This is a genomic window from Paraburkholderia nemoris, from assembly GCF_905221015.1.
GTDB lineage: Bacteria > Pseudomonadota > Gammaproteobacteria > Burkholderiales > Burkholderiaceae > Paraburkholderia > Paraburkholderia nemoris.
Genome location: NZ_CAJNBO010000036.1, coordinates 1 through 57,671, shown reverse-complemented (window position 1 = coordinate 57,671; position 57,671 = coordinate 1). Strand labels below are relative to the sequence as shown.

The window sequence follows — 57,671 nt, the reverse complement described above, 5'->3', positions numbered from 1 at the left end:
AGTTCGGCCCAACTGTCGATCGGGCGCTTGATAAGGTCGGGACGGATGCCGAGCGTGTCCGCGTTGTATGTGGTCGGGATCAGCGTCATCCATTCGGTCGGCGTTGCGGAGAATTCCGTGGAGCGCGGGCCGGTCAGGAACATCACCTTTTTCGGCGCGGTGCCCTGATCGCCGATCTTCTTGCCGTTCACTTCACCGCGTGTCAGCACCGGCGTGATCTTGTCGGCGAGCTTGATACGTTTCGCGTCCATGCCCGCGAGCGTGCCGGCAGGAATCAGTTTCTTGAGCGCGAAATATTCGGTGTCGACAATGTCGAACGAGTTGGGCTGCGTGATGATGCGCTTGGCCACGTCGTCAGTCGTCACCGGCACGTATTGAATGTCGATGCCGGTGTCTTCCTTGAATTTCTTCGCGATGTCGGCGCTCTGATTCACCGCCGTGCCGAGGTAGCGCAACGTGATCTTCTCTTGCGCATGCACGTACGGAAAACCGGCAATGCCGGCCGCCGCCACAGCGCCCTTGATGAACGTGCGGCGCGACAGGCCCTTTTCCTTCAGATCGGATGCTGCCGCTGCCGGGCTCTCGTTCGCTTCACTCATTGCCTTCTCCTCAGTTGACGTTCGTTTGATCTGCGCCTGATGGTCGATCAGCGCCTGTTTGTCGTTCAGTTGAAGCTCGGTTCACGGTTCTCGTTCAGACCGCCATGTCACGCAATGCAACGCATCCGCTCAGGCCGCTAGCGGATGCGCATCCTGCTCGTTCCACCAGACCACCACGCGCGCGTCGGGGCCAAGCCGCGCCGGGTCGTAATCGCCGTCGCTCACCAGCGAAATCAGTTCTGGTGAACCGTCGAGCGGATCGAGTGTCATGCGTAAATGGGTGCCCTGGTACTCCGCTTCGCGTACCTTGCAGGGCACGCCGCCGATCCGCGTCAGGCCACTCTCACCGTTTGCCGTCTGAACAGGCGTGACGCCGTGCGGCACCACTCGCAGATGATCGGCGCGCACGGTAAACGAGCGGCCGTTCGTGTTGAATACGTTGTGACCACCGAGAAAACGCGCGACAAATTCAGTACGCGGACGGTTGAAGACTTCATGCGGTGTGCCGCTTTGTTCGATCCGCCCGTGGCTCATCACGACCACCAGATCGGCAAGCGCCATCGCTTCTTCCTGCGAGTGCGTGACGTGCACGAACGTGATACCGAGTTCTTTCTGCCAGCGTTTGAGTTCCGCACGCATCTGCACGCGCAGGAAGGGATCCAGCGCGGATAGCGGTTCGTCGAGCAACAGGCAGCCCGGCTGATTCAGCAACGCCCGAGCGAGCGCCACACGCTGCTGCTGGCCGCCCGACAGTTGTGCCGGTTTGCGTTCGGCATACGCGGACATCGCGACCAGCTCCAGCAGCTCGCCGGCACGCTTGCGGCGTACATCCTTCGCTATGCCGCGCATCTTCAGGCTGAACGCGACGTTATCGAGCGCGCTCAGATGCGGGAACAGCGCGTAGTTCTGAAAGACCATCGCCGTGCCGCGGGCAGCGGGTTCTTCCCGCGTGACATTGCGTCCCGCGATCAGAATGTCACCCTCGGTGACCGATTCATGCCCGGCGATCATGCGCAGGGTCGAGGTCTTGCCGCATCCCGAGGGCCCGAGCAGGCAGCAATACTGGCCGCCGGCAATGCGCAGATCGATGGCGTCGACGGCAAGCGAGTCGCCGTACTGCTTCGACACGTGCACCAGTTCGATATCGGCGGCTGTGGTTTCGAGCACCGTTGAAGCAGGCTGAATCATGGAGTGGATGTCCTCGTGAACGGCGAAGTGCTGACGCACGCTAAACCACACGCGATGCCTCGGCGAATCCATCCAAATGCAAGACATGTGCCATCCGTCGATTCTTGAGGTCCGGCGATTGCAAACGCGCCGGCGTGCTTAACGTCGACGAATTGGCTCACATATTGCAAACGATCTGCGGCATCGATCGTCAGCGATCAAAGCGTTTCTTTTTGCGCAATCGCGGTGCGTCTTCGGTCCGTCCCGGGGCATGATCCGGCCAACTCGGTTCATGCGGGGCGCCACGCGTCGCCTTTCGCTACTCACGGCTTCTTTACATGAACGACACACGGAACATGCCCGCAGCAGAGAATCGCGCCCGTCAACCGATCGCCACCCATGGCCGCTTTGCGTATCGCCCGATCACGGACAGCGACGCGTTCCGCTGGCCCGGCGATAGCGGGCTTGCGGTCTATCTCGGCTTCAATATCGAGCACTTTGCATTCGGCGAGGGACTCGGCGCCGCGCTCGGCCCGATTTCGCCGCAACCGGATGTGCTGAACCATAGCTGGCGCGAGTACGGCAACCGCGTGGGCGCATGGCGCTGTATCGAACTGTTCGATCAGTTGGAAATGCCTGCGGGCACGCTCATCAATACCGCGCTCTACGACCATTGCCCGGAGTTGATCGCGGCGTGCGTGGCGCGTGGTGACGAACTTATCGGCCACGGGCACACCAACGCGCATCGGCAAAGCGACCTCGACGAAAATGGCGAACGCGAGCTGCTTCTGCACTGCCGCGAACGTATCGCTGAAGCGTCTGGCACGCCGCCGCAGGGCTGGCTCTCACCGTGGATCTCCGAATCGCACCTGACGCCCGACCTGCTGGCCGAGACGGGTTATCGCTATACGCTGAACTGGTGTCACGACGATCGTCCGGTACGTATGGCGACACGCAGCGGGCCGTTATGGTCGATTCCGTACCCGCAGGAGCTCAACGATCTGCCGATGATGGTGGGCCGCCATATGGACGGCCGCGCGTTCGCCGACATGATCATCGATCAGTTCGACGAGATGCTCGAGCAGGCGAATCGCGGCACGCAGCCGCAGGCGCTCGTGATGGGCATCGCGCTGCATCCTTATCTGGTGGGGCAGCCATATCGACTACGGCATCTGCGCCGCGCGCTCGAACACATCGCCGCGGCACGAGCAAAAGGCGATGTATGGATCACGACGCCGGGTGCAATCGCGCATCACATGGACGAACTGGAGCGGGACGGCGTGCTGCGCCCGGAGGCCGCATGAGCACGAGTACGACCACCAAGCCGAAAGCCACTGCGGCCACCGCCAGGAAAACGCCCAAGGAAGAAGCGGACGTCGACGCGCGCATCTATCAATCCATCTTCGACGGCGTGCTGAACCATCGTTTGACCCCCGGCACGAAGCTGCCGGAGCCCGAATTATGCCAACTGTTCGGTGTGGGCCGCGCGGTCGTGCGGCGAGTGCTGGAAAAGCTCGCCTACGACGGCATCGTCGTGCTGCGGCCGAACAAGGGCGCAGTGATCGCTGAGCCGACGCCGGAGGAAACGCGCGAGATTTTCGAGGCGCGGCGCTCCGTTGAACGCATGCTGGTCGAGCTGGCCGTACAGCGCGCGAGCGCTCAGGACATCAAGGCCTTGCGCCAGCAACTGGCGAGCGAACATGAGGCGATGCATCGCTTCGACCAGCCTTCGTGGGCCACGCTTGCAAGTGGTTTTCATATGCGCATCGCCGCGCTCGCGGGCAACTCGATTCTGCAAAACTATCTGAAGGAACTGGTGTCGCGCTGCTCGCTGATTGTCGGCGTGTATGAGCCGCCGGGGCATGCGCCATGCGAGCACGCGGAGCATGCGACGATTGTCGATTGCATCGAGGCGCGCGATACCGCGGGCGCGATGGCCCATATGGAAGCGCACCTTCGCGATATCCAGGAGCGAATCGAAACCTCGCGGATGCGCGGCGAGAAAAGCCTCGGCCAGTTGCTCGGCATCACCGGCTACGCCAATGCGTCAGCGCGGGAAACTACGTGAGTGGCGACACGCGACCGCGTGACGCCCGGCTGACTCAAACCCCAAGCGCACGCCCATCGCTGCGTGGATCATGCGCGCCTGATGCCGCACCGTCCGCCTCGATGCGGATCACGCCTGGATGGCCCGCCAAAGGACTCTGCGCCGGAATAACACTCACCTCATGCCCACGTGCAGCGAGTTCGGCGAACACGTCGGCGCCGGCGTTCTCTTCGAGCTTTAACGCATCGCGTGTATCGGAGAAGGTCTTGCCAAGCAGAAAACGCGGACGGGTGAGGGCAGTGAGCGGGTCCATCCCGTAGTCGATCAGGCGCGTGAGGATCGCGGTCAGCGTTTGCGGCTGACCGTCGGCGCCCTGCGTGCCGAACAGCAGGTGTGGCTGGCCATTCTTCAGATACATGCCGGGGTTGAGCGTGTGGAACGGCCGCTTGCCCGGTTGCACCGCGTTGTGATGCGCGGGATTCGTGCTGAACGACGCGCCGCGGTTGTGCCATAGAATCCCCGTATCGCCCGCCACCACGCCGCTACCCCAGTCGAAGTAAACCGTTTGCAGAACACTGACGCTGCGGCCTTCGCTATCCGTCGCGCCGATAAACACCGTGTCTCCAGGGCGGAACACATGAGGCCATGCGCGCGCTTCACGCAGATTGATCGAGCGTGCATGTGCATCGAGCGTGGCGGGCGACAGCATGTCGTCGACCGGCACCCAGTTGAACTCAGGATCGGACACGAAGCGGTCGCGGTCCACGAACGCGCATTTCACCGCTTCCACCAGCAGGTGGTAGTAGTCGGCGCTGCCCTCGGCAATCTGCGCAATATCGAAGCGATCGAGCATGCCCATGATCTGCAGGGTCGTCACACCTTGAGTCGGCGGCCGCATGCTGACCAGTTCGCCGCCACGATAGGCCACACGCAATGGCGCCTCGTCGCGTGCTTGCGTTCGCGCCAGATCGCTCAACGTCAGCGGCGAGCCGGCTTCGCGCAAACCGCATGCGATCCGCTCGGCAAGCTCACCCTCATAGAATTCGCGCGCACCGAAGCGGACAATCCGCTCGATGCTCTTCGCCAGCGCGGGTTGCACGAAACGTTCGGCGATGGCAGGAATATGGCCGTGCGGCGCAAAAGTCTCAGCAAAACCGGGCAGGGCGTGCAATTCGTCCGCCCGCATGCTTTGCCAGAAATACTGCGAGGGCGTGACCGGGAAGCCATCGGTTGCATATTCCAGCGCACGGTCGAACAGCGACGACCACGATTGCTCGCCGCCCCATGCGTCTTTACTGATCTCATACGCCTGACGCCATGTATCCACGGTCGCGGCCGTGGTGAGTGCCGAGGCAGCACCGCGCAATGGAATGGCGCCTGTGAACCCGGGCAGTTCCTGCGCGGCCTGGCCGATACCCGACACCGTGCGCAATATCCCTTGCCGATCGCCTATCACCCAGAAAGCGTCGCCGCCGAGTCCGGTGAAATGCGGATACGTCACGCAGAGCGCCGCGCCGATGGCGATCGCGGCTTCGATCGCGTTGCCGCCCGCACGCAATACGTCGCGACCCGCTTCGCTCGCCAATGCATGGGGGCTGGTGACCATGCCGGCGGTCGAACGGGCGAGTCGGGTGTCGTGCATCGATGCTCCGCTACGGGGATGAGCAGTGAGTGAGATCGTCGGAGTAGCGAGTATAAGTTCGCGCACGGCGCCGAAAAAAATCGGCGCGTAGCGATAACGTGCGATCGCGCGGCGCCGCTGCGCGCCAGGCTCGAATGCAGGGCGCAGGAGCCCCGAGTTGGGGAGCGCTGCACCATGACGCATTGATCGAAAGGCGGCAACGCGAACCGTCTTGGCCGCCGGGAAATCGTCGCAAAACCAAACCTGGTAAGGCTGACAGCGTGCTCTGGTGAACTTGAAAGTCACCTGGCATAGCTCCTGCTAATTTGAGTCCAAACTTGTATTCAAGATTGAACTCAAGGAAAAACCAGTGCCAATTTCGTCTCCCCTGAAGGTCCGTAGTCTCCTCTCGGCTTATGCCGCCAAGCGTCTTACGCCGTCTGAAGTCGTGGCGTCGGCGCTTGCTCGTGTCGCTGAAATCGACCGGCCGGAAGTCTGGATCCTGCGTGTGCCCGCTGCAGACCTGGAGGCCCGCGCCCATGCGCTCGAAGCGCTTTACGAAGCGCAGGGCAGTGCCGTGTTCGAACGGATGCCGCTGTTCGGCGTGCCGTTCGCGGTCAAAGACAATATCGACGTTGCCGGCTTGCCGACCACCGCCGCGTGCGAGCCGTTCAGCTATACGCCGGACACCTCGGCATTCGCCGTGCAGCGCCTCATCGACGCCGGCGCGATCCTGATCGGCAAGACCAATCTTGACCAGTTCGCAACCGGCCTCGTCGGCACGCGTTCGCCTTACGGCGCGGTGCGGAACACCGAGTTTCCCGAGCGCGTCTCGGGCGGCTCGAGTTCAGGCTCGGCGGTTGCCGTGGCCGCGGGTTGCGTGGCCTTTTCGCTCGGTACCGACACAGCCGGCTCAGGCCGCGTGCCGGCTGGGTTCAATGGGCTTGTCGGCCTGAAGCCGTCGCTTGGACTCGTCAGCAAGCGCGGTGTCGTGCCGGCGTGCCGCAGCCTCGACACGATCTCGGTGTTCGCACACGACGTCGACGACGCATGGTGCGTGTTCAATGAAATCGCGTGCTTCGATCCGCTTGACGGCTATTCACGCAAGGTGCCGGGACTCGGTCTCCTGCGTGGCGCGCCGCGGATCGGCGTGCCGGATCATCTCGAGTTCTATGGTGACGCAGCGGCGAATCAGGCCTTCTCGGCCGCACTCGATACGCTTTCCACCCATCTGCATCTCGCGCCCACGCCGATCGACTTCCAGCCGCTCAAACAGGTCTCCGCGCTGCTCTACGACGGCCCCTGGGTGGCGGAAAGGCGCGCCGCGCTCGGTTCATTCTTCGAGACGCATCACGAAGCGGTCCATCCGGTCGTCGCCACGGTGATCGGCAAAGCGGATCGCTACAGTGCCGCCGACGCGTTCAATGGCCAGTACGCGCTTGCCGATCTGAAGCGGCACGCCGAACAGCTCTTCGAGACGATCGACATCCTGATCGTCCCGACCACGCCAACGCATCCGTTAATCGCCGACGTGCAGGCCAATCCCGTGGAGTTGAACAGCCAGCTTGGCTACTACACGAACTTCGTCAACCTGCTCGATCTGTGCGCGTTGGCTGTGCCGTGCCAGCGTCGCCACGACGGCTTGCCGGCGGGCGTCACGCTGATCGCGCCGAGCGGTGCGGACCGGCGTCTCGCCGAGTTGGGCGCGCGGATCCAGGCGCTGTTCGCGAGCGAGGCTGCGGACGCGGCCAGGACGGTGAGCGAAAAGAAAACCGCGCCCGCGGCAAACACGGTCGAGCCACTGCCGTTTCAGGAGCCGACCGTCGCGCTTGCCGTGGTCGGTGCGCATCTGCGCGGCCAGCCGCTGAACTGGCAACTTCAGGAGGCCGGCGCGCGTTTTGTCATGGCGACGCAAACCGCCGCCGCTTACACGCTTTACGCGCTTGCGAACACGCAGCCGCCGAAACCAGGCCTCGTGCGCGTTACCGACCAGCAAGGCGCACCCATCGCCGTGGAAGTCTGGGACATGCCGCTGCGCTGCTTCGGCAAATTTGTCGCCGACGTGCCCGCACCGCTCGGTATCGGCTCCGTGCAACTCGCCAACGGCCTCACGGTGAAGGGCTTCATTTGCGAACCGTCGGCGGTCAGTAACGGCAGTGGCGCACTAGATATCACCTCGTTTGGCGGCTGGCTCGCTTATCTCGACAGCCTGAACGTCAACTGAAGGCCAACGCTCTTCACCTCTCCACAAGGAATTGGACACCATGACCAGTCGCCGCAATTTCATCAAGAGCGCCAGCCTGTTGACGCTCGGCAATATTCTGCCGATTCAATCGGTGTTTGCCGCGCCGAAGACGACGGTCGGCGTGATCTACGTCGGCGCGCGCAGCGACTACGGGTATAACCAGGCTCAGGCGACTGCTGCCGCCGTCATCAAGAAGATGCCTGATGTGAAGGTGGTGGAGGAGGAGAACGTGCCCGAAACCATCGCCGTGCAGAAAACCATGGAAGCGATGATCGAACAGGACGGCGCGACGCTGATTTTCGCAACCTCCTTCGGTTACTTCGATCCGCATGTGCTGAAGATGGCGGCCAAATATCCGAAGGTGCGTTTCGCGCATTGCGGCGGTTTGTGGAAGCAGGGCAACCCATCGAACATCACCAGCTACTTCGGTTATATCGACGAATGCCAGTACCTGAACGGCGTGGTCGCAGGCCATATGACGAAGAGCAAGAAGCTCGGTTTCGTCGCCGCCAAACCGATTCCGCAGGTGCTGCGCAACATCAATTCGTTCACGCTCGGCGCGCAGTCCGTCGATCCGTCGATCACCACGCAGGTGATTTTCACGGGCGACTGGTCGATGCCCGTGAAGGAAGCGGAAGCCACCAACAGTCTCATCGATCAGGGTTGCGATGTGCTGACCTGTCACGTCGATGGCCCAAAGGTCGTCGTCGAAACGGCGGAAAAGCGCGGCGCGATGAGCTGCGGCTACCACGCGAGCCAGGCGGCGCTCGCGCCGAAAGGCTATCTGACCGGCGCGGAATGGGACTGGGCAACGCCGTACAAGCAACTCGTCACGGGCGCACAGGCCGGCACGCCGCAACCGAATGTGTTGCGCGGGGGCTTGAAAGAGGGCTTCGTGAAGATGTCGCCGTACGGCGCGAAAGTCACCGCGCCAGCGAAGCAGAACGCCGACTCGATCAAAGGCAGCATGGTGGCCGGCAATTTCGTGATCTTCAAAGGACCCATGAAAGACAACAAGGGCGGCACGGCGATCGCCTCCGGCGCGAGCCATATACAGACCGATTACACGCTAGAAAGCATGAACTATCTGGTGGCAGGCGTCGTCGGCCAGATCTGATCGCGGCCTGCGTGATTGTGTGAGTGTGCACGAGTTTGCATGAGCGAAGGAGCCGTGATGCGCCCCAATGCCCCTACCGCGAGAGTGATGCTGTCGCTCTTGCCCGCGCTGCCGACCGCGTTGGCGGTGCTCGGCACGCTGCTGTTGTTCTCGTTGTTCCTGCTGGTGCAGGGGCAGCCGGCGCTCGATGCGATCGGGCTGATTTTTGAAGGCGCTTTCGGCTCGTCGTTCGCGTGGCAGAGTACTTTGCTGCGTGCGTCGCCGCTGATGTTGACCGCGTTGTGCGTCGCACTGCCCGCTCAGGTTGGACTGATCGTGATTGGCGGCGAGGGCGCGCTCGCGCTCGGTGGCATGTGCGCGGCAATCGTCCCGCAGATGCTGCCGCACGGCACGCCGTGGCTCGTCGCGACGCCGTTGATGGCGGTGGCCGGCATGCTGGCCGGCGGTCTCTGGATCGGCGCGGTGGGCGCATTGCGGCAGTGGCGTGGCGTCAACGAGACGATTAGCAGCCTGTTGATGTCGTATATCGCGATCGCGCTCTTCAAACATCTGGTGGAAGGGCCGCTGCGCGACCCCGCGAGCCTGAACAAGCCGTCCACCTATCCGGTGCCCGACGCGATGATGATCGGCTCGATCCCCGGACTCGACACGCACTGGGGATTGTTCTGGGGCGTCGTCGCGTGCACCGCGGCGTGGGTGTTCGTGAAGTTCAGCACCAAGGGCTTTGCGATGCGCGTGGTGGGCGGCAGTCATCGCGCGGCGCGTCTGGTCGGCTTGCCGGTCAATCTGCTGGCTCTTGCCGCGTGCGTACTAGGCGGCGCCGCGGCGGGACTCGGCGGCATGTTCGAAGTGGCGGCGGTGCAGGGCAGCGCAAATGCATCTTTGCTCGCAGGTTATGGCTACGCGGGCATCCTCGTGGCGTTCGCGGCACGGCAGAATCCGCTCGCGATCATCGCGTGCGCACTGATGATCGGCGGCATCGAGGCGAGCGGTTCGCTGCTGCAACGCCGGCTCGATCTCCCCGACGCCACCACGCTCGTCCTGCAAGGTCTGCTGTTCGCGAACCTGCTCGCGTGGGAAGCGCTTGGCGGGCGCATCGCCGCATGGCGCGTCAAATTGCAGGCCGCCGCGCAGGCCGACCTTCCCGTGCAACTGGAGCAGACCCATGCCTGATATGCACTCGCCCATCGTGATCCTGTTGCTGTCGCTGTTCGCCGGTGCGATCCGCGTCAGCACGCCTTATCTGTTCGTCAGTCTCGGCGAGTGTCTGACCGAGAAGGGCGGGCGCGTGAATCTCGGCCTCGAAGGCATCCTCGTGTCAGGCGCGATGAGCGGCTATGCCGGTGCTTTTCTGACTGGTTCGCCGTGGGCCGGTGTGCTTGCGGCCGGTTTCGTCGGCTTGCTGCTCGGCTGCCTGCATGGCCTCGTGTGCTCGTTGCCACGCGTGTCGGACATTGCGTTCGGCATTGCGTTGATGCTGCTCGGTACCGGGCTCGCGTTCTATCTCGGCAAGCCGTTCATCGAACCGCAGGCGCCGATGCTGCCGTTCATCGACCTCGGCACGTGGACCTCGTCGCCCCAATTGCATAACGCGCTGCATATCAACCTGCTGTTCGTGATCGGCGTGGTGCTGGCCTTCGTTCTGCAATGGGGCTTGCGCAATACCCGTTGGGGCATGGTGCTGCGGCTCGTCGGCGATCACGCCGAGACGGCGCGCGCCATGGGCTATCCGTTGACCCGCGTGCGCATCGCCGCGACGGCGGTGGGCGGTGTGTTCGCGGGCATCGGCGGTGCGTATCTTTCGCTGGTTTATCCCGGCAGCTGGAATGAAGGGCTCTCCAGCGGGCAAGGACTGATGGCGGTCGCGCTGGTGATCTTCGCGCGCTGGCAGCCTTTGCGTTGCCTGTGGGCCGCGTTGCTGTTCGGTGCGGCCGGCGCGCTCGGCCCGGCGCTGCAGGCGATCGGCGTGACGAGCGGCTACTACCTCTACAACGCGGCGCCGTATGTGCTGACGCTCGCGATCATGATCGTCAATTGCCGTCCGGATCGCACGCTGGCTGGCGCGCCGGGTGAGTTGAGCCTGACTCGCTGATTTTCCCCACCGAGCTTGCCCTGCCATGCGTGCCTTCAAAGACCCCGCCAGGACCTAACAAGGATCTCACCGCCATGAACCGATTCATCGAAGCCAAACCCTATCCGTGGCCCTACGACGGCGACCTGCGACCGGACAACACGGCGCTCGTGATCATCGACATGCAGACGGATTTTTGCGGCCACGGCGGCTATGTCGACAAGATGGGCTATGACCTGTCGCTGACGCGCGCGCCGATCGAGCCGATCAAAAGCGTGCTGAAGCCCATGCGCGAACTGGGCTTCACGATCATTCACACGCGTGAAGGGCATCGTCCGGACCTCTCCGACCTGCCCGCGAACAAACGCTGGCGCAGCCGCCGCGCGGGCACCGACGGCGTAGGCATCGGCGACGACGGTCCCTGCGGCAAGATCCTCGTACGAGGTGAGGCGGGCTGGGAAATCATCGATGAACTGAAGCCGCTGCCAGGTGAGGTCATCATCGACAAACCCGGCAAGGGTTCCTTCTGCGCGACGGATCTCGAACTGATCCTGCGAACGCGCGGCATCGTCAATCTGGTGCTGACCGGCATCACTACTGACGTCTGCGTCCACACGACGATGCGCGAAGCCAACGATCGCGGCTTCGAATGCACGGTGCTGGCCGATTGTTGCGGCGCGACCGACAAGGGCAATCACGATGCCGCGTTGCACATGATCACCATGCAAGGCGGAGTGTTCGGCACGGTGTCGGATTCGCACGCGCTGCTGGCTACGCTACTGGCCACGACGGCGGCGCCAGCAGCGGCGCTCGCCACTTCAGGCAGATAAATCATGACCACGGCGCCGAAGGCATTGGGTGTGGAAGTGCTGAACGCAAGCAAATCGTTCGGCGCGTTTCGCGCATTGGATAGCGTCTCGATCAAGGTCAAGGCCGGCACAATTCACGCGCTGCTCGGCGAGAACGGCGCGGGCAAGAGCACGCTCGTGAAAGGACTGGTCGGCTACGGCGTGCTCGACGACGGACAGATCGCCGCCGACGATCGTGAAGTCCACATTGCGTCGCCGCGTGATGCACAGGCACTCGGCATTGGCATGGTGTATCAGCATTTCACGCTGGCGTCAGGCCTATCGGTCGAAGAAAACCTGTTGCTCGCGCGCGGACGGATGCCGTGGAAAATCGACTGGAAGGGCGAGCGCGCCGCGCTTGCTGCGTTCATGCAGCGCATGCCGTTCCGCTTGCCGCTCGACGCGCCGGTGGCTATGCTCGCCGCCGGTGAGAAACAAAAACTCGAGATCCTGAAGCAGCTTTACTTGCAGCAGCGCTTCCTGATTCTCGACGAACCCACCTCGGTCCTGACACCGCAGGAAGCGGACGAGGTGCTTGGCCTGATGCGCGATCTGACCTCGCGTGGCGAACTGACGGTGCTGATGATCACGCATAAGTTCCGCGAAGTGATGGCCTATGCCGACGACGTCACCGTGCTGCGCAAGGGCAAGCAAGTCGGCACGAGCGCGGTTGCCAACACCAGCCGCGACGAACTCGCAGCGTGGATGATGGGCACCGTCGCTAGCCACGCGCCGAACGAAGTCCCCTTGAAAGACGAAGCGCCGGTGATGGCCGCGGTGACCGTGGAGCGCCTGCCACGCAAACCCGTCGACGACACGGCGCAAGTGCGTCTCGCGTTGCACGACGTTTCAGTCGAAGACGATCGCGGCCACACAGCAGTCAAGCACGCGACGCTGTCCGTGCGTGCGGGCGAAATCCTCGGGCTTGCGGGCGTTTCCGGCAACGGACAGAAGGAGCTGGTGGAAGCGCTGGTCGGTCAACGTCGCGTGAAAGCCGGCGACATGGAGGTGGCAGGCAAGGCCTATCACGCAACGCGCGAAGAAATGACCCAACGTCGCGTGTTCGCGATTCCCGAGGAACCACTGAAGAATGCCTGCGTCGCCGCAATGACCGTGGCGCAGAACCTCGCGCTACGCGACTTCGATCGCGAGCCGTTGCGGCGCGGCGGCTGGTGGCTCGACCGGCGTGCCGTGCGTGAGCGCGCCGCGCAGCTGATCGCCGAGTTCAACGTGCGTCCACCGCTACCCGAACGAACCATCGGCACGCTGTCGGGCGGCAATGTGCAGCGCGCGGTGCTGGCGCGCGAACTCGGACAGCCAGTGGATGTGCTGATCGTCGCGAATCCTGTGTTCGGTCTGGATTTCGCATCGGTTGCCGATATCCATGCCCGTCTGATGGCCGCACGCGATGCAGGCGCGGCGGTGCTGCTGGTCAGCGAAGACCTCGACGAACTGCTCGAACTGGCGGACCGCATCGTGGTGATCGCGGAGGGCAAACTGGTGTTCGAGACGCCGGCAGCACGCGCGGATCGGACCGTGCTGGGTCAGCATATGGCAGGGCACGGCGATACCCCGGCGCATCGCGCCGTACCCGCAGAAAGAATGAAGGAAGCCATCGGATGACACAGCAAACCCCGTTGACGATCGACGCCCAACCGGGCCCCTTCACCTTGGACCCCACGAAAACCGCGCTGGTCGTGATCGACATGCAGCGCGATTTCATCGAACCGGGCGGCTTCGGCGAATCGCTTGGTAACGACGTATCGCTGCTGGCTGAGATCGTGCCGACCGTCGCGGCATTGCTGGCCTTCGCGCGCAGGCATCAATGGCTCGTGGTGCATACGCGTGAATCGCACGCGGCGGACCTGTCCGACTGCCCGCCGGCGAAACGGCTCAGAGGCGCGCCCAATGCCCGCATCGGCGATGCCGGACCGATGGGGCGCATCCTGATTCGCGGTGAGCCCGGCAATGCGATCATCGAGCCGCTCGCGCCGCTTGCCGGTGAACTCGTGATCGACAAACCCGGCAAGGGTGCGTTCTACGCCACCCGGCTCGGCGAAGAGCTCGCGATGCGCGGCATCACGCGTCTCGTGTTTGCGGGCGTGACCACCGAAGTGTGCGTGCAGACCTCGATGCGCGAAGCCAACGATCGTGGTTACGACAGTCTGCTGATCGAAGACGCAACCGCCAGCTATTTCCCCGCGTTCAAGCAGGCGACGCTCGAGATGGTGCGCTCGCAAGGCGGTATTGTCGGCTGGACCGCGCCGCTTGCTTCATTGACGAAACTCGACGAGACGATCCCTTCATGGAGATAAATCAGCCCGAAGTGGTAGCTCAAGTGCAGGCAGCCTTTATCGAATACGAGCGGGCGCTGGTCGATAACGACGTCGGGGCGATGAACGCGCTTTTCTGGCACACGCCGGAGACGGTCCGCTACGGCATCGCCGAAATCCAGCATGGCGGCGAAGCGATCCGCGCATGGCGCGAGAGCTGCGAGCCGGTGCCCAAGTCGCGCAAACTGCATCGCACTGTGGTGACGACTTTCGGCACCGACTTCGCCACCGTCAGCACGGAATTCACCAGCGACGCGACGCCTTTGATCGGTCGCCAGATGCAGACGTGGGCGAGGCTTGGTCCCGCGGACGGCTGGAAGATCGTCGCAGCGCACGTCAGCCTTATCGCCATGCCATGAAACGCTGATAATAAGAAAAAAGGGGATGTGGCATCAATGAACGACGATATGACGAATCTGCTCGAGACTCCCGCGGCGCCTGACACGCCTGCCATTCCGGCCGCCGCCAATCCGCTCGCCGAGCAGGTGTACCAGCAACTGAAGAACGATATCTTCAGCTTCCGCCTGTTTCCCGGCGACCGTTTTTCCGAAAACGGCATCGCGCAGCACTACGGCGTGTCGCGCACGCCGATGCGCGACGGCCTGTTTCGTTTGCAACGCGAGGGCTATCTGGAAGTCGGCTTCCGGCGCGGCTGGAAAGTTTCGCCGATCAATTTCGACCAGCTCGATCAGCTCTACGATTTGCGTATCGTGCTGGAAGTGGCGGCCGTCGAACGCGTGGGGGCGGGCGGCGACGTCGCGCATGCGGCCGTGGAAGCGCTGAAAGCGATATGGTGCGTCGAGCCCGAATCGCGCGAGAGCGACCCAGTGAAAATGTTCGGCATGGACGAGAACTTCCACCGTCAACTGGTCGCGGCGACCGGCAACGCGGAGATGCTGCGCGTGCATAACGAAGTGACCGAGCGCATCCGCATCGTGCGTCGACTGGACTTCCTCAAACCGCACCGCACGAGCGCCACCTACGACGAACATTCCACCATGCTGAACCTGATCGAACGCAACCGGGTGACCGAAGCGATCATCCTGCTGCGCGCGCATATCACGCAGAGCAAGCTGGAAGTGCGCAAGATCACGCTGTCTATGTTGGCCGCCGCGCGCGATAGCAAGTTGCCGTTTGTGTCCTGAGTGACCTCAACAAATCGTGATCAGCGCGTCCATCAGGCAGAGCGCCTGTTTTCCTCGTCCTGGTAACACGTGAAGTCGGTGTAGCCGACGTGCGTGCCGCCCCAGAACGCCGCGCGATCATAGGGAGTGAGTGGAAGCCTCTGCTGCAAGCGACGTGGCAGATCGGGATTCGACGTGAAGTGCCGGCCAAATGCGACCAGGTCGGCATCGCCCTTGTGCAGAATTTCTTCCGCGCTATCGCCATTGAAGCCGCCGGCGGCAATGATCGGGCCATCGAAAGCGCGGCGCAGCAGAGCGGACGCCACGGGCTTCTGATGCTCGTCGAGCGTTTCGACGCCTTTGACGCGCGGCTCGATAACGTGCAGATAGGCGAGGCCAAACCGGTTCAATCGCTCGGCCGCGTAGGTAAATGTCGCTTCTGGATTGGAGTCGGATATTGAACCCCACTGTCCGCTTGGCGATAAGCGCACGCCCACACGGTTCGCTCCCCACACCGATACGAGAGCGGTAACGACTTCGATCAGGAAGCGCGCGCGATTTTCGATGGTGCCACCGTACACATCAGTACGCTTGTTCGTGCCGTCCTGCAGGAATGTATCGGCCAGGTAGCCATTCGCCGAGTGCAGTTCAACCCCATCGAGGCCGGCAGCCAATGCGCGCTCGGCGCTCTTCCGGTAATACTCGATCACGGTCTGGATTTCGGCGACATCGATCGCGCGGTGCATCGAGACCGGCACCCAGCCGTTATGCGTCAACGCTTCGCCTTCGAACGGCACCTCTGACGGCGCGATCGGCGCCGGGCCGCCGGTCAGGTCAACGTGCGACTGGCGTCCGTCGTGCCCCAACTGCATGAAGATGCGGCCGCCTTTCGCATGGACGGCGTCCGCGATTTTTCGCCAGCCCGCGATGTGTGAGTCTTCATAGATGCCGGGTGCACCGAGGTAGCCGCGGCTGTCGTAGGACACGTGCGTCGATTCGGTGATGATCAGGCCACCGTCGGAAACGCGTTGGCTGTAGTACTCCAGCATCAATTCGCTGGGGCTGTCGTCGCTGTTGGCGCGAAGGCGCGTGGTCGGCGCATGCACCACGCGGTGATTCAACGTGTAAGGGCCGAGTTGAAGCGGCGAAAAGAGTCGGGTCATCGTCAATCCTTGGTGAATATCGAATGCAATTGGCGCAGCGCTGGACTAGCGCTGCTGCCGTTGTGAGGTCGCGCGATCCAGCTCGCAAAATTCGCGGTCGGATAAGGTGATCGCGCCGGCTGCCACGTTCTCCTCCAGATGCGCGACGCGGGAGGTTCCCGGTATCGGCAGGATCACTGGACTGCGCTGCAATAGCCACGCAAGGGCGATCTGCGCGACGCTCGCATGATGGTTGCGTGCGATGGTGTCGAGTAGCGAGCCGGGGCGGGTCAGTTCGCCGGCGGCCAGCGGAAACCACGGGATAAAACCAATGCCGTGGGCCGTGCAGTAATCCAGCACGTCTTCACTACCGCGGTCACCGAGGTTGAAGCGGTTTTGCACGGTCGCCACCTTGAAATATTTCGATGCGGCTTTGATGTCGGCCACCGAGACTTCACTCAGACCGGCATGGCGAACCACGCCGCTGTCGATCAGGTGGCGCACCGCGCCAAACTGCTCATCGCGCGGCACCACAGGATCGATGCGATGCAACTGCCACAGGCCGATCTGTTCGATGCCGAGCCGCTGCAGGCTGCCGTAAGCCTGCTGAATCAGGTACTCCGGCCGGCCATGTGGAGTCCACTGGTTGGGACCTGTGCGTGCGAATCCCGCCTTGGTCGCCACGAGCATTGCGGCGCCATACGGATGCAACGCTTCGCGGATCAATTCCTCCGAAACGTTCGGCCCATACGAGTCCGCCGTGTCGATGAAATTCACCTCGAGTTCGGGCAGGCGGCGCAGCACGCGAATGGCTTCGGCACGATCGGCGGGCGCGCCCCAGATACCCGGGCCGGTGATTCGCATCGCGCCAAAGCCGAGCCGGCGGATTTCAACGTCGCCGCCAATTTTGAAAGTAGGGCGAGGGGTAGTCATGTTTCACCTCATGCGGCAGTGACCGCACCGTTTTGCGCCCGAACCAGGTGTTTGCCGATGCTGGCGCTCAGGATCAGCGCCGTGACTTCGCAGAGAGCGGCGGTCCAACCGAGGTTGTTCACCGAGGTGAAACTCAAGGTCAGGGAGCCGAGTGCGGCGCCGAGCGAAAAGCCGAGATACATGAACGAAGCGTTCAGTGACAGGGCAATCGGCGTGCCGCGCAACCCGGCGAGATTGATCAGTCCTGCTTGCTGGGCAGGGTAGAAGGACCAGTGAGCAACGCCCCAGGCCACGACACCGATCAGAACGGGAACCAGCGCCAACGTCACTGGCAGCCAGTGCGCGCTCGCCGACATGAGGGAGAACGCGAGGATCGACACGCTCAGGCAGGGGATGATCACGCGGCGGGGACCTACGCGATCCACTGCCTTGCCGCCGATGAACACGCCGATTGCTGCCGCAACGCCCCAGGTGAACAGCACGTAGCCGATTTGCGCGCCGTGCAACGGCGTGGTCTTCGCAACGAACAGCGCCAGGTACGTATAGACGGTGTACGCGCCCATCGCCCACAGCGTGGTGACGAGCAAGGTCATCAGGATCACCGGCTGACGCGCAACTTGAATACGCTCGCGCAGCGTGGCAACCGGCAATCCTGCGCCGATGCTGCGCGGCAGGCCGAGCAGCAAACCTGCCGTAGCCGCGGCGGACAGGGCGGCGACGCCCGCAAAGGTCATGCGCCAGCCGAGCCGGTCACCGACGAACGCGCCCAGTGGCACTCCAAAAGCAACCGCGATCGTGATACCACCGTTGACGATGGCGAGCGCCGTACCGCGCCTCTCCGGGCCGGCAATGGCGCCGGCCAGCGCGTTGGCGCCGGGCACATACAGACCGGCGGCCGCGGCAAGCAGGATGCGCGCCGCCATCAATTCCCAATAGTTCTGGGCAGCCCAGGCGATGACGTTCGCCACGGTGAAGGCAGAAAGCGACAGGATCATCAACGTGCGCCGATGGAACGCGCCGGTCAGTGCCGTCAGAACCGGCGAGCTGAGTGCGTAGGCCAAGGCAAACACCGTGACGAGCTGGCCCGTGGCGACAATGCTGGTATGCAGGTCAGTGGCAATGTCGGGCAACAGGCCGGCAATCATGAAGCTTTCGGTGCCGACCGCGAATGTCCCTAACGCGAGCCAGTAAAGCGGCGTCAGGGAAGTTGGCTGGGTGGTGCTGTTCATCGTGTGCTCCGCTTACGCTGTGACAGCGTCCGTGGTTTCGGTGCTGTAGAACGGGTAGTCGGTATAGCCGACCTCGGTGCCGCCGAAGAAGGTGGGGCGGTCATACGGATTCAGCGGCAACTGAAGGCGCAGGCGTTCGGGCAGATCCGGGTTGGCGATGAAGTCGCGGCCAAAGGCGACCAGGTCGGCGTCGCCTGCCTGCAGGACGGCTTCGGCGCTCGCGGCCTTGAAGCCGCCGGCGGCGATGATGACGCCCTTGTAGTGCTTGCGGATCAGTTGCGCGGCGACCGGGTTCGGATCCTTGCTGTCGTCGTCGACGTTGCCCAGCACGCGCGGCTCGATCAGGTGCAGATAGGCCAGGTTCAGTTTCGCCAGTTCCTGCGCGACGTAGCTGAAGAGTCTTTCCGGATTGCTGTCCGACATATCGCCCCAGGTGCCGCTCGGGCCAAGGCGCACGGCTACGCGGTCGCTGCCCCACACCGAGATGACGGCCCGGGTGGCTTCGATCAGGAAGCGGGCGCGGTTTTCCAACGAGCCGCCGTAGATGTCGGTGCGCTTGTTGCTGCCGTCCTGCAGGAACTGATCGAACAGGTAGCCATTGGCGGCGTGCAGTTCGACACCGTCAAAGCCGGCTTCCTTGCCGCGCATCGCGGCGGTACGGAAGCTTTCCACCAGTCCGGCGATCTCGGGGATAGTCAGCGCGCGGCTCGGCGTGTTCGAGATCCAGCCCGCTTCGGTGTACGCAACGCCGCCATGCGGCACGGCGGAAGGCGCCACCGGCTCCACGCCGCCTGGCTGCAACTGGCTGTTGGACTGGCGCCCGGCGTGATAAAGCTGCAGGAAGATGCGCCCGCCTTTGGCGTGCACGGCGTCCGTCACCTGTTTCCAGCCGACGATCTGGCTGTCATCGTAGAGGCCGGGCGCACCGAGGTAGCCGTTGCCATTGGGTGCGGCGATGGTGGCTTCACCGATCAGGAAACCGCCTTCCGAGGCGCGCTGCGCATAGTACTCGGCCATCAACGGGCCGGGCCGGGCGCCTTGTTCGGCACGCATGCGGGTGAGCGGCGCCAGCACGACACGATGGGACAACTGGTAGGGACCGACTTTGACTGCGGAATGGAGCTTCGACATGATTTCCTCGAGATTGAGTGGCTGGTGACTTTCAATCGCCAGCGGGCTTTCGACCTTGAGGAGCAGTGTATGGACGGACGGAGATAAGAAAAATGGGCTAAGGTTCCGAATATATCGGACGTAGAAGTCCGCAATTGAGTCGTCACCGGGTTTCGACCGCTCGCCTGCGTCGACCGGCCAGCGCAAATCGGCCTCAGGCCTCGGGATGCGGCAATGGACAGCCTCAGTGGTATTTCAGTGTTTGTGCAGGTGGCGGAAACGCGCAGTTTTACCGAGGCGGGCCGGCTGCTTGGCGTATCGTCTTCGGCGGTCGGCAAAAGCGTTGCGCGCACCGAGGAGCGTCTCGGCGTGCGGCTCTTTCATCGCAGCACGCGCAGCATTACGCTGACGGCCGAAGGGGCGCTGTTCCTCGAACGATGCCGACGCATCCTCGGCGAGCTCGAAGCGGCGGAAGCCGAACTGTCCGACGCCGCCGGCAGTCCGCGCGGCAGACTGCGGATCAGCACGCCGCAATTGTCCGAGCTGATCATGCCGGCGCTGGACGGCTTCATGCTGCAATACCCGGACATCGAACTCGACGTCGATCTCTCCGATCGCATGGTGGACATCATCGAAGAAGGCTTCGACGCGGTGATACGCACGGGTGAGCAGCACGATTCGAGGCTGGTGTCGCGGCGCCTCGGCTCCTGCGGGCAGGTGCTGGTCGCTTCGCCCGGCTATCTGGAGAAGCACGGCGTACCCAAGCATCCTTCCGAACTCGTGCAGCATGCCTGTCTGCTACATAAATTCCCCGCCAGCGGCAAACTGGAACGCTGGCCGTTTCAGCTTGCTGCCTCGGAAGCGGAGCCGGAGTTGCCGCAAACCTTCGTCGCCAACACGATTGAAGTGCTGGGCTTTCTGGCGCTTCAGAACAAGGGGCTCGCCTTCCTGCCGACCTTCCTCGTGCGCGACGCGCTGGCGAGCGGCGCGTTACAGATCGTGCTCGATGATTTCATCGACCAGACCGTCACCTTCTGGATCTTGTGGCCGGCGAGCCGTTACGCGTCGCCGAAGCTGCGCGTCTTTATTGACTACGTCAGCCAGAATCTGCGGATCTGATCTGATCGCGACGGCAAAGAATCGCTGAAGAATCGTGATATCGGACTCAAGTGTCCTAAATGATTGGATTCCCAGCCCGTTTATCTCCAATCGCCTGAACTCTACTATTCGCCTGTCGCTGCGCAGATAGTCTGCACAGCCTCCAACTGGAGAGTTCTTGTGAACAGTATCGTCAGGCGAGCTACAGGCTCCGGCAAAATCAGGGTAGGCGTTGTTGGGCTAGGCAACTGGTCGGAATATGGGCACGTGCCTTCGCTGAAACTGCTGCCGGAATATGAACTGACGGCGGTGTATAGCCGCAGCGCGGAAAAGGCGGCAGCGCTGGTCGCGCGTCACGGATTCAAATACGCGGCAGCCTCGTTGCAGGAACTGGTATCGCATCCGGAAGTCGATCTCGTACTCGTATTGACGCCCGCGTTCCAGCATGAAGAGGGTATTCGCGCGGCCATCGAGGCAGGTAAGGACGTCTACTGCGAATGGCCGCTGACGCCGAGTACGGAGTTGTCGAAGGAGTTGCTCGCGTTGGCCGACAAGGCGGGCGTGCGGACCATCGTCGGTTTGCAACGGCGCCTCAATCCAGGTTACCGCTATGTGCGTGATCTGCTGGAGCAGGGCGAAATTGGCGAAGTACGTTCGGTGCGCCTGCACGTGAGCGTCGAGTACTTCCAGCGCGAACGGCCCGCTTCGCTGTATTTCACGATCCCCGAAAAGAACTTCTCCAGCTTGCTGTCGATCTACGGCGGCCACTTTCTGGACGCCTTGTTCACGACGATGGTCGGCTATCCCCAGCGCCTTTCGGCGCTGACTGTCAATCAGTTCAAGGAAGTCACGCTGATCGAAACCGGAGAAACGTTCCCGCACACCAGCGCCGACCAGGTCGTGCTGGCAGGGACTTTCGCCAATGGCGCCGTGCTGACGGTTCATATCGAGGCGGGAAAGCGCAATAACTTCGGCATGCAGCTCGACGTGACCGGCAGCAAGGGCGACCTGAAAATCTGGAACACCACCAGCTTCGGCGACGCCTTCAATCGCGTCGAAATCGCACGCGGTGACCGCCAGCCGCTGACTCAACTGCCGATTCCCGCCGAATACGAATGGCTGCCGCCAAGCGAACTTGGCGCGAGTGTGCTGGAATTGGCGAACCTGTACGCCGCCCATGCGCGCGACGTCAAGACCGGTTCAACGCTTGCGCCCACTTTCGCGGACGCGATCCGGATGCATGAACTGATGGACCAGATCGCCGAATCGAATCGCACGGGGCAACGTATCCCGCTCTCGTTCAGCACGCCCGGCTGAGCCGGACAGCCGACTTAGGCACTGACTGCCGCCGGCGCCAGTCTTTGAGCGGCGCCGTCATCCGCTTTCTCAAACTTCACGAAGGAAACGCAATGTCTACCCATCCCGTCGTTCTGATCACCGGTGCGTTGACTGGCATTGGCCGCGCCACCGCGCTGGCTTTTGCCCGTGAAGGCGCCCATGTCGTCGTCTCCGGGCGTCGCGCGGACCAAGGCCAGAAGCTGGCTGAAGAGCTTCGCACGCTCGGTGCAGAAGCCGAGTTCATCCAGTCCGATGTCCGGTTCGAAAACGAGGTACGCGACCTTGTCGACAAAACGGTTACGCGCTTTGGCCGGCTCGACGTCGCGGTCAACTCCGCGGGCACCGAAGGCCAGAACGGCCCAGTCACGGAGCGCACGCCCGAAGGCTATGCAGCCGTCTTCGATACCAATGTGCTCGGCACCTTGCTCAGCATGAAGCATGAGATGCGCGTGATGCTGGCGCAGGGCAGCGGCAGCATCGTCAATATTTCATCGACGATGGGTTCGCGCGGCGCGGCGAACGCGTCGCTTTACGTGGCAAGCAAGCACGCGGTGGAAGGTCTGACCAAATCGGCGGCGATCGAGGGGGCCGCGTCAGGCGTGCGCGTCAACGCCATTGCGCCGGGTCCGGTCGAAACCGCGATGCTCGAGCGGTTAACCGGCACCGCCGAGCGAAAAGCCGCCTTTCTCACGAACGTTCCGCTCAAGCGCGCGGGAACGCCCGAAGAGATAGCCGACGCCATTGTGTTCGTCGCGTCTGACAAGGCGAGCTTTATCACGGGCGAAATCATCCGGATCAACGGCGGAAAAACGGCCTCGTAGGCCGTCGTTCGCGAGGGGGGCTTACTCGTACTTATTCGTACTTATTCGTACGAGAAAGCCCCGCCGAACTTGTCCATCCGCTCCAGCGCCATGCCCGAACCACGCACCACACAGGTCAACGGCGCTTCGGCGACAAACACCGGCAGGCCCGTTTCTTCCGCGAGCAGGCGGTCGAGATCGCGCAGCAACGCACCGCCGCCCGCGAGCATGATGCCGCGCTCCGCAATGTCGGCGCCCAGTTCCGGCGGCGTCTGTTCGAGCGCGATCTTCACCGCCGAGACGATCTGGTTCAGCGGATCGGTGAGGGCTTCGAGAATCTCGTTGCTGGATACCGTGAAGCTGCGCGGAATGCCTTCGGACATATTGCGGCCCTTGACTTCCATCTCCTTGACTTCGGAGCCCGGAAACGCGGAGCCGATTTCTTTCTTGATGGCCTCGGCGGTCTGCTCGCCAATCAGCATGCCGTAGTTGCGGCGAATGTAGTTGACGATCGCATCGTCGAACTTGTCGCCGCCCACGCGCACCGAACCTTTGTAGACGACACCGCCGAGCGAGATCACGCCCACTTCGGTCGTGCCGCCGCCGATATCGACCACCATCGAGCCGGTCGCCTCGGACACGGGCAAACCGGCGCCGGTCGCTGCCGCCATCGGTTCTTCGATCAGATAGACCTGCGAGGCGCCCGCGCTATGCGCGGCTTCCTTGATCGCGCGGCGCTCGACCTGAGTCGACCCGCACGGCACGCAGATGATGATGCGCGGCGACGGCGCGAACATTCGCGACTCGTGCGCCATCTGGATGAAGCGCTTGATCATCTGCTGGGTGATGTTGAAGTCGGCAATCACGCCGTCCTTCATCGGGCGGATCGCCTCGATATTGCCCGGCACCTTGCCGAGCATCTGTTTCGCTTCCTTGCCGACGGCCAGAATGATCTTCTTACCGTTCGGGCCGCCTTCCTGACGAATCGAGACCACCGAGGGTTCGTCCAGCACGATGCCCTTGCCACGCATATAGATCAGCGTGTTCGACGTGCCGAGGTCGATTGCCAGGTCGTTGGAAAAATAGCCACGCAAAAAACCGAACATGCAAATTCCTGTCTCGCTGATGCCGGGCGCGTGAGCGCGCCGCTTGGGATGCCGCCCGGAGGCGGCAGGCGACCAGGTGATGGCCGGAGAGAGGGAAGAATAACAGCTTCGGGCGCCGGGCTACTTCGGCGGGCGTGCGCGCAGCAAGTTGTCGGCCTGCCATTTGATGCGGTCGCAGTTGCTTTTGACCCGCACTGCGAATTCCGACGGGGAGTTGAGTTGCAGCGAGCGCATCTGGATCGCATCACTATCCCCGCGCTGCCAACCCGCCTGCCAGCGCGTATCGAACTGGCTGGCTTCGGTGAGGACCTTTCTGAGTTTTTCCTTGTATTCGGTTACGTCCTGCTCGGAACCTCCACAGAATTCTTTAGCAAAGCGGGCGCGCTGGCCCGCGGCTTCCGCGCTGCCGTTGGCGCTGTCTTCGCTGGCTAACACGGGTCGCGCCTGGGCCAGCAGCAGAAGCGACAAAAGCAGCGCCAGTATGGGTGCCAGCGCGAGCAGGGCGTGATAGCGAGACTGGTTTTTATACACGATTGCCTCCTTGTGGCCGTCCTCCGGCGCCGCAATGAATCGCATGTGTGCAGCGACGAAGCGTGCTGCCCCCATATTACCGTGTATGGCTATAGACGCCCGCCCAGCATTACTTACGGCGCATTGGTCAACGCCGGATCCAGATAGGCGCTCACGTTCTGCGATTGCTTGTAGACCGCGTTGCGCACATTGAACTTGTCCGCGTTCACGCTCGAACCGTACACGGAATCCAGACCGTCACCCTTCACGAACGCCTTCCTCGCCGCAGCCGCGTCGAGCAGGTGCGTGCCTTTCAGCAACGGCAGATACTGGGCCGGCGTCAGGCCGACGCGCGCGGACATGATCTTGACGGCATCCGGTTGCGTCTTCGGATCGTTGATGTAGGCCACGCAGCGATACCAGACCTTGATCACCTTGGCCCAGTCGGCCTTGCGCGACTGCAGACTGACCGGATTGACGGTGATCGCGTCGTAGATCAGCCCAGGCGCATCGGCCGAGGTAAAGATCGGACGTGAGCCCGGCACGCGCTTGAGTGCCTCGCCCGCGTTCGGCTGCCATGCGCCGACCGCGGCGACGTCGCCGGACGACGCCAGCACTTGCGGCAATTCGTTTGTCTTCGCGTTGACGAGCGTGATGTCCGATTCCTTGAGCGCATGCTTTTCGAGCGCCGTGTCCAGCAGCAGGTGATCGACCAGACCCATTTCGACACCGACCTTCTTGCCCTTGAGTCCGGCCACGGTACGAATGGGCGGCTTGGCCACGATCATGTCGTTGCCGCTCGAGTAGTCGGTCAGAAGGATCATCACGTTCTTGGCGCCGCTTGCGCCGGTGACCAGCGCATCGCCGTTGGTCGCGCCGACCGCGTCGAGCTTGCCGGCGGAGAACGCATCGAGCGAGGCCGAGTAGTCGAACCACTGGAAATTGACATCCACGCCGGCTTCCTTGAACCAGCCCTTGTCGATGGCAATCTGGAACGCGACGAAGCCGGGCCAGTCGCTATAGCCGATGGCAAGGGGCGTGGCCGCTTGTGCAGGCGCGGCGGCAAAGCCGATAGCGACTGCCGCGGCAGCGCCGGCGATCGCGCCACGCACGCGGCGCGACGAGGCAAGGCTGCTCAGTAAAGTGAGGGACGTACGGGCGGATTCGAAGCGTTTCATCGTTTTCTCCAGGAGACCGGTCAATTGCGATTGTTGAGTTGGATCGCGCGGCGACTGCGCGATAAAACAACATGACCGGTTCCCGCGAGAATCCGAATGGTGCGGACACTGCGCGAAAACTGCGGGAGACAAACTCCGGCCACGGAGAGGCACGATAGGCATTGCTATCGCCAATCTCCCGGGCTTTTGTCCCGCCGTGTAGTGCGGCCAGTTCGTTCCCGGATCAAGTCCGAATCGAACGAACGGGTGCACCGGGCTGCTCTCGGACCAGACATTCTCGCGAACCGGAACCCTAGCATCCCTAAGATGCGACGCTGCCGCACCTCTCAGCGATTAATCTAGCGAGAAATATGCCAGCCGGATTGCGCGAGGCGTCGAGATGCCTGTTATGCGAACGCTTCAACGCAAAAAAGGGCGTCAAAGGCTCAATCCAGGGTGGCAAAACGCTGATGCACGTAGGCGAGAAACTGCTCGAGGCGTTCCTCGATCGAGGCCGCGAGACTGATCCGTTTGATGCGGCGATCCGCTTCTGAACTTGTCTCCAGCAGCCAGCCGGCGTCGATCAGCTCCTGCACGTAGCGCACCGCGGTGCGGCGGCTCACGCCAGGCATGAACTCGTAGAGCGCCGTCTTGGCGAAGTCATCTTCCGGCTCCACCCACATCCGGCAAAACAGATCGCTGTAGTTGAGGTCGTTCAGCCCCAGATCGCCGAAATGCGCGGACCATTGCCAGTCCATGTCGAGAATGGCGCGCGCGACGGCTTGCCCCTTGTGACGCGCAAGTTTCTTCTTCATCGATTCACCACGAGGAGGAGGGGTGCACAGTTTAAGTGCTAATCGCGCCGGAAATCGGGCGCGCCAGAATTATGCACGGCGAGGCGAAGATATCTTATTGGCGAAGGAAATTCGTGTGTACCATTGCATGCAATTTTGCATGTACTTGGAGAGGCGATGAAATTCGAACTGTTCAAGACGTTCTGGGGATTCAATGGCGGTCCGCATGATGCGGCGCCACTGGTACGTGCCGCCGGCTTCGACGGTATCGAAGCGCCCGTTCCGGCGGGTGCGGTTGAGCGTGAAGCGTTTGCGCAAGCGATCGCGGATGAACGTCTCGAGTTCGTCGCGGAAATTACGACGGCGGGCAGTTACGTGCCCGAACGGTCCGCCACACCCGCGGACCACCTGCGCGACTTCGAAGAAAAGATCGTGTGGGGCAAGCCACTCAGGCCGCGCTTTTTCAATGTGATGGCGGGCTGCGACGCATGGCCGGCCGCCACACAGGTGGATTTCTTCGCGCGCGCGGTGGAGATTGCCGCGAAGCACGAGGTGACCTGCAGCTTCGAGACGCATCGCGGCCGCTCGTTCTTCAACCCGTGGATTACCTGCGACGTCGCGCGTGCCGTGCCGGACCTCAAGCTGACTTGCGATTTCAGCCATTGGGTATCGGTGTGTGAGCGTCTGCTCGACGGCGAATGGGACACGATTCTTGAGCTTGCGCCGCATGCGCATCATCTGCACGGACGTGTCGGCTATCCGCAAGGTCCGCAGGTGCCGCATCCGGCGGCACCCGAGTACGCGGACTGCCTCGCCTCGCATCAGCGGATCTGGGAGGCGCTGTGGAGCGCGCAGATCGACCGGGGCTACACGACAACGACGATGACGCCCGAGTTCGGCCCCGATGGTTATCTGCACACGCTGCCGTTCACGAATGCGCCGGTGGCCGATCTGTGGGAGATCAACACGTGGATGGGGCGTGAGGAGCGACGTCACATCGCGGCGTTTCTTGCCGGACGTGAGGCACGTAGCGGCCTGCAAACCGAATCGCAAACGAACCTGTCCGCGCAAACGAATTCGCCGACTCAATCGCCCACCGAACCGCAGCACGTATAGGCCAGGATCATGAGCCAAACCCACACCCGTTTCGACCGCTTGCCCGTCGTCGACGTCAGCGGTCTTTTTAGTGACGACCCGGACCAGCGTCTTGCAACCGCACGCGAACTCGACCGCGCGGCGCGTGACGCGGGCTTTTTCTACGTCACCGGCCATCAGGTCTCGCGTGCACAGCAAGCCGCGCTAATAGAACAGGCCAAGCAGTTCTTCGCCGCTCCTGATGACTGGAAGATGCGCTATTACATCGGCAAATCGACCGCGCATCGCGGCTATGTACCCGAAGGCGAAGAGGTTTTCGCAGGCGGCAAGCGCGACAGGAAGGAAGGCTTCGACACGGGCCGGGAACTGCCGCCCGACGACCCGGATGTCCAGGCCGGCACGCCGATGCTCGGGCCGAATATGTGGCCCGAGCAGCCAGGCTTTCGGGAAGCAGTCGGCGGCTATTACGAGGCGGCGTTCGCGCTGGGCCGTGCGTTGTTCCGTGGCTTCTCGCTTGCACTCGGTTTGCCGGAAACGCATTTCGACAGGTATTTGCAGAAGCCCCCGAGTCAACTGCGCCTGCTTCACTATCCCTTCGACGCGTCCGCGGAAGACCGACCGGGCATTGGCGCGCATACCGACTATGAGTGCTTCACGATCCTGCTGCCGACGGCACCCGGCCTCGAAGTGATGAACGGCGAAGGTGAGTGGATCGACGCGCCGCCGGTCGACAACGCGTTTGTCGTGAACATTGGCGACATGCTGGAAGTGTGGACGGGCGGCACGTATGTGGCGACGTCACATCGCGTGCGCAAGGTGAGGGAAGAGCGCTACTCGTTTCCGCTCTTCTTTGCCTGCGATTACCACACCGTGGTCGCGCCACTGCCGCAGTTTTCGACACCGGAGGCCGTGGAGAAATATCAGCCGGTTTCAGCTGGCGATCATCTGTTTGCACAGACGGCGCAGAGCTTTACCTATTTGAAGCAGCGTCTCGAATGCGGTGAACTGGTGTTGCCGGAGGGCTCGAAGGGATTGGCGAGCTTTGGGCAGCAGGCTCGTTATGCGGGTACTGAGCAGGATGTTGTTTAGCAGGAACGGCCCGCATCAGGACTACGACGTCGCCTCGTCTACGAGCGGCGCCGTTGCTTTTGCAGTTCGATGAAACGCGCCGACATCAGCGTGTAGAGCGTGCGGCGAAGCGTGGCAAGCGTGAGCATGGTCGGAAGAGGGCAATGAAGAGTGTGGCGGCATCTCACGCACACACCGTGCCATCGTGCAGAGCGCCTACCCACCGTCAGACACGTGATCACGCAGCCCAATCATGGTGCTTTACGCATTCAACTGGTGCCGATTTGCCCTCGGCCGTGGTGCGTGCGCCATCAAGCTAATGAACCCTCTGCTTGCCGCATTGAGCCGCCGATACCGTTCAATCCCTTGCCACAATGCGCTTGCGGCATCAGCGACATCACGCTGGCACGCAACTCGCTTAGCTATGCAACGAGAGGTGCGAAGTAATTTGCATCATCTTCAGGATCGCTAGGGTTCCGGTCGTACCGCTTTAAAGGCTTCCAGAAGGCTTCAAAGCGCGCACACGATGTCTGGTCCGAGAGCAATCCGGTCTTGCCGTTCACCTTCTTTCAAGGCGCCGGCGAGGCTCCACGGAGGGATAAAAGCCCGGGAGGTCGCGATGTCGGTCAATCGCCCTCTCATGCTTTTTCCCAACCGATACCTGGAGCCTCCATGTCGACGCAAACCTCAGTCGATCTCGCACCGATCCCGCATGTGTTGTGGGAAACAGTGATTCCTGCCGGCACGCATTGGTCCGGCGTGCTGCGCCGTGGCATGGCGCTGCGCATCGTCGATCCCGAGGGCGGCGCCAATCTGGCCGCCGTGTTCTACCGGCACGACGAACCGCTCGAACGCTACAACATGGCCGACACCTTGAAGGCGCAGCACACTGCGCATCTGACGCGCGGCCACGTGCTCTATTCGGACATGGGCCGCGTGATGGCGTCGATTACCGCCGATACGCTCGGCTGGCACGATCCGCTAGGCGGCCTCGGCGACGCCGAACTGTTCGCCGACAAATACGGCGCAGCCCGCTATCAGCAACATCGTAATGCGATGGTCCGCAACGGCCGCGACAGCCTGTTGCTCGAACTGGCCAAGCACGGTCTGGGCACGCGCGATCTCGTCGCCAATATCAACTTTTTCAGCAAGCTCGCAATCGGTGAGGATGGCTCGCTCGACTTCGTAGCGGGACACTCCGCTGCCGGCGCCGCCTTCGATCTACGTTTCGAAATGGGCACGCTCGCCGCGTTTTCGAGCGCACCGCATCCGTTGAACCCTTCCTCCGAATACGAACCGAGACCCGTCAAGCTGCTCGCGTATCGCGCATACGCCGCCGACGCCTCCGTACCGGCCGACGATCCTTGCCGCGCCGCCTGCCCTGAGAACGGGCGCGGCTTCGTCAACACCGATCGTCTGTTCGTTTAAGGAGACCCGCGATGCCAATTATTGAAAGCAAACTCGACACCCGCCACGCGGCCTACGACCTCACGCTGCCGTCCGGCGAGCCGTGGCTGCATGAAATCAAACGCGGCCAGCTGTTCCGCATTCTCGACCTGGAAGGCAATCAGGCCGTCGACACGCTGTTCTACAACAGCACCGATCCGCTCGAACGCTACAGTGCGCAGGACACGATTCGCGCGCAACGCAATCTCTATCTGTCCGCGGGCAGCGTGCTGATGTCGAACCTCGGCAAGCCCATGCTGACCATTGTCGCGGATACCTGCGGGCGCCACGATACGCTCGGCGGAGCCTGCGCCGCCGAGAGCAACACGGTGCGCTACGCGCTCGACAAACGCTATATGCACAGCTGCCGCGACAGTTTCCTGCATGCCATTACGCACTGCACCTGCGGCGTGGGTACGCAGCTCACCAAGCGCGACATCGTCAGCAATATCAACTTTTTCATGAATGTGCCGGTGACACCGCTCGGCAAATTGACTTTCGAAGACGGCATTTCGGCGCCGGGTAAATACGTCGAGATGCGCGCCGAGATGGACGTCACCGTACTGATCTCGAACTGTCCGCAGTTGAACAATCCGTGCAACGGCTACAACCCAACGCCCGTGCGGCTGACCATCTGGGATGCCCAATGACATTCGACAAAGTCCTGATTGCCAATCGCGGCGAGATTGCCTGCCGGGTGATTCGCACGCTCAAACGCCTCGGCATTGCGTCGGTTGCGGTCTATTCAGAGGCCGATCGTCACGCCATGCATGTGATGCTCGCCGACGAAGCGGTCTGCATCGGCCCGGCGGTGGCGGCCGCCAGCTATCTGAATAGCGCGGCGATTCTCGAGGCGGCGCGTGCGACCGGCGCGAATGCGGTGCATCCCGGCTACGGTTTTCTCTCGGAGAATGCAGCTTTCGCGCAGGCTTGCGAAGACGCGGGCATCCGCTTCATCGGGCCGCGCCCCGCGCAGATGCGTGAATTCGGCCTGAAGCACACGGCACGCGAGCTGGCACGAGCGAACGACGTAGCGCTACTACCCGGCACCGGCTTACTGCCTGATGTAACTACCGCGTTAAACGAGGCCGAATCGATCGGCTATCCTGTGATGCTGAAAAGCACTGCGGGCGGCGGCGGCATCGGCATGTCGCTGTGCCGCGATGCGGCGCAACTGGAGAGCGTGTTTGCGTCGGTCGCACGGCTTGGCGAGGCCAACTTCGCGAACGCGGGTGTCTACATCGAGAAATTCGTCGAGAACGCACGCCATATCGAAGTGCAGATTTTCGGCGACGGCCGGGGCGGCGTGATCGCGCTTGGCGAACGCGACTGCTCGGTGCAGCGGCGTAATCAGAAGGTGATCGAGGAGACGCCCGCACCGGGGCTGACGCAAGCGGAACGCACGGCATTGCACGCGAGTGCCGTGCGCCTCGCGCAGTCCGTGAAATATGAATCCGCCGGCACGGTCGAATTCGTCTTCGACGCCGACACGCGGCGTTTCTATTTCCTCGAGGTGAACACGCGGCTGCAAGTCGAACATTGCGTCACGGAGGAGGTGACAGGTGTCGATCTGGTCGAGTGGATGATCCGTCAGGCAGAGGGCGAGCTTGCGCCGCTCGACACGCTGGTTCCGACGCACAGCGGTGCGAGCATCCAGGTCCGCCTGTACGCCGAAGATCCGCACAAGCAGTTTCAACCGAGCGCAGGCGTGTTGACCCACGTCGCTTTCGCCGCCGATGCGCGGGTCGACACCTGGGTCGATGCAGGCACGGAAGTCAGCGCGTTCTACGACCCGCTGCTTGCGAAGATCATCGTCAAGGGCGCAACACGCGATGCCGCGCTCGCCGCCATGCGCGCCGCGTTGGCGCAAACCCAGCTTTACGGCATCGAGACGAACCTCGACTATCTGCGCGCCATCGCTGGTTCGGCGACCTTCGCGCGCGGCGAGCAAACCACCGCCTTCCTCACGCGCTTCATGTTCGCGCCGCACACCATCGACGTGCTCGACGGCGGCGTGCAGACCACCGTGCAGCAGACGCCGGGACGGGTCGGCTACTGGGACATCGGCGTGCCGCCGTCGGGCCCCATGGACGATCTGTCGTTCCGGCTCGCCAATGAACTGCTCGGCAATCCGGCCGACGCGGCGGGACTCGAATGCGCGATGGTCGGCGCCACGCTGCGCTTCAATACCGCGACGCTGTTCGTGCTGGGCGGCGCGCCGCTCGCCGCCACACTCGACGGCCAGCCGGTCACGCTCTGGCAGGTCACGCGGGCACCGGCGGGCTCGGTGCTCAAGCTCGGTGGCGTGACCGGTGCGGGCATGCGTGCCTGTCTCGCGCTCAAGGGCGGCCTGCAAGTGCCCGACTATCTCGGCAGCAAGGCCACCTTCACGCTGGGCCAGTTTGGTGGCCACGCGGGGCGGGCCTTGCGCAAGGGCGACGTGCTGCATCTTGCCGCCGACGCAGGTCGCGGCGAAGCGGGCGCGCAACTCGATCCGGCGCGCGTGCCGGCGCTGACGCACGACTGGACCCTCGGTGTGCTCGACGGTCCCCACGGTGCGCCGGACTTCTTCACGCCCGATGACATCGCGATGCTGTACGGCACGCGCTGGACGGTTCACTACAACTCCAGCCGCACAGGGGTCCGGCTGATCGGTCCGAAGCCGCAATGGGCGCGCACGGATGGCGGCGAGGCCGGGCTGCATCCGTCGAATATTCACGACAACGCGTATGCGGTCGGCGCGGTCGACTTCACGGGCGACATGCCGGTGATTCTCGGGCCGGACGGTCCGAGCCTTGGAGGGTTTGTCTGTCCGGTGACGGTGGTAGGCGACGAGTTGTGGAAGCTCGGGCAACTGCGGCCTGGAGATACGGTGCGGTTCGAACCGGTGCGTGCGCAAGCGTCGTTGACGGCGTCGGCAGCACCTACAGCAACTGAAGCAACTGAAGCAACGATAGACCTCAGCGCTCACGACTGCATTCTCTACAGCGATCCATCGGCCGGTGAGGGCACAGGCGTGGTCTACCGCCGCTCCGGCGATCAGAACGTGCTGGTCGAATACGGCCCGCTCATGCTTGACCTGAACCTGCGTTTTCGCGTGCATGCGCTGATGAACTGGCTCGATGCGCACCGGCTGCCCGGCATCGTCGATCTCACGCCGGGCATCCGTTCACTGCAGGTGCATTTCGACCCGCGCACGCTGTCGCACGACACCTTGCTCGCGCATCTTCAGCAGGCCGAGCGCGAATTGCCCGCCGTCGACGAGATGCGTGTGCCGAACCGCATCGTGCATCTGCCGCTGTCATGGGACGACCCGTCGACGCGAATCGCGATCGAACGCTACATGCAATCGGTGCGGCCCGATGCGCCGTGGTGTCCGAGCAATATCGAGTTCATTCGCCGCATCAACGGTCTGGATAGCATCGACGACGTGAAGCGCATCGTGTTCGACGCGCGTTACCTGGTCATGGGTCTCGGCGACGTCTATCTCGGCGCGCCGGTGGCAACGCCGCTCGATCCGCGTCACCGGCTCGTCACGACCAAATACAACCCGGCGCGCACCTGGACGCCGGAGAATGCGGTGGGAATCGGCGGCGCCTATCTGTGCGTGTATGGCATGGAAGGGCCGGGCGGCTATCAGTTTGTCGGCCGCACCGTGCAGATGTGGAACCGCTACCGCACCACGCGCGAATTCGAAGCCGGCAAGCCGTGGCTCCTGCGGTTTTTCGACGAGATCCGCTTCTATGAAGTCAGCGAAGCCGAGCTGGCCGAGTTGCGCGCCGACTTCATCGCGGGCCGCGCGAGTCTGAAGATCGAGGAATCGGTATTCGATCTCGGCGCGTACAACCGCTTCCTGAAAGACGAAGCCGAATCGATCTCCGCCTTCAAGCACCTGCAGCAGGCGGCGTTCGACGAAGAGCGCGAACGCTGGAATGCCGCGGGGCACGCCGAGTATGTCGGCGAGCTGGGCAGCGACGCGGGTTCGGCTACCGGCAACGGCGCGGACGACGAGCTTGTGGCAGGCCAGCAGAGCATAGTCGCCGATGTCTCGGGCAGCGTCTGGAAACTGCTCGTCAGCGAAGGCGAACGCGTGAGCGAAGGGCAGGTGGTCGCAATTGTCGAATCGATGAAGATGGAAGTGTCCGTTGCCGTCACCGAAGACGGGGTGATCGAAACGATCGATTGTGCGGCCGGCGCGGCGGTTGTCGCGGGGCAGCGTTTGATGGTGCTGCGTGCCGACGTGGCGGCCGGGACCACCGAGGAGGCAACGTGCAAATGAAGCAAGCCGACGAATTGTTCGAATCAATTCAGATTGTGGCGCTGCAGTCGCGCTGCACGTCAGGTGGATCGAGTTCCGATACCGAACGCTGCCCCGGAGAATCCCATGACCGTCATTAACAGAAGCGACTGGTTCGCGGTGCGCCGCGAACTCTCCGCACGCGGCAAGTGGCTATTGGGCTTCGGCTCGTTTTTGTTGCCCGTTCTCGTCTGGTGCATCGTCAGCTACGTGCCGTTCGTCTGGCATCCGCAGGTGCTGGTCGAGAGCCCGGGCAGCGTCGACTACTTCCAGCCCGGCATGCGGGTCGACAAGGACGTGTTCGCCGACGAACTGAGCCATGCGCAAGCCGGCCACACGGCGTTGCCGACGGGTGAGCCGGTCAACCCGGTGTACCTGCCCGCGCCTCACGAAGTGCTGCGTGCGTTCTACACCGCGTTCACGACGCCGCCCGCGTCGCGCGACGGCGTATGGCTGCATCAAAGCCTGTGGCACAGCATTCAGGTGATCTTCTGGGGCTTTCTGCTGTCGTCGGTGATCGGCGTGCCGGTCGGCATCGTCTGCGGGACTTACAGCGCGATTGCGCGGCTGCAGGAGCCGTTTTTCGAGTTCTTCCGCTACTTGCCCGCGCCCGCGTTCGGCGCGCTGATGGTGGCGATCCTCGGCATTTATGACGGTCCGAAGATTGCCATCATCGTGATCGGCACGCTGTTCCAGCAAGTGCTGATTGTGGCGAACACCACGCGCAAGCTGGAATACGGTCTGTTCGAAGCGGCGATGACGCTCGGCACGAAGAAACTCAAGCTGCTCACGCACGTGGTGATTCCCGGCATCCTGCCCGACCTGTACCGCGACCAGCGCATTCTGCTCGGCTGGGCGTGGACGTATCTGATCGTGGCGGAACTGGTCGGCACGAGTTCCGGTATCACGTGGTACATCACGCAGCAGGCGCGCTATGAGCATTTCGACAACGTCTACGCGGCGATCATGATGATCGGGATTATTGGACTCGGCACCGACCTCGTACTGGCCTATGTCGGCCGCAAGCTGTTTCCGTGGGACCGCACGCTTAAGGCGTAGCGGGGCTGTTCGCGTCACGGCCTGATGCCCTACATCGCAGCGCGCAGCACCTCATTGCACCGCATTCAAGGATTCAATCATGTTAAATCCGCAACCGATTCCGTCATACCTTATCCAGTCCGAAGCGGTGCGTGAGCGTTTCGACCGTCTGAAGTCGCGCGAGGTGATTCTCGAAGTTCGCGATCTCGACAAGCGCTTCGAGAGCGCGCAGGGCGAGTGCACCGCATTGAACGGCATCAACTTCAAAACGCACCGGCGTGAGTTTGTCTGCGTGATCGGACCGTCGGGCTGTGGCAAGTCGACCCTGATCCGCATTCTTGCGGGCCTCGAGCGGCAGACGAGCGGCAGCGTGCTGCTCGACGGCAAGCCGGTAGAGGGGCCCGGCGCCGATCGCGGCATGGTGTTTCAGGGCTATACGCTGTTTCCGTGGCTGACGGTCAAGAAGAACGTCATGTTCGGTTTGAAGATGAACGGCCACAGCACCATGCATGCCGAGCGCGACGCGCTGCAATGGCTCGATCTGGTCGGTCTGACGAAGTTCGCCAACGCGTATCCGCATCAATTGTCCGGCGGGATGAAGCAACGCGTGGCGATTGCTCGCGCGCTCGCGAACCGGCCGCGGATTCTGCTGATGGACGAGCCGTTCGGCGCGCTCGATGCGCAGACCCGCGCGAAGATGCAGACGCATTTGCTCGATATCTGGCGCAACATCGACGTGACGGTGCTGTTCATTACGCACGATCTGGACGAAGCGATTTTTCTCGCCGACCGTATCCTGGTGCTAAAGGCCAATCCCGGCGAGGTGCAGGAATTGATCGAGGTGCCGGTGCCACGTCCGCGCGACTATTCGCAGGCCACATCGCCAGAATTTCTTGCCACCAAGGCGCGGCTCGAAGCATTGATTCATCCGCCCACGGCCGTCGATGAGGAAGACGATGTCGTCAAGCCGCATATGGTCCGGATGACGGATGTGACGGATAACGTCGAGTAGAAACGAGGCGTGCTTGAGCCGGGAGTGGCCATTTGCCGGTGTACAGGCAGGTGTGGCCGCCCACCATCCACGGCCAGCATTACCAAATCGTAATCATCAGGCGCTCCGCTTGCCGGTATGATTTAAGGGTCAAGCACAGCGGAGCACTCCCATGCGAATCCTGGTGATCGAGGATGAGCTTAAAACTGCGGCTTATCTGAAGAAAGGCCTGGAAGAATCCGGCTACGCGGTCGATGTCGCGAACGACGGCCCACAAGGACTGCTCCTCGCGCAGGAAGAAGAGTACGACGTGATCGTGCTCGACGTGATGCTGCCCGGCATGGACGGCTGGACCATCGTCAAGACCTTGCGTAGCACGCGCACCACGCCGGTGCTGTTTCTCACCGCTCGTGACGACGTCGACGACCGCGTGCGCGGCCTCGAACTCGGCGCGGATGACTACCTCGTTAAGCCCTTTGCCTTCGTCGAATTGCTGGCCCGGGTGCGCACGCTGGCGCGCCGGGGGCCGCCGCGCGAAAGCGAACTGATCAAGGTGGGCGATCTGGAAATGGACGTCAATCGCCGGCGCGTAAAACGCGGAGGCGTGCGTATCGATCTCACGCCGCGCGAGTTTTCGCTGCTGCAACTGCTTGCGCGCCGCCAGGGCGAAGTGCTGAGCCGCACGCAGATTGCGTCGTATGTCTGGGATATGAATTTCGACAGCGACACCAATGTCGTCGAAGTCGCGATCCGCCGGCTACGCACCAAGATCGACGATAACTTTCCCGTCAAGCTGATTCATACGGTGCGCGGCGTCGGCTATGTGCTCGAAGTGAAGGACGCCGCGTGATGCGCGGCCGCTCGCTGGCCGCGACGCTCGCGCTCGCCTTCGGGGTCACCACGCTCGCGGTTTTCGTGCTCGTCGGGAGTTTTCTGTACCTTGCGCTGGAGAAGCAGATCAAGGCGCAGGACGACCTCGATATCGTGCTTGCCGCACGCCATGCAAGGCGGCTCGTCGAAGAGCTCAGCGCATCGAACGGCATTCGGGAACATGGCGACCGGTTGACCAGCATCGTGCTGGGCAATGAAGCGATGTCGATGGAAGTGTTCGGTCCCGATGGGCGTATGGCGATCGAGCACAACGCCGGAGAGACGTTTGCGGCGCAGGGTGGCGCGGTGAGCGGCGCGGCCTCTGTAACTTCAAATGCGTCTGACACTTCTATTGCGGTGAATGGCGCCAGCGAAACGGGCGAAGCAGGCGATGTCCACGACCCGGGCGAGACCGCTGAAGCGGGCGGCGTCGAGACGATCGCTGCGCTGCCGCCGCTCACGCGCATTGCCGCTACTGCGCGCATCACCGACGTGGATATCGGCAACTGGACCGGCCGCAACGGCGCACCGATCCGCGGCATCCTCGCGGACGCGCGGCTGCACAACGGCGACACGGCGACCGTGCTGATCGCGCGCAACATGAGCGACCGCTGGCGATTGCTAGACCGCTATCGCGACAAACTCAACCTGGCCGGCGCAGCCGGCGTGATTCTGGCGATGCTGTTGAGCTATCTGCTGATTCGCGCCGCCTTGCGGCCCTTGCGGGATATCGCGGCGAGTGCCGGCCTCGTCACGGTCAATCGTTTGAATACGCGGATCACGGTGGCGCGCGTGCCGAGCGAACTTGAAGCACTGGTGAATGCGCTCAATGCGATGCTCGAACGGGTCGAGCACGGCTTTCAGCGTCTGTCGCGTTTCACCGCCGACCTCGCGCACGATATGCGCACACCGATTAGCAACATGCGCGGCGCCGCCGAAGTCGCACTTGCCCGGCCACGCTCTACCGACGAATATGAATCGCTGCTTGCATCGAATCTGGAAGAGTGCGACCGGCTTTCGCGAATGATCGAAAACGTGCTGTTTCTTGCGCGCGCTGAGCATCCGCAGTTCGTCAAACATATGCGCGCGTTCGAGGCGGGGCAGGAACTGACGCGAATCGCTGAATACTTCGAGGGCATTGCAGACGATGCGAACGTCAGGGTGCAGGTCACCGGCGCGGCGACGCTGACGGCAGATCTCGAACTGTTTCGTCGCGCCGTCAGCAATCTGCTGGCCAACGCGATCCGCTATACGCCGAGCGGCGGGGAGATCGCCCTCGAGGTTCACGCATCGGCCGACGCGGTGCGCGTCACCGTGTCGAACCAGGGGCAGCCGATCGCCGCCGAACATCTCGAACGGATCTTCGACCGTTTCTATCGCGTCGACCCATCACGCAGTTCCTTGCCTACGTCTGGTATGTCGCAAGGGTCCACGGGTTCGACGGGGCTCGGGCTTGCCATCGTCCGCACGATCATGGAGTTGCACGGCGGCACGGTGCATGCGGAGAGCGATGCGCAGAGTACGCGGTTCGTGCTTACGTTCCGGCGGGGTTAGATCCATCCCACGTCCCACCCAGCGCCTTTAACAACAACACGCTCGACTCTAACTGCCGTGCCGCGATCTGATCCGCGGTGCGCTCGTTCGTCAACGCAATCGTCTGCGCCGTCACCACATCGAGATAACTAACCGCGCCCGCGTTGAAGCGATTTGTCGTGAGCCGTAGCGACAGATCCGCGGCCGAGGTCGCGCGCTGCTGGCTGGCGGCTTCGTCGGCGAGCGAATGCAAGGCGGACAGATTGTCTTCGACCTGCTGGAACGCCACCAACACCGATTGCCGGTAATCCGCCACCGCGCCGTCGTACTGCGCGGTCGCGCCATGCAGGGTGGCCGTGCGCTTGCCGCCGTCGAACAGCGTGCCGACCAGTTGCGGGCCAAGCGACCAGAACAAACTCGGCGCGCTTAGCCATGGCGCGAAGAAGGTGCTTTCCAGCCCCGCGCTCGCCGACAGCACGAGATCGGGAAAGAAGGCCGCGTGCGCCTCGCCGATCTGTGCATTCGCGGACGCCACGCGCCGTTCGGCGGCGGCAATGTCGGGGCGTCGTTCGAGCAGTTGCGACGGCACGCCGACGGGAATCGCCGGCGGCGTCGCAGCCGAACCGTTCGGTGGCAACGTGAAGGTGGAGGCCGGCTCGCCGATCAGCGTGGCAATCGCATGCTGCATCTGCGCGCGCGTCACGTCGATGTCCGTGTCCTGCGTGCGTGTCGCTTCGAGTTGGGTAGTGGCCTGAGCGACCGCGGAGGCATCGATCGCGCCGTCTTTCAGTTGCTGCTGCAGCAGCTTCAAGGCGGCGGCATAGGCGGTCACGCTGTCGTCGAGCAGCTTCTTTTGCGTGTCGAGCGAGCGCAGCGAGAAATAGTCGACGGCGAGATCGGCGCTCATCGACAGGCGCACGGCTTCGAGATCCGCTTCACTCGCTTCAGCATCGGCCTTCGCGCCGGTCACGCTGTCGCGCACGCGGCCGAACAGATCCGGCTCCCAGCTCGCAGACACGCCGGCCGAATAGTCGGGAATGGTCTTGCCCGCCAGCGCACGGTCCACGAGATTCTGCGAGGTTCTCGAACGATTCTGGGCGGCACCGGCGGTGATGGTCGGGAAGAAACCGGCACGCTGATAGTCCACCATCGAGCGAGCTTGCTGCACCTGCGCAACTGCCTTGCGCACGGTCTGATTCGAGACGTCGACGCGCGCTTCGAGTTGATTCAGCACTGGATCGTTGAAGATGGTCCACCACGGGCCACGCGGTGCGGCGTCGGCGGGTGCGGCCTGGGCCCAGCCAGGCGCCGCGCCTGCGTATTGCGCGGGGATCTCGGCGGTGGGGCGCTGGTACGGCGGCAAAGTCGAACAGGCGCTCAGCAGTGCGCCGATCAGCGTGGCCACAATCGAACGCCGCAACAACGGGCGCGGAAGAGATAGGGGAGACATTTGGCTCATCCTTTCGATGACTGGCGCTCAGCTATGCGTGGCCGGCGCGATCTGCACGAGCTGGCCTGTGCTCAGCGAATCGCCCGGGTTATCGATCACGCGGTCGGTCGCCGCGAGGCCCGTGGTGATTTCCACATGCGTGCCAAAATCGCGGCCGATGTGCACCGTCTTGAGCGCCGCACGGCCATTGCCGTCGACCACGGCGACCGTCACGCCGTCGGGACGGAAGAGCAGGGCGCTGACCGGCAGTTCGAGCGCCGGTGTGGTCGACTGCAATTGCAGATGCACCTGCACGTAAGCGCCTGGCATCAACGCACGGTCCTTGTTGTCGACGTCGACCTCGACGCGCAGCGTACGGCTCGACGGATCGATCGAACCGGTTGTGCGCGCAACTTTTGCGGCAATGCGCCGGCCGGGGTACTGCTGCGCGGTCAGATACACGCCGGTGTCAGGTGTGACGTAGGGCGCGTCGTTCTGCGGCACGTCGACGAACACGCGCAGCACGCCGGTCTGCTGGATATGAAACAGCTCGCCGGACATACCCGCCGTGCCAGGCGTGCCGCCCGCCGTCACGAGTGCACCGACATCGACGTTGCGCGCGGTGATCGTGCCGTCGAACGGAGCCGTGATCTTTTCGTACGACACCAGTTCGGCAAGATGCGCGACATTGGCCTGCGCCGACGCCAGCATCGCGCGGCGCGCTTCCATGTCGCTGACTTTCGTATCGGCGTCCTGCTGCGCGACCGATTGCGTTTTCAGCATCTCCTGCCAGCGCTGCGCTGTCGTTTTCGCGAAGTCGAAGTTGGCCTGCGCGGTGGCTTCGTCGGCACGGGCCTGGCGCAGTTGTGCGTCGAGATCGGGCGCGTCGATCGTGGCGAGCGTCTGGCCGCTTTTCACCTGGACGCCGATGTCGGTGTTCCAGTGCGCGAGGTAGCCGCTCGTGCGCGCGTAGATCGATGCTTCGGCGAACGGCGTTACGGCACCAGGTAGCAACAGCTCGTTGACGGCCGGCGCGGGGCGTGGCGTGACCACGGACACGCTGAGCACGCTTTGCGCTTGCGTCTGTTGTGTCAGCGCGGCGCTTGCGTGTAGACGCGGCACGATGCCCACGATCAGTAACGCTGCGGCGAGGCCAGCCAATGCGAACGGCCACACGCGGCGGCGCGGCTTCAGGCTTGTGGTCATGTCGGCTGAGCGTTCAGTTCCGGCGGCGGTGGGGTGCGAGTATTCGTTGCCGCTCGCGCGCTGAGCGGACGGAGCCGCTTGAGCGGCCTCAGTGGCATGCACGGTATCTGCGGCTCTGGCAGCGTCTGCGGCTCGATCAGCCTCAACAGCCGGTTCAGACCTGTCGCCGAGGTCCGGCGGAAGTGATGGATTGTTCATGAGCTAGTTCTCGTCGGAGTCAAAGTGTGCGGGCGGGAACGCGGGATTCTTCTGCAGCGGCGCGAGCCGCGCGTCGTTTATCGAGCCACGCATGCACCATCCCGTAGACGACCGGAACAAACAGCAAGGTGGACACCGTGCCAAGCGCAAGGCCGCCGATCACCGCGCGGCCGAGCGGCGCATTCTGTTCGCCGCCGTCGCCGAGTCCGAGGGCCATCGGCAGCATGCCGATCAGCATGGCGAGCGCGGTCATCAGCACGGGACGGAAGCGGCTGAAGCCCGCCTCGAGCGCGGCCTGCAGCGGCGGCTTGCCACCGTGGTGGAATTCACGCGCGGTGTTGATCACGAGAATGCTGTTGGCCGTGGCAATGCCGATACACAGAATGGTGCCGGTCAGCGCCGGCACGCTCACGGTCGTGCCAGTGCTGAACAACATCCACGCGATGCCCGCGAGCGAACCAGGCAAGCCGCTGATGATGATGAACGGATCGAGCCACGACTGAAAATTGACGACCATCAGCAGATAGACGAGGGCAATCGCGAACACGAGACCGCTTGCGAGGCCGCTGAACGAATCGTGCATCGCCTGCACCTGGCCGCGCACCACGATCGACGCGCCCGGCGGCAATTGCGGCCGGATCTGATCGACGAGCCGATTCACGTCGGTCGCCACGCCGCCGAGGTCGCGCCCTTGCGCCGATGCAAAAATATCGAGCACCGGCTGCACGTTGTAGTGCGAGACGACGGCTTGCTGGGTGGCGCGTGTCAGCGTGCTCATCGCGCCGAGCAGATTCTGCGGAGCGGGGCCGTTGCCACTTGCCGCAGCGGATGCCGCCACCGCGCCGCTGCTCTGCGCAACCGGAATATTCGCCAGTGCCTGCAGCGAGTTGATGTCGTACTGCGGCATCATCGCCATCAGCGGATAGCTGACACCGTTGTGCGGATCGAGCCAGAAATTCGGCGTGGTCTGCGAACTGCCTGAGAGCGCGATCAGCAGGTTCTGCGACACGTCCCGTTGCAACAGGCCGGCCTGAATCGCCCGCGTACGGTCGACATTCACGTTGATCGCGGGTTCATCGCCGGGTTGCTGGATGCGTGCATCGACGAGGCCGCGCACACCGCGCAGTTGAGCGAGCAAACGGTTCGCCACGACGCGATTGGCGTCGAGCTTGTTGCCGACAATCTGGATATCGATCGGCGCGGGCAAGCCGAAGTTGAGAATCTGGCTGACGATATCGGCGGGCAGGAAGGCAAACGTGACGCCGGGGAAATCCTTGGAGAGTGTCGTACGCAGCGTCGCCACATAGGCAGCGGTGGGCTTGTGTCCGGCTGCGAGTGTGATCATCACGTCGGCGTCTTCCGGGCCGATCGGGTCGGACGAATCGTAGGTCAGGTTGATGCCGCTCACCGGCACGCCGATGTTGTCGAGCACGGCCGCGAGTTCCTGCTTCGGGATCACGCTGCGCACGCGGGCTTCGACTTCATCGGTGATACGCGCGGTGTCTTCGATACGCGTGCCAGTTGGCGCACGCAGATGCAAGCGGATTTCGCCGGTATCGACAGCGGGGAAGAAATCGCGGCCGGAGAATGGCACCAGGACGAGCGAGCCGATACACAGCAGCAGAAAGATTGCGATGAAACGACGCGGGCTAGCGATAGCCGACGCGAGCACGCCGCGATAGCGTTCGCGCAACATCTCGAAGCGATGTTCGAATCCAGCCTGAAGGCGGATCAGGCGCGCAATCGGGCCGTTACCCGTGACGGGCGCGTTGCTGCGCGCACGCATCAGATACATCGCGAGGGTCGGCACCAGCGTACGCGAGAAGAAATACGACGCGATCATCGCGAATACCACTGCCTCGGCGAGCGGCACGAACAGATAGCGTGCAACGCCCGAGAGCAGAAACATCGGCACGAACACGATGCAAATGGACAGTGTCGAAACGAACGTCGGCACCGCGATTTCGCCCGAGCCGTTCAGAATCGCGTCGTGCAGCGGCTCGCCGTTCTCCAGATGGTGCGTGATGTTTTCAATCGCGACGGTGGCGTCGTCGACGAGAATACCCACTGCGAGCGCGAGCCCGCCAAGCGTCATGATGTTGATGGTCTGGCCGAGCGCGGAAAGTGCGATCAGTGAGGTCAGCACCGCGAGCGGAATCGACACCGCGATGATGAGCGTAGCGCGCCAGCTGCCGAGAAACAGCAGGATCATCAACGCGGTCAGGGCCGCGGCGATCACGGCCTCGCGCGCCACACCCACTACCGCCGACTTCACGAATACCGATTGATCGGACAGCGCGGTGATATGCAGCGCGCTCGGCAAGCCCGCCGCGATATGCGGCAGCATTGCCTTGACCTGCTGGATGATGGTCAACGTGGACGTGCTGCCGGATTTTTCTATGGTGAGGAGCGCAGCGCGTTTACCGTCGCTGCGCACTATGTTGGTTTGCGGCGCATAACCATCGCGAACGTGGGCAACGTCGCGCACATACACCACGCCGCCGGCTACCGTCTTGATCGGCAAATCATTCAGCGCGGCCACCGTGTCGGTGCTGCCGTTCATCTGCACGTTGTATTCCTTCGTGCCGATCTTGGCGGTGCCGCCCGGGAGAATCAGGTTCTGCGCATTGACGGCGTTGACCACGTCGAGCGGGGAAAGGCCTTTGGCCTGCAGCGCGCGCGGATCGATATCGACCATGATCTGCCGCACCTTGCCGCCGAACGGCAGCGGCACTGAGGCGCCTTGCACCGTCGCCAGTTGCGTGCGGATCTGGCTGTTGCCGAGGTCGTAGAGCTGCTGTTCGGACAGCGTGTCGCTGGAGAGTCCGAGTTGCAGGATCGGCACCGTCGACGCGTTGTACGTGATGATGTTCGGCGGCAGCGTGCCGGGCGGCAACACGCGCAGGATCGAGGCGGAATTGGAGGCCGCCTCGGCGATTGCGCGATTGATGTCCGCGCCTGGGTGGAAAAAGATCTTCACTACCGAGACGCCGTTCAGCGATTGCGACTCGATATGCTCGATATCGTCGACGTCGGAGGTCAGCGCGCGCTCGTAATTCGACGTGATGCGGTTGGCCATGTCCTGAGCGGAAAAGCCGTTATACGTCCAGACGATGCTGACCACCGGGATGTCGATGTTCGGAAAAATATCGGTCGGCGTGCGCAGTATCGCGAGAGGCCCGACGATAAAGATCAACACCGCGAGGACCACGAATGTATATGGGCGGCGCAGCGCGAGCTTGACGATCCACATGACGGTTTCCTGAAAAGAGGCAGAGGGAGGCGCACGGTTTCTGACGCGCCTGGTGGCGCGGGGTGCGGGCTTCTTCGTTGGTCAGGAGTGTGGGGTTTGGGCACTTACCGGGTGTGGTCCGGTAGATTACCGTTCTGTTATCTTGAAGTTGGGGCTAAGCCCGATGCGTAGATAACAAAACGGTAATCTCCAGGTCAGTGCTCCGACAGCTGAAATGACAAGAATGGGAAGCGTGGTTCAAGCCACTCATTTCTTGCACTTCATCGGAGAGACATCATGAAATTGCTTACCGCTATTGCTGTTGCTGCGCTTAGTTTGCCGTTTGGGGCTACGGCCTTTGCTCAATCTAATCCGTCGGGGTTGACCCGTGCTGATGTTATCGCTCAGTTGAAGCAGGCTCAGGCTGAGGGGGTCGTGCCTACTTCCAACAACGACTATCCGCCTACGGCTAAGGAGATTGCGCGGAATCGGGAGATTTATGCTATTCAGCATGGAGGGGATGGCGCTGGCGCTGTGAAGACTGCTGCGGATCAGGCTGCGGCGGCTTCTAATTGATGTTGTGTATGGACTCCTGCGGTGTTGGCCTTTCCTTGATTTGCTTTTCGTCTATTAGCGTTGCCCCTGTGCGGGGCGGCACTTACTTCTCTTTGCCGCCGCAAAGAGAAGTAAGCAAGAGAAAGCGGCTAGAAGCCCCTGCTAAGCGGGTCCCGCAGCTCGCTCAGGGTAGTGGTGCATCTGGAATCTGTGTTCGTGCCCGTGCACCTGCTTGTGACAAGGGAGTCATACTTCCGGCGGCGCTGCGCGCGCCGAAGAGTAGTTCATAAAACCGATCATGCGGTTTTGCGCTCACGCCACATTCGGTACGGTGGCTTGTGTCCTTCAACTTAAGCCCATCGCCCAATCCACCGCTGCGTCGAACAGGCTGTTTCCCGCCGGCGACAAGTTGGCGAAGGTGTCGTTGTTCAGGAAAAACATCACGCGGCGTGCGGGGGCCAGTGATTCGTAGTCCATCGTCGCACCTTTCTCGTACGCGAAGATCGCCGCCTTTTCCGGTTGGCCATACAGCGTTGCAATGGTCGTTGCGCCCAAGCCGGGTTTGCCCCAGCTCATCGCGGCCTGTTTGACATATACGTTCGTTACGCCTGCCGGTAAACCGGCTGCGATCGGGTGCGGTGCGTTGACCAGCCACAGGTAGCGCTCCTTCTCCGCTTCGCCGAAATCGACGTCGTGACGCTTGCCCGTCATCGCGAAGTCGTCGAGTAAATCGTTCTCCCATGTCAACAACGGTTTGGCCAGGTAGCGCCAGTCACCCACTACCTGTTTCGATGAGACCGTCGATGAAATAACAACGAGTTCCGCATCGCCAACTGCCTCCGGCGGTTGCGCCTGGTCCAGCATGCGAACGCTATAACCTCGCGCTTCAAGGTGTGTCGCGATCCTCTGGTCGACAGCCAGGCTCGGCCCGCTGAGTTGCACTACCATCACGATCTTCTTGCCAGAGCGTGGCCCGCTTGTTGTCGCGCTTACTGCAGGTGTCGTGACCGCCAGCAGGGCGCCAAGGCCCGCTGCTGCGGTGAGAAATGTCCGGCGTTTACGCACGAGCGCTGGGCTCTGTTCAGTGCGGCGATTCTGAAGTTTCATGACGATTCCAGTCTCGTGTTGATCAAGTGAATGGGTGTATTGAGTGCGAGGTGCGATGTCGGTACGGCCTAGAACTCGAGCGTCGACAGCAAAGAGACCTGACGTGCGTCGCCAACCGACACGAAATACTTGTTCACGCTCGACGGGTAATAAGTCTTGTTGAACAGATTTTTCACGTTGAGCTGGAACGACAGATGCCGATTGCCAAGTTTCGTCTCATACGTGGCAAAGGCGTCGGCGACGGTGTAGGCCGGTAGCGTAAAACTGTTGGCCGAATCGCCCGGCCGTGGGCCGACGTAATGCGCGCCGGCGCCGACTCGCAACTGATCGCCGCCGAAGATCGTGCCGAAGTCGTATACCGCCGCAAGCGATGCGGTATTCTGCGGCGCGTTCCACAAACGCTTGCCGGCGTAAAGCGGGTCCTCGGTGGTCTTCGCGTCGATGTATGCGTAGCTCGCGATCACGCTCCAGTGCTGGCCGATCTGGCCGGCCACGTCGAGCTCCACGCCGCGTGAACGCGCTTTGCCGGCCGTGCGCCAGTCGGTCTGCTTGGTCGTGTCGTTGTACTGCTGCACCAGCACGTTCTTCTTGTCGATATTGAACAACGCCAGCGTGCCGCTCAGGCCGTTGGGCATCGCCACCTTGGCGCCGAGCTCCCACGAGGTGGCTTCCTCAGGCAGCACCGATGAATCGATGACCACGCCCGAAGACAACGGCGCGATGGTCGAAGTCGGTTTGAGCGACTGCGTATAGCTGCCGTATAGCGACACCGTGTCGGTCCATTTGTAAACCACGCCCGCGCGCGGCAGCCATTTGGTGCCGTTAATGTCGGTATTGACGACAAATGGCCGGCCCTTTCCCGCGATCTGGTTGTAGCTCAGAAAGCGCGCGCCGCCGATCAGGATCCACTTGTCGGTGAGGTGCAAACTGTCCTGAAAGAAGAGCGAGCGGTCGTGCAGCGTGTCAGTCTGATCGCTATCGCTCGCCGACACCGTGGTCGACGGACTCTCCAGACCGTAGACCGGACGAAAATAGTTGAACGGATATTTCGTGGCCTGGCGCAGCAAGTCCTTGCGATAGATGCGGCGGTATTCGTCGTCGACACCGACCTGCAAATCGTTGCGCAAACCGGCAATGTCGAAATGGCCGTCCACATAGGCGATCGCGTAACTGTCCGTGCTGAGCGCGCCATGTGTCGCATCGTTGCTGCGCGACACGGCGCCCGTCGTACTGTTGATGCCTTGCACGCGTAACTGACCCGCGTCGTAGGTCTCGCGGTTGTAGCTGTAGCCGAAGTGCGCCTTCCAGTTGGCATTGATCTGATGGTCGACGCTGATTTGCGCGAGGTTCGATTCGCCGTCCATTTCGTTGAACGGTTCGTCGAGACGTTCGCGGCTCGAGATCGCGAGCGGCTTGTTGGTCTTCGGGTCGAGCGCCGTGCCGCGGTCGAACGGATAGAGAAACTTTCGATATTCGTACGACACCACCACCTGCGTATCGCGTCCATACCATGCGAGCGACGGCGCCACGAGCGTCTCGCGATGTTCGCCGAAGTTGCGCCAGTATTGTTCGTCGGTCTGGTCGACGACCAGCCGGTAGGCGAGGCCGGAGTCGCCGATCGGCCCGGTCGTATCGAACGTCGCGCCGGCTCCATTGCGGCCGTGTCCGTAGGTCGAGCCGAGCACGGAGATCGCGTGATACGGTTTGAGCAAGGGTTGCTTGCTCACCACGTTGACAACGCCGCCCGGATCCATGATTCCGTACAGCAGCGAAGTCGGACCTTTGAGTACTTCGACACTGTCAGCGGCTGCGTTCAGCGCGCGCCCCTGCACAAGCGGCATGCCGTTGTGCATGATCGAACCGTCGCGATTGCCGCCAAAACCGCGCTTGAGCAAGGTGTCCTGCGTGCCGGCCAGCGTATTGCCTTGCACGATGCCGCTCACGTTCGAAAGCGCGTCGTCCAGATTGCGCGGACGTTGGTCGTGCAATACCTGGGCCGGTACGATGTTGACGGCCTGGGCCGTGTCGAGCACCGGTGTATCCGAACGCGTCACCACTGCGTCGACAGGTGGCCGGTAGCTGCCGGCTTTCACCGTCGACGAACTGACGGTCACGGCGGGGAGGGTGGGGCCGCTCCCGTTGCTGGTGTCCGCTGAAGGCTCAGTACGCTGCTCGAGTGTATAGCTGCCATTGGACTGTTGCACCGCGCCGAGCCCCGTGCCGCGCAGGATTCGATCGAAGCCTTGCTGTATGTCGTAATCGCCGCGCAGACCTTCACTCATGCGGCCGTCCGTCAGCGCCGCCGGAAACGACAGCAGCAGTCCGCTTTCGCGTCCGAAGCGATTGAGCGCCGCTTCGAGCGGGCCAGCCGGAATGTCGTAGCTCTTGCGCGGCGACGCCGCCGAAGCGGATGGCGCATCGGCGGCCAGCGCGACATTGAACGGCAGTCCCGCCGAGATCAGCGCGGCCGTTGCAATATGCCGCGCGAAGTGTGCCGGCTGCCGCGCGCGCAAAGCGCCACGGCTGCTACGGCTGCCATTGCCGGCGCCGGTCTTTCGATGCTGTCCCATGTTCAAAGCTCGCAGGAAGGTAGACGATGTGTTGCTCTCATCTCCCTTGTCACGCGAGATTCGAAAATAGCTCACAACAGACGAAAATATTTCGGTGCAGGTAACGCAAGCCGGTTTTAAGAGCGAGCCGCGCGCACGGTGCCCCAGTAGCGCGTGATGAATACGACCTCGACCGGCAAGGTTCTCGCCAGGGTGTCGAGCACGCGGTCGGTGTCGGCGAGCGGGAAGGTGCCCGAAAGCCGCAGACCGGCCACCGAGGGATCGCAGCTCAGATACCCCGCGCGATAGCGGTCGATCTCGTTCACGAAGTCGCCGAGCCGCATGCCGCTCGCGACGATCAGGCCATCCGTCCACGCTGCGTCGTTCTCGCTGATCGGCTCGACCGCGCTGATGTCATCACGTGTAAAGCGGGCGCGTTGGCCGGCATGGACGACCGGCGCGAGGCCCGGTGCATCGAATGGATTGATCCGCACGGCGCCTTCGAACACATCGAGACGGCAGAGCGCGCTCTGTTGTCTGACGGCGAAGCGCGTGCCCAAGGGCTGCAAACTGCCTTGCGCCGTCTCGACGATGAACGGCCGGCGCTCACTCTCGTTGTGACCGGTCGCGATCATGATTTCACCTTTGATCAGGTGCACGCGGCGCTCGGTACTGCTGAAACGGATATCGATGGCGCTGTCGGTGTTCAGTGTCAGGTGGGTGCCGTCGGCAAGCGTCATGGCGCGGCGCTCACCGAGTGCGGTGCGCGCATCCGCACTCCATGCGCGCCACGGCACGTGCTCACCGGCAACCCATGTCGCGCCGCCGGCGAACAACAGAGTCGCGAGGACTTTGACACTCGTGCGGCGCTTCGCCGAGCCGGGACGCGTCAGCGCAGCGCGTGCGGCTGCCGCGCCGCTTGCGCCTGCGTTGCCCGTGCCAGTTTCAGCGAGACCTCGGAAGCGGCTGCTGACGCTGCAGATGTGTTGCCATGCACGCTCATGATCGGGATGCTCCGCGCGCCAGCGCATCAGCGCAAGTTGCTGCGCGCGCGTGTTGTCGCCGGATTGCAGTTCCATCCACCACTCCACGGCGCGCAGGGCGATATGCTGGGGAATATCAGGTCGCGCGCTCGCGTTCATCCGTCGATCCGTCAGGTCACGCTGAGCGCGAAGAAACACTGCGCGCCGGCGCGCACCAGATGGCGTTTCACGGTCGAAACGGATAGCTTCAGTTGTGCGGCGATCTCGGCATGGCTCAAGCCGTCGAGCTGGGCCAACAGGAACGCACGCTTGACGGCGACCGGCAGCCGCTCCAGCAGACTGTCGATTTCACACAGCGCTTCGAGAAGCAACGCACGCTCTTCAGGCGAGGGCGCAAAACTTTCGGGGACGAGCGCCAATGCTTCCAGATAGGCGCGCTCGATCTGCTCGCGACGCCAGTAGTTGGCTATCACGCGTTGCGCGACGGTCGTCAGGAACGCACGCGGTTCTTCCAGGGCGAGCGGTTCATCGCGGGCGAGCAGACGCACGAACGTGTCGTGCGCAAGGTCGGCCGCGCGATGCGCGCAGCCGAGCTTCTTGCGCAGCCACGCGTGGAGCCAGCCGTGATGATTGCTGTAGAGCGCCTGCATCTCGTGATGCAGGGCCGATTCGATTGCCGCCATGGCCTACCGGACGCGCCGGATCGATGGATGCGGCGCCCTTGTAAATGAGAACGATTCGCATCATAGCATGACAAAATGTAAGGGTGGAATGAGAACGTGCCTGGCGCTATGACCGGTCGCGGTTACGGGCACGTGTGGCGCCCGTGATCACCGCGAGGCCGAGCATGACGACCGCGACGATCGCGATCGTATGTTGTGCAACATGCAGCGCCATCAGTCCCCACGCCACGCCGCCTATCAGAATGATCCAACCTACGAGATAAATGAGCAGGGTCATCGTTGTTCTCCTTTTCGTTCGACGGACGGGACCAGCCTGCTATGGAAAACATTACCGGTCGCCCCGATTGGGCCGTTGAAGTCGCGTGCCCGAACTGGCTTGCAGACGGGCAAATCCGGCACTTGCGATCAACGGGTCTATCGAGCAGCAGATTTCGCGCCCGACATCGAATGCCCGCGCCGATTCAGGCGGGGAACGATGGTGGAAGGGAATTCAGACGACCCACCACGCGAGCAGCGCCGTGAGCAGCACCACGGCCCATGAAGGTAGGCGCCACCAGCCGAGCAACGCGAGCGCCACGATGACCAGGGCGAAATCGCGCCCGCTGTGCACCGCGCTGGTCCAGACGGGATCGTAGAGCGCGGCGAGCAGAATGCCGACCACGGCAGCGTTGATGCCGGCCATCGCCCGGCGCATCGACGCGAATGCCCGCAGTTCGCCCCATAGCGGTAACGCGGCGCCGACCAGCAGAAAGGAAGGCAGAAAAATTGCGACCGTAGCGATCAGCGCACCAGTTATACCCGCCGGATAACCGGTGCTGGCGGCGCCTAGAAACGCCGCGAAAGTAAATAGCGGCCCCGGTATCGCCTGGGCTGCGCCGTAGCCGGCCATGAAAGAATTGGTCGAGAGCCAACCGCGCGGCACGACGACCGCTTCGAGCAAAGGCAGCACGACATGGCCGCCGCCGAACACCAGTGAGCCGACCCGGTAGAACGCCGCGAACAGGTCGAGTGGATACGCATGCAGCAAGGCGGCCGCGGCGGGTAAGCCAAACAGCAACAGCCCGAAGACGGCGAGGCAAAGAAGGGCGCCGGTCTTCGTGCCGGGCATGCCGAGCGGCGCGCGCGGCACCTCGGTCGATGATTTGAGAAGCAGGGCGCCGGCGATGCCCGCCACGACGATCGATGCGATCTGGCCATAAGTCGCACCGAGCACGATCACCACGATGGCTGACGCCGCCGCGATCGTGATGCGGGCACGGTCGGGACACAGCGTGCGACCCATCGACCAGACCGCCTGTGCAACGACGGCGACTGCTGCGAGCTTGAGGCCGCGCAGCAAATGAAGTCCGTTTGCCTCTGCCAGATGAGTGAAACCGTAAGCGAACGCGACCATCAACAACACCGACGGCAGCGTGAAACCGAGCCAGGCCGCGAACGCGCCCGCGATGCCGCCACGAAAGCGGCCGATCGCTATACCGACCTGGCTGCTGCCGGGGCCTGGCAGAAACTGGCACAGCGCGACCAGATCGCTAAACGTGTGTTCGTCGAGCCATCGGCGGCGTTTAACGAACTCGTCGCGGAAGTAGCCGAGATGTGCGGCAGGCCCACCGAACGAGGTCAGGCCGAGCCGCAGGAAAATGCAGAAGATGCTCCATGGCGAACTATGTGCGGGCAGCTCGATGGGCGTATCGGATTCCGTGTTCTGCATCAACATGTTCCACACCCGCTCACAGCAAGGATTTCCCTTGGGCGAGAATCTTGTCGCAGACCTGTTTCGTGACCTGTTCTTTCAGGCCGCCACCGCTCAGGTCCAGTTGCTTGCCGTCGCCGCTGCTGAGGATGCCCTTGGCACCGTTGGTATAGCCGCTGTCCGTCGAGGCCGAACTGGAGCCGCCCGGCAGTTTGCTCATCAACGAGTCCTTGACCGAAGACGCGCTGCCGCCGCTGAGATAGTTGTTCTTGATGCAGAACTCGAGCACACCCGCGACGTTGCTGGTGCTGCCGGAAGTTAATGACTGGCCTGACAAGGCACTGCCCATGCCGCCGAGGCTCCCGAGGCCACCGGACGATCCACCACCCGAGCCCTGGTTGAGCAGGTTACCGAGCTGCGCCTGAGCGGCCGGGACAGGTAGCAATGCTGCGATCAGCATTCCTGTAGCTGCGATGCGATAGGTGCGTGATTTCATACTCGAACTCCTTCTGCTGGCTGAAAGTCCTCTCTACTATAGTGCCTTTCAGACGCACGGCAGACGGGGTTGCCACGTTAAATGTTGTCATGCGCGATGGATAAGCTGCGGCAGTCTCGAGAAACTGTCATCTTGATCGTATAGACGTACGCCATATATCCGAGCGCAGTTAGAGGGAAGGGGCTTATCGAGCACGTTGCAAGGCGGAGTGAGTTTTCGCGATATTTGGCGTGCGACTGCGTTGGCACTCACCACTGCACAGGTTAGTCGCTGGGCCATCCTAAGCGACCGTATGAGACAGACTCAGAATGACAGTCAATGCGCCTGATTTGTCATAGTCGAAGAGTCGTGACTTCACTTTCAGCACGCCATCGAATCCCAGGTCGTCGACCTTCATTGTTACGTTATCGCCGACAAGAGGAAGTTGATGTGCTGCCCGTGTACCGGTAGTACGGTATGTGCCAAAGCCACCCGTGTACTCGTACACATAAGTCACTTTCTCATCCATGTGCGCCCCGCCCGTGTGAATCATGTGGTCAATCTGATAGAAGTCTTGCACAACTGCGTCCGATTTCGCCTGGCCTCATTTGGACTGAACAGGATGTAAAAAAGGGGGAGGTGAATCGTTGGTCGACGTTTGATGGGCGTTGCGTGCGCAGTGAGCGGAACGGCGTTGCTTCATGCGGAAGCTATTGACACTCCTCGGCCCGCTGCCGACGGTCAGACCTGACAACAGTCGCGGCATGCGTTGCCATATATGGCGATGCGCACACTATATGAGATTTTTATTATTTGCCGTAAGCAAATCCTGATTTACATATAGGGATTTCCTTATTTTTTATTGAATATTTTTTGAACGCGTATCTCTCACAATAAATTACCTTAATCTATAGAAGCAATCTGCATTTCCCCCTTCAGACTGAATTAAATCGGCCGTATACCTTGATGATGCAGGGATCATCAGTAGACGTGGTGCCGTGGTCGACACCAATTTCTTTCCGCATTTTTAGTCATCATTTATCGAAATTAATCAGACTGCGACCGCGTGTGTTTCACGAGGCGAGTGGAATCTTCAATAACACTCATTGAACTGCATCAGGAAAAAGGCCGCAATGGTGTTATCCGCATCTGAACGCGGACGGCACATATCGCGGCCGCAAAAGCAAACGTTTGCCAACAACGGACGGCACCCAGAATGGCTCCATAAAAAACCATCGGGACCGTCTCATTCGGAGAGAAGAAGAGCATGACGAGGTCGAAATCGAGCAAGGTCGATACACAACGAACACACGTAAATTCAGACGCTCCTGAAGCACGGTCTGGACATGCCAACACCGTGGCGATGCAGGAGCAAATCACCGAGGGCATTTCGCGTCGCACATTTCTGTATAGCCTGGGTGCGTTGGCTCTGTCCGCTTGCGGCGGCGACGGCGGCGGAACGTCGTCGGCTCAGGCGTCCCAGTCATCGCTCTCGGCGGCCGCATCACGAACTGCTGTGCTGAGCAGTTCGTCGTCCAGCGCGTTTGTGCATCCAGGTCTGCTGCATACCCAGGCCGACTTCGATCGGATGAGCCAGAAGGTCGCGGCGCAAGCGTCTCCGTGGATCGATAGCTGGAACATCCTGATCTCGAACAGTCATGCGAGCCTGTCGTGGACACCACGCCCACAGGCGGTCGTCTATCGGGGTAGCGACGGAGTGCATTCGCAGAACTACTCCTTGCTGTTCAATGACGTCGCGGCGGCGTACGCATGCGCATTGCGCTGGAAAGTCTCGGGCAACACCGCTTATGCCGACAAGGCAGTGCAGATCATGAACGCCTGGTCGTCGGCGTTGACCGGGATCGGCGGCAATACCGACGCCGATCTCGCGGCCGGTATCTACGGCTATGAATTCGCCAATGCCGGTGAAATCATGCGCACCTATTCAGGTTGGGCAGCCGCGGACTTCGCGAGCTTCCAGAGCATGATGCGCAACGTCTTCTATCCGATCAACCACGATTTCATCAATCGGCACAACAACACCGAGGTGACTCACTACTGGGCCAACTGGGATCTGTGCAACGTGGCATCGATCATGGCTATCGGTGTGCTATGCGACGACCAGTCGCTATTCGATGAAGCTGTCACCTATTTCAAAAGCGGCGCGGGCAACGGCGCGATTTTGCAGGCCGTCTACTACGTCCACCCGGGCTACCTGGGTCAATGGCAAGAGTCGGGACGTGACCAGGGACACGCCACGCTCGGCATCGCGCTGGCGGGAGCGATCTGCGAAATGGCCTGGAATCAGGGTGTCGATCTCTACGGTTACGACAACAACCGGTTCCTCATGGGGGCGGAGTACGTTGCGAAAAGCAATCTGATCGAGTCGGGCACGACTTTCTACACCGTGCCTTTTGTTCGCTACACCAATGTAGACAAGGTGAACCAGACGGCGTTTTCGACTTCGGCTCAAGGGACGGTGCGGCCTTGCTGGGCGCTGGTCTACAACCACTACGTCAATCGCAAGGGATTGGCCGCGCCTTACACGCAGAAGTTCGCGACACTGGTCCAGCCCGAAGGTGGCGGAGGCAACTATGGACCGAACAGCGGCGGCTACGACCAATTGGGCTACGGGACGCTGACCTGCACGCTGGATGCGATCGCAAGCGGTGCAGCGCCTGGCGCGCTCGTTGCAATTGCGAGCGCGGGGCAAGTCGTCCTGTCGTGGTGGGGCACGGCGTACGCGACGAGCTATAACGTCAAGCGCGGCACCACGTCCGGCGGACCCTACACGTCGATTGCAACTGGTGTCACCGATCTGCTCAGCTATACGGACAGCGGTCTCTCAGCCGGCACCTATTACTACGTCGTGACCGCGGTGACACCGGCCGGCGAATCGGCCGCGTCTAACGAGGCCGTTGCGGTCACGGCGGTGCAACTGCAGACCTACCTGGCATTCGACGAAAGCAGCGGCACAAGTGCGGCGGACTCTAGCGGGAACGGACATACCGGCACGCTAGTCGGCGGTGCGAGCAGGGCGGTTGGCAAGAAGGGTAATGCCGTATCGCTCGACGGAAACACGGGTTATGTCAGCCTGCCGAACGACATCGTGGCCGACATGTCGGACTTTACGATCGCGGCGTGGGTGTACTGCAACGCAGCGAAGAACTGGGAGCGTGTATTTGATTTCGGTTCCGGCACGGGCCGCTACATGATGCTGACCCCGCGCGCCAATAACGGACTCGCGCGCTTCGCCATCACGCTTAATGGCGGCTCGGGCGAGCAGGACATCAACGGCAATGTCGCCTTGCCTACCGGGCAGTGGGCGCACGTCGCGGTGACGTTATCGGGCAACGTCGGCACGCTGTATCTGAACGGTGCGGAGATTGGCTCCAATACGGCGATGTCGTTTGCGCCGTTCCGTGTGGAAAGCACCAGTCAGAACTGGATTGGGCGATCGCAATTCTCAGCCGATCCGTATTTCAATGGATTGATCGACGAGTTTCGCATCTACCGTAATGCGCTCAGTGCGGAGCAGATTGCGGCGTTGATTTCGGTGTAGGCATAGGTTGGCGGATGCTGACGTGCTGTGGGCTCGTTGGCATCCGCGCGGCTGGGCTTCAGCCCCAGCGCGGTCGTGCTAGACCGCCGCAAATCCATAAAGGTTGAACATAGGTCGATGTTGGAATTTGCAAGCTGCGCGATCTAATATGATCAATACGTATCGGCTCCAGCCAATGCCCCACGCAGCCGCACCCGGAGATCCCATCATGCTGATTGCGAAGGTCGTAATCGGAGTAGTCGCCCTCGTCGGCGTGACCACAGCCTACGCGGACGGGTTCGTCGTCACGAGATCCCTTTCGAACGGGCGTGAAATGCGCCTCGTCGAACACACTGCCGAATGTGATGGCGGCCCCGGCGCATTCATTTACAGGAGCGGTAAGCAGGTCGATCAGACCTGCAATGTCCAACTGACTGCGGCAGGAGCGACAGTGAGGTTGCCGCCCTTTGAGCCGCGCATGTTCTTCCCGCGCGACACGCTGTACCAGTACTCGAAACTATGAGCGTCCGCCGGTCTCTGCAATAAACCTTTGGATGGGCGTGCATTACCGGTGCATGCGTTGATTATTCCTGCGTTCAGCCGACAGTACGATCGTCAGGCGATGTTGGACGACCGCCTCGATGATCTTCACACGCTCGAGTTCGCGCATGCTGATCGTGATCAATCCACGTCCGTTCATGTCCGGCTCTCCCGGGCTGTGCTCATGCCGCAGCATGCGCCACAGCAGCCAGCCCGGAGCCGGGAACCGGACATTTCTAATGAGCCAGAACCGGACATTACAACTTTGCTCCTACACCACATGTCGAGGCCATTCTGAAGTGTCGTAGCGGCAGCAAAGTAGAAATGTCGTATCCGGGGTTGGTTTTGACGCTGGTTTTGACGCTGGGTTTGTCTCTGTCTTTAACGGTTTGAATCTCACACAGCGTTGAAGGACAGCGTGTGAGCGGGCAGGGCGTGTCAGTCCGATCAGACAGATCCTGCAGACCGACGGCCAGGTTTGCGCGGTTGCTTCGGCTGATTGCGTTGCGCCAGCTGCACGATCACACCATCAACATCGGCCTGTGTGAACTCGCGCTGCTTCTTCGTGCCACTTTTGCGCTGGTCAGGCTGGACCGCCTCGCCACGGTTCGTGCGCGACGGCGAGCCCGATGCGCGCCGGTTGTCGCGCTGCGCCTGTAGCGCCTGTGCGACCTGCAGTGCATGACCGAGCCGCTTGTGTTCGATCACCGCGCCCTGATCGATCGCGGCGAGCCGGTCGTAAGGCACGCAGGGAAG

The 57,671-nt window shown here is 62.3% G+C and carries 49 protein-coding genes, 1 pseudogene and 2 riboswitches (1 of these 52 running past the window's edge); of the genes and pseudogenes, 26 read left to right on the top strand and 24 right to left on the bottom strand.

Translation table 11 applies throughout. The features are described from left to right. Both KHO33_RS36390 and KHO33_RS36385 read right to left on the bottom strand, forming a co-directional pair. Positions 1-599, bottom strand: the 5' end (the start) of a protein-coding gene (locus KHO33_RS36390; protein WP_054042307.1) for an ABC transporter substrate-binding protein. It extends 697 nt beyond the left edge of the window; 599 of the gene's 1,296 nt are visible here — the first part of the coding sequence; it begins with the start codon at positions 597-599; the stop codon falls past the left edge of the window. 129 nt (positions 600-728) lie between these two features. Next, positions 729-1,787 carry an ABC transporter ATP-binding protein gene (locus KHO33_RS36385; RefSeq protein ID WP_200567570.1) on the bottom strand — a complete coding sequence of 353 codons (1,059 nt, stop codon included), beginning with the start codon at positions 1,785-1,787 and terminating at the stop codon, positions 729-731. Between the two features lie 317 nt (positions 1,788-2,104). On the opposite strand from KHO33_RS36385, the gene KHO33_RS36380 reads away from it, so the two are divergent. Both KHO33_RS36380 and KHO33_RS36375 read left to right on the top strand, forming a co-directional pair. Beyond that, positions 2,105-3,070 carry a polysaccharide deacetylase family protein gene (locus KHO33_RS36380; RefSeq protein WP_200567571.1) on the top strand — a complete coding sequence of 322 codons (966 nt, stop codon included), beginning with the start codon at positions 2,105-2,107 and terminating at the stop codon, positions 3,068-3,070. After that, the gene (locus KHO33_RS36375) at positions 3,067-3,834 is read left to right on the top strand and encodes a GntR family transcriptional regulator (RefSeq protein WP_200567572.1); all 768 of its coding nucleotides are present in this window, start codon (positions 3,067-3,069) and stop codon (positions 3,832-3,834) included. The genes KHO33_RS36380 and KHO33_RS36375 overlap by 4 nt, the downstream gene beginning before the upstream one ends. Before the next feature lie 34 nt (positions 3,835-3,868). On the opposite strand, the gene KHO33_RS36370 is transcribed toward KHO33_RS36375, so the two are convergent. Continuing rightward, positions 3,869-5,455, bottom strand: a complete 1,587-nt coding sequence (locus tag KHO33_RS36370; protein ID WP_200567573.1) for a gamma-glutamyltransferase family protein — start codon at positions 5,453-5,455, stop codon at positions 3,869-3,871. 349 nt (positions 5,456-5,804) lie between these two features. Between KHO33_RS36370 and atzF the strand changes: the two genes are divergently transcribed. From atzF to KHO33_RS36325, 9 genes are all read left to right on the top strand, one after another. Next, complete coding sequence (gene atzF, locus KHO33_RS36365) at positions 5,805-7,658, top strand: allophanate hydrolase (protein WP_200567574.1); 1,854 nt, start codon at positions 5,805-5,807, stop codon at positions 7,656-7,658. Positions 7,659-7,698: 40 nt separating this feature from the next. Continuing rightward, positions 7,699-8,796: a BMP family ABC transporter substrate-binding protein gene (locus KHO33_RS36360; protein WP_054042313.1), complete on the top strand. Its 1,098-nt coding sequence runs from the start codon at positions 7,699-7,701 to the stop codon at positions 8,794-8,796. A 57-nt stretch (positions 8,797-8,853) separates the two neighbouring features. Beyond that, on the top strand, positions 8,854-9,969 hold the full coding sequence (locus KHO33_RS36355) for an ABC transporter permease (protein WP_200567599.1): 1,116 nt from the start codon (positions 8,854-8,856) through the stop codon (positions 9,967-9,969). Further along, entirely contained in the window at positions 9,962-10,888 is a 927-nt protein-coding gene (locus KHO33_RS36350; RefSeq protein ID WP_200567575.1) for an ABC transporter permease, read from the top strand. The genes KHO33_RS36355 and KHO33_RS36350 overlap by 8 nt, the downstream gene beginning before the upstream one ends. Before the next feature lie 74 nt (positions 10,889-10,962). Further along, positions 10,963-11,697 carry a biuret amidohydrolase gene (biuH, locus tag KHO33_RS36345; protein ID WP_200567576.1) on the top strand — a complete coding sequence of 245 codons (735 nt, stop codon included), beginning with the start codon at positions 10,963-10,965 and terminating at the stop codon, positions 11,695-11,697. Between the two features lie 3 nt (positions 11,698-11,700). Then, the gene (locus KHO33_RS36340) at positions 11,701-13,338 is read left to right on the top strand and encodes an ABC transporter ATP-binding protein (protein ID WP_200567577.1); all 1,638 of its coding nucleotides are present in this window, start codon (positions 11,701-11,703) and stop codon (positions 13,336-13,338) included. Next, positions 13,335-14,030, top strand: coding sequence for a cysteine hydrolase family protein (locus KHO33_RS36335; protein WP_200567578.1), 696 nt, complete (start codon positions 13,335-13,337; stop codon positions 14,028-14,030). The genes KHO33_RS36340 and KHO33_RS36335 overlap by 4 nt, the downstream gene beginning before the upstream one ends. Beyond that, a complete protein-coding gene (hpxZ, locus tag KHO33_RS36330; protein ID WP_200567579.1) occupies positions 14,021-14,407 on the top strand; it encodes an oxalurate catabolism protein HpxZ in 387 nt (128 codons plus the stop codon). Before KHO33_RS36335 ends, hpxZ begins: the two co-directional genes overlap by 10 nt. A gap of 36 nt (positions 14,408-14,443) precedes the next feature. Next, positions 14,444-15,193 (top strand): GntR family transcriptional regulator, encoded by a 750-nt coding sequence (locus tag KHO33_RS36325; protein ID WP_200567580.1) that lies wholly within the window; start codon positions 14,444-14,446, stop codon positions 15,191-15,193. A 32-nt stretch (positions 15,194-15,225) separates the two neighbouring features. On the opposite strand, the gene KHO33_RS36320 is transcribed toward KHO33_RS36325, so the two are convergent. The 4 genes from KHO33_RS36320 to KHO33_RS36305 are packed head-to-tail and all read right to left on the bottom strand — an operon-like array spanning position 15,226 to position 19,607. After that, positions 15,226-16,335, bottom strand: coding sequence for an alkene reductase (locus tag KHO33_RS36320; protein ID WP_054042321.1), 1,110 nt, complete (start codon positions 16,333-16,335; stop codon positions 15,226-15,228). Positions 16,336-16,380: 45 nt separating this feature from the next. Next, the gene (locus tag KHO33_RS36315) at positions 16,381-17,247 is read right to left on the bottom strand and encodes an aldo/keto reductase (protein WP_200567581.1); all 867 of its coding nucleotides are present in this window, start codon (positions 17,245-17,247) and stop codon (positions 16,381-16,383) included. A gap of 8 nt (positions 17,248-17,255) precedes the next feature. Further along, positions 17,256-18,476, bottom strand: a complete 1,221-nt coding sequence (locus KHO33_RS36310) for an MFS transporter (RefSeq protein ID WP_054042327.1) — start codon at positions 18,474-18,476, stop codon at positions 17,256-17,258. A gap of 12 nt (positions 18,477-18,488) precedes the next feature. After that, positions 18,489-19,607 (bottom strand): alkene reductase, encoded by a 1,119-nt coding sequence (locus tag KHO33_RS36305; protein WP_200567600.1) that lies wholly within the window; start codon positions 19,605-19,607, stop codon positions 18,489-18,491. A 213-nt stretch (positions 19,608-19,820) separates the two neighbouring features. Between KHO33_RS36305 and KHO33_RS36300 the strand changes: the two genes are divergently transcribed. The 3 genes from KHO33_RS36300 (at position 19,821) to KHO33_RS36290 (ending at position 22,843) form a co-directional block, all read left to right on the top strand. Next, positions 19,821-20,705, top strand: coding sequence for a LysR substrate-binding domain-containing protein (locus KHO33_RS36300; protein ID WP_200567582.1), 885 nt, complete (start codon positions 19,821-19,823; stop codon positions 20,703-20,705). A gap of 159 nt (positions 20,706-20,864) precedes the next feature. Further along, positions 20,865-22,001: a Gfo/Idh/MocA family protein gene (locus KHO33_RS36295; protein WP_268963362.1), complete on the top strand. Its 1,137-nt coding sequence runs from the start codon at positions 20,865-20,867 to the stop codon at positions 21,999-22,001. 92 nt (positions 22,002-22,093) lie between these two features. Further along, the gene (locus tag KHO33_RS36290) at positions 22,094-22,843 is read left to right on the top strand and encodes an SDR family NAD(P)-dependent oxidoreductase (protein ID WP_054042330.1); all 750 of its coding nucleotides are present in this window, start codon (positions 22,094-22,096) and stop codon (positions 22,841-22,843) included. A 41-nt stretch (positions 22,844-22,884) separates the two neighbouring features. Here the strand turns inward: KHO33_RS36290 and KHO33_RS36285 are convergent, their stop codons facing one another. The 4 genes from KHO33_RS36285 to KHO33_RS36270 form a co-directional block, all read right to left on the bottom strand. Then, complete coding sequence (locus tag KHO33_RS36285) at positions 22,885-23,928, bottom strand: rod shape-determining protein (protein WP_028194510.1); 1,044 nt, start codon at positions 23,926-23,928, stop codon at positions 22,885-22,887. Positions 23,929-24,048: 120 nt separating this feature from the next. Next, positions 24,049-24,459 (bottom strand): hypothetical protein, encoded by a 411-nt coding sequence (locus KHO33_RS36280; RefSeq protein ID WP_236074793.1) that lies wholly within the window; start codon positions 24,457-24,459, stop codon positions 24,049-24,051. Between the two features lie 113 nt (positions 24,460-24,572). Then, positions 24,573-25,616 (bottom strand): ABC transporter substrate-binding protein, encoded by a 1,044-nt coding sequence (locus tag KHO33_RS36275; protein WP_200567583.1) that lies wholly within the window; start codon positions 25,614-25,616, stop codon positions 24,573-24,575. A gap of 173 nt (positions 25,617-25,789) precedes the next feature. Then, positions 25,790-25,923, bottom strand: a riboswitch (guanidine-I (ykkC/yxkD leader). Positions 25,924-26,041: 118 nt separating this feature from the next. Then, on the bottom strand, positions 26,042-26,410 hold the full coding sequence (locus KHO33_RS36270) for a helix-turn-helix domain-containing protein (RefSeq protein ID WP_054042334.1): 369 nt from the start codon (positions 26,408-26,410) through the stop codon (positions 26,042-26,044). Between the two features lie 156 nt (positions 26,411-26,566). Between KHO33_RS36270 and KHO33_RS36265 the strand changes: the two genes are divergently transcribed. The 9 genes from KHO33_RS36265 to KHO33_RS36225 all read left to right on the top strand — a co-directional run bounded on the left by KHO33_RS36265 (position 26,567) and on the right by KHO33_RS36225 (position 38,748). Then, positions 26,567-27,505, top strand: coding sequence for a sugar phosphate isomerase/epimerase family protein (locus tag KHO33_RS36265; RefSeq protein WP_200567584.1), 939 nt, complete (start codon positions 26,567-26,569; stop codon positions 27,503-27,505). Between the two features lie 9 nt (positions 27,506-27,514). Next, positions 27,515-28,573, top strand: coding sequence for an isopenicillin N synthase family dioxygenase (locus KHO33_RS36260; RefSeq protein WP_211629268.1), 1,059 nt, complete (start codon positions 27,515-27,517; stop codon positions 28,571-28,573). 436 nt (positions 28,574-29,009) lie between these two features. After that, positions 29,010-29,167: riboswitch (guanidine-I (ykkC/yxkD leader) on the top strand. 57 nt (positions 29,168-29,224) lie between these two features. After that, on the top strand, positions 29,225-29,980 hold the full coding sequence (locus KHO33_RS36255; RefSeq protein ID WP_200567586.1) for an urea amidolyase associated protein UAAP1: 756 nt from the start codon (positions 29,225-29,227) through the stop codon (positions 29,978-29,980). Positions 29,981-29,991: 11 nt separating this feature from the next. Next, the gene (locus KHO33_RS36250) at positions 29,992-30,648 is read left to right on the top strand and encodes an urea amidolyase associated protein UAAP2 (protein ID WP_200567587.1); all 657 of its coding nucleotides are present in this window, start codon (positions 29,992-29,994) and stop codon (positions 30,646-30,648) included. Next, the gene (gene uca / locus KHO33_RS36245; protein WP_200567588.1) at positions 30,645-34,277 is read left to right on the top strand and encodes an urea carboxylase; all 3,633 of its coding nucleotides are present in this window, start codon (positions 30,645-30,647) and stop codon (positions 34,275-34,277) included. Before KHO33_RS36250 ends, uca begins: the two co-directional genes overlap by 4 nt. 105 nt (positions 34,278-34,382) lie before the next feature. Next, the gene (locus KHO33_RS36240; protein ID WP_054042341.1) at positions 34,383-35,354 is read left to right on the top strand and encodes an ABC transporter permease; all 972 of its coding nucleotides are present in this window, start codon (positions 34,383-34,385) and stop codon (positions 35,352-35,354) included. A gap of 79 nt (positions 35,355-35,433) precedes the next feature. After that, on the top strand, positions 35,434-36,345 hold the full coding sequence (locus tag KHO33_RS36235) for an ABC transporter ATP-binding protein (RefSeq protein WP_054042343.1): 912 nt from the start codon (positions 35,434-35,436) through the stop codon (positions 36,343-36,345). A 151-nt stretch (positions 36,346-36,496) separates the two neighbouring features. Continuing rightward, a complete protein-coding gene (locus KHO33_RS36230; protein WP_097396675.1) occupies positions 36,497-37,174 on the top strand; it encodes a heavy metal response regulator transcription factor in 678 nt (225 codons plus the stop codon). Then, a complete protein-coding gene (locus tag KHO33_RS36225) occupies positions 37,174-38,748 on the top strand; it encodes a heavy metal sensor histidine kinase (RefSeq protein WP_200567589.1) in 1,575 nt (524 codons plus the stop codon). Before KHO33_RS36230 ends, KHO33_RS36225 begins: the two co-directional genes overlap by 1 nt. On the opposite strand, the gene KHO33_RS36220 is transcribed toward KHO33_RS36225, so the two are convergent. From KHO33_RS36220 to KHO33_RS36210, 3 genes are read right to left on the bottom strand one after another with little or no spacing between them, the layout of a single operon-like run. Further along, positions 38,729-40,177 (bottom strand): efflux transporter outer membrane subunit, encoded by a 1,449-nt coding sequence (locus KHO33_RS36220; protein ID WP_200567590.1) that lies wholly within the window; start codon positions 40,175-40,177, stop codon positions 38,729-38,731. The two genes, KHO33_RS36225 and KHO33_RS36220, sit on opposite strands and share 20 nt — an antisense overlap. Positions 40,178-40,204: 27 nt before the next feature. Further along, positions 40,205-41,560, bottom strand: a complete 1,356-nt coding sequence (locus KHO33_RS36215) for an efflux RND transporter periplasmic adaptor subunit (RefSeq protein WP_200567591.1) — start codon at positions 41,558-41,560, stop codon at positions 40,205-40,207. A gap of 19 nt (positions 41,561-41,579) precedes the next feature. Continuing rightward, on the bottom strand, positions 41,580-44,813 hold the full coding sequence (locus KHO33_RS36210; RefSeq protein WP_200567592.1) for an efflux RND transporter permease subunit: 3,234 nt from the start codon (positions 44,811-44,813) through the stop codon (positions 41,580-41,582). A gap of 276 nt (positions 44,814-45,089) precedes the next feature. Here KHO33_RS36210 and KHO33_RS36205 point away from each other — a divergent pair, with 276 nt between their 5' ends. Next, positions 45,090-45,368 carry a DUF4148 domain-containing protein gene (locus KHO33_RS36205; protein ID WP_054042350.1) on the top strand — a complete coding sequence of 93 codons (279 nt, stop codon included), beginning with the start codon at positions 45,090-45,092 and terminating at the stop codon, positions 45,366-45,368. A 324-nt stretch (positions 45,369-45,692) separates the two neighbouring features. Here KHO33_RS36205 and KHO33_RS36200 read toward each other — a convergent pair whose 3' ends face one another. From KHO33_RS36200 to KHO33_RS36165, 8 genes are all read right to left on the bottom strand, one after another. Next, complete coding sequence (locus KHO33_RS36200) at positions 45,693-46,454, bottom strand: hypothetical protein (protein ID WP_234480831.1); 762 nt, start codon at positions 46,452-46,454, stop codon at positions 45,693-45,695. Between the two features lie 68 nt (positions 46,455-46,522). Next, positions 46,523-49,024, bottom strand: a complete 2,502-nt coding sequence (locus tag KHO33_RS36195) for a TonB-dependent siderophore receptor (protein ID WP_200567593.1) — start codon at positions 49,022-49,024, stop codon at positions 46,523-46,525. Between the two features lie 116 nt (positions 49,025-49,140). Further along, a complete protein-coding gene (locus KHO33_RS36190) occupies positions 49,141-50,145 on the bottom strand; it encodes a FecR domain-containing protein (RefSeq protein WP_200567594.1) in 1,005 nt (334 codons plus the stop codon). A gap of 11 nt (positions 50,146-50,156) precedes the next feature. Continuing rightward, positions 50,157-50,669: a sigma-70 family RNA polymerase sigma factor gene (locus KHO33_RS36185; RefSeq protein ID WP_200567595.1), complete on the bottom strand. Its 513-nt coding sequence runs from the start codon at positions 50,667-50,669 to the stop codon at positions 50,157-50,159. Positions 50,670-50,775: 106 nt separating this feature from the next. Then, a complete protein-coding gene (locus KHO33_RS36180; protein WP_172737680.1) occupies positions 50,776-50,946 on the bottom strand; it encodes a hypothetical protein in 171 nt (56 codons plus the stop codon). A 213-nt stretch (positions 50,947-51,159) separates the two neighbouring features. After that, positions 51,160-52,377: a chromate efflux transporter gene (gene chrA / locus KHO33_RS36175; protein WP_200567596.1), complete on the bottom strand. Its 1,218-nt coding sequence runs from the start codon at positions 52,375-52,377 to the stop codon at positions 51,160-51,162. 19 nt (positions 52,378-52,396) lie between these two features. Further along, positions 52,397-52,855, bottom strand: a complete 459-nt coding sequence (locus tag KHO33_RS36170) for a DUF2501 domain-containing protein (protein ID WP_200567597.1) — start codon at positions 52,853-52,855, stop codon at positions 52,397-52,399. A gap of 280 nt (positions 52,856-53,135) precedes the next feature. Beyond that, positions 53,136-53,414: a hypothetical protein gene (locus KHO33_RS36165; RefSeq protein ID WP_236074789.1), complete on the bottom strand. Its 279-nt coding sequence runs from the start codon at positions 53,412-53,414 to the stop codon at positions 53,136-53,138. A gap of 783 nt (positions 53,415-54,197) precedes the next feature. On the opposite strand from KHO33_RS36165, the gene KHO33_RS36160 reads away from it, so the two are divergent. Both KHO33_RS36160 and KHO33_RS36155 read left to right on the top strand, forming a co-directional pair. After that, positions 54,198-56,396 carry a LamG-like jellyroll fold domain-containing protein gene (locus KHO33_RS36160; protein WP_200567603.1) on the top strand — a complete coding sequence of 733 codons (2,199 nt, stop codon included), beginning with the start codon at positions 54,198-54,200 and terminating at the stop codon, positions 56,394-56,396. Positions 56,397-56,604: 208 nt separating this feature from the next. Further along, positions 56,605-56,898, top strand: coding sequence for a hypothetical protein (locus KHO33_RS36155; RefSeq protein ID WP_200567598.1), 294 nt, complete (start codon positions 56,605-56,607; stop codon positions 56,896-56,898). A gap of 42 nt (positions 56,899-56,940) precedes the next feature. Here the strand turns inward: KHO33_RS36155 and KHO33_RS42710 are convergent, their stop codons facing one another. Both KHO33_RS42710 and KHO33_RS36150 read right to left on the bottom strand, forming a co-directional pair. Next, a complete protein-coding gene (locus tag KHO33_RS42710; RefSeq protein WP_267915762.1) occupies positions 56,941-57,075 on the bottom strand; it encodes a hypothetical protein in 135 nt (44 codons plus the stop codon). 287 nt (positions 57,076-57,362) lie between these two features. Next, a pseudogene (locus KHO33_RS36150) lies at positions 57,363-57,671 on the bottom strand (ISNCY family transposase); the annotation flags it as partial.

Excerpts from the sequence above, each read along its gene's own strand:
- KHO33_RS36385 (WP_200567570.1), bottom strand. The coding sequence starts at position 1,787 with ATGATTCAGCCTGCTTCAACGGTGCTCGAAACCACAGCCGCCGATATC.
- KHO33_RS36380 (WP_200567571.1), top strand. The coding sequence starts at position 2,105 with ATGAACGACACACGGAACATGCCCGCAGCAGAGAATCGCGCCCGTCAA.
- KHO33_RS36375 (WP_200567572.1), top strand. The coding sequence starts at position 3,067 with ATGAGCACGAGTACGACCACCAAGCCGAAAGCCACTGCGGCCACCGCC.
- KHO33_RS36370 (WP_200567573.1), bottom strand. The coding sequence starts at position 5,455 with ATGCACGACACCCGACTCGCCCGTTCGACCGCCGGCATGGTCACCAGC.
- KHO33_RS36360 (WP_054042313.1), top strand. The coding sequence starts at position 7,699 with ATGACCAGTCGCCGCAATTTCATCAAGAGCGCCAGCCTGTTGACGCTC.
- KHO33_RS36355 (WP_200567599.1), top strand. The coding sequence starts at position 8,854 with ATGCGCCCCAATGCCCCTACCGCGAGAGTGATGCTGTCGCTCTTGCCC.
- KHO33_RS36350 (WP_200567575.1), top strand. The coding sequence starts at position 9,962 with ATGCCTGATATGCACTCGCCCATCGTGATCCTGTTGCTGTCGCTGTTC.
- biuH (WP_200567576.1), top strand. The coding sequence starts at position 10,963 with ATGAACCGATTCATCGAAGCCAAACCCTATCCGTGGCCCTACGACGGC.
- KHO33_RS36340 (WP_200567577.1), top strand. The coding sequence starts at position 11,701 with ATGACCACGGCGCCGAAGGCATTGGGTGTGGAAGTGCTGAACGCAAGC.
- KHO33_RS36335 (WP_200567578.1), top strand. The coding sequence starts at position 13,335 with ATGACACAGCAAACCCCGTTGACGATCGACGCCCAACCGGGCCCCTTC.
- hpxZ (WP_200567579.1), top strand. The coding sequence starts at position 14,021 with ATGGAGATAAATCAGCCCGAAGTGGTAGCTCAAGTGCAGGCAGCCTTT.
- KHO33_RS36325 (WP_200567580.1), top strand. The coding sequence starts at position 14,444 with ATGAACGACGATATGACGAATCTGCTCGAGACTCCCGCGGCGCCTGAC.
- KHO33_RS36320 (WP_054042321.1), bottom strand. The coding sequence starts at position 16,335 with ATGACCCGACTCTTTTCGCCGCTTCAACTCGGCCCTTACACGTTGAAT.
- KHO33_RS36315 (WP_200567581.1), bottom strand. The coding sequence starts at position 17,247 with ATGACTACCCCTCGCCCTACTTTCAAAATTGGCGGCGACGTTGAAATC.
- KHO33_RS36310 (WP_054042327.1), bottom strand. The coding sequence starts at position 18,476 with ATGAACAGCACCACCCAGCCAACTTCCCTGACGCCGCTTTACTGGCTC.
- KHO33_RS36305 (WP_200567600.1), bottom strand. The coding sequence starts at position 19,607 with ATGTCGAAGCTCCATTCCGCAGTCAAAGTCGGTCCCTACCAGTTGTCC.
- KHO33_RS36300 (WP_200567582.1), top strand. The coding sequence starts at position 19,821 with ATGGACAGCCTCAGTGGTATTTCAGTGTTTGTGCAGGTGGCGGAAACG.
- KHO33_RS36290 (WP_054042330.1), top strand. The coding sequence starts at position 22,094 with ATGTCTACCCATCCCGTCGTTCTGATCACCGGTGCGTTGACTGGCATT.
- KHO33_RS36285 (WP_028194510.1), bottom strand. The coding sequence starts at position 23,928 with ATGTTCGGTTTTTTGCGTGGCTATTTTTCCAACGACCTGGCAATCGAC.
- KHO33_RS36275 (WP_200567583.1), bottom strand. The coding sequence starts at position 25,616 with ATGAAACGCTTCGAATCCGCCCGTACGTCCCTCACTTTACTGAGCAGC.
- KHO33_RS36270 (WP_054042334.1), bottom strand. The coding sequence starts at position 26,410 with ATGAAGAAGAAACTTGCGCGTCACAAGGGGCAAGCCGTCGCGCGCGCC.
- KHO33_RS36265 (WP_200567584.1), top strand. The coding sequence starts at position 26,567 with ATGAAATTCGAACTGTTCAAGACGTTCTGGGGATTCAATGGCGGTCCG.
- KHO33_RS36260 (WP_211629268.1), top strand. The coding sequence starts at position 27,515 with ATGAGCCAAACCCACACCCGTTTCGACCGCTTGCCCGTCGTCGACGTC.
- KHO33_RS36255 (WP_200567586.1), top strand. The coding sequence starts at position 29,225 with ATGTCGACGCAAACCTCAGTCGATCTCGCACCGATCCCGCATGTGTTG.
- KHO33_RS36250 (WP_200567587.1), top strand. The coding sequence starts at position 29,992 with ATGCCAATTATTGAAAGCAAACTCGACACCCGCCACGCGGCCTACGAC.
- uca (WP_200567588.1), top strand. The coding sequence starts at position 30,645 with ATGACATTCGACAAAGTCCTGATTGCCAATCGCGGCGAGATTGCCTGC.
- KHO33_RS36240 (WP_054042341.1), top strand. The coding sequence starts at position 34,383 with ATGACCGTCATTAACAGAAGCGACTGGTTCGCGGTGCGCCGCGAACTC.
- KHO33_RS36235 (WP_054042343.1), top strand. The coding sequence starts at position 35,434 with ATGTTAAATCCGCAACCGATTCCGTCATACCTTATCCAGTCCGAAGCG.
- KHO33_RS36230 (WP_097396675.1), top strand. The coding sequence starts at position 36,497 with ATGCGAATCCTGGTGATCGAGGATGAGCTTAAAACTGCGGCTTATCTG.
- KHO33_RS36225 (WP_200567589.1), top strand. The coding sequence starts at position 37,174 with ATGCGCGGCCGCTCGCTGGCCGCGACGCTCGCGCTCGCCTTCGGGGTC.
- KHO33_RS36220 (WP_200567590.1), bottom strand. The coding sequence starts at position 40,177 with ATGTCTCCCCTATCTCTTCCGCGCCCGTTGTTGCGGCGTTCGATTGTG.
- KHO33_RS36215 (WP_200567591.1), bottom strand. The coding sequence starts at position 41,560 with ATGAACAATCCATCACTTCCGCCGGACCTCGGCGACAGGTCTGAACCG.
- KHO33_RS36210 (WP_200567592.1), bottom strand. The coding sequence starts at position 44,813 with ATGTGGATCGTCAAGCTCGCGCTGCGCCGCCCATATACATTCGTGGTC.
- KHO33_RS36205 (WP_054042350.1), top strand. The coding sequence starts at position 45,090 with ATGAAATTGCTTACCGCTATTGCTGTTGCTGCGCTTAGTTTGCCGTTT.
- KHO33_RS36200 (WP_234480831.1), bottom strand. The coding sequence starts at position 46,454 with ATGAAACTTCAGAATCGCCGCACTGAACAGAGCCCAGCGCTCGTGCGT.
- KHO33_RS36195 (WP_200567593.1), bottom strand. The coding sequence starts at position 49,024 with ATGGGACAGCATCGAAAGACCGGCGCCGGCAATGGCAGCCGTAGCAGC.
- KHO33_RS36190 (WP_200567594.1), bottom strand. The coding sequence starts at position 50,145 with ATGAACGCGAGCGCGCGACCTGATATTCCCCAGCATATCGCCCTGCGC.
- KHO33_RS36185 (WP_200567595.1), bottom strand. The coding sequence starts at position 50,669 with ATGGCGGCAATCGAATCGGCCCTGCATCACGAGATGCAGGCGCTCTAC.
- KHO33_RS36180 (WP_172737680.1), bottom strand. The coding sequence starts at position 50,946 with ATGACCCTGCTCATTTATCTCGTAGGTTGGATCATTCTGATAGGCGGC.
- chrA (WP_200567596.1), bottom strand. The coding sequence starts at position 52,377 with ATGCAGAACACGGAATCCGATACGCCCATCGAGCTGCCCGCACATAGT.
- KHO33_RS36170 (WP_200567597.1), bottom strand. The coding sequence starts at position 52,855 with ATGAAATCACGCACCTATCGCATCGCAGCTACAGGAATGCTGATCGCA.
- KHO33_RS36160 (WP_200567603.1), top strand. The coding sequence starts at position 54,198 with ATGCAGGAGCAAATCACCGAGGGCATTTCGCGTCGCACATTTCTGTAT.
- KHO33_RS36155 (WP_200567598.1), top strand. The coding sequence starts at position 56,605 with ATGCTGATTGCGAAGGTCGTAATCGGAGTAGTCGCCCTCGTCGGCGTG.
- KHO33_RS42710 (WP_267915762.1), bottom strand. The coding sequence starts at position 57,075 with ATGAACGGACGTGGATTGATCACGATCAGCATGCGCGAACTCGAGCGT.